At 65.2% G+C, this 57,671-nt stretch carries 54 protein-coding genes (1 of these 54 running past the window's edge); 27 read left to right on the top strand and 27 right to left on the bottom strand.

Annotated elements, in window-relative coordinates; translation table 11 throughout:
- The 14 genes from clpC1 to ftsH form a co-directional block, all read right to left on the bottom strand.
- On the bottom strand, positions 1–2,147 hold the 5' portion of the coding sequence (gene clpC1 / locus AC5Y21_RS05660; RefSeq protein WP_499910287.1) for an ATP-dependent protease ATP-binding subunit ClpC. The gene continues 382 nt to the left of window position 1, outside the view; only the first 2,147 of its 2,529 coding nucleotides appear in the window; its start codon is at positions 2,145–2,147; its stop codon lies beyond the left edge, outside the window.
- Positions 2,148–2,450: 303 nt separating this feature from the next.
- On the bottom strand, positions 2,451–2,789 hold the full coding sequence (gene lsr2 / locus AC5Y21_RS05655; protein WP_499910285.1) for a histone-like nucleoid-structuring protein Lsr2: 339 nt from the start codon (positions 2,787–2,789) through the stop codon (positions 2,451–2,453).
- Positions 2,790–2,902: 113 nt separating this feature from the next.
- A complete protein-coding gene (gene lysS / locus AC5Y21_RS05650; RefSeq protein ID WP_499910283.1) occupies positions 2,903–4,438 on the bottom strand; it encodes a lysine--tRNA ligase in 1,536 nt (511 codons plus the stop codon).
- Positions 4,439–4,777: 339 nt separating this feature from the next.
- Positions 4,778–5,602: a type III pantothenate kinase gene (locus AC5Y21_RS05645; RefSeq protein WP_499910281.1), complete on the bottom strand. Its 825-nt coding sequence runs from the start codon at positions 5,600–5,602 to the stop codon at positions 4,778–4,780.
- Positions 5,603–5,604: 2 nt separating this feature from the next.
- On the bottom strand, positions 5,605–6,024 hold the full coding sequence (gene panD, locus AC5Y21_RS05640; RefSeq protein WP_499910279.1) for an aspartate 1-decarboxylase: 420 nt from the start codon (positions 6,022–6,024) through the stop codon (positions 5,605–5,607).
- Positions 6,024–6,956, bottom strand: coding sequence for a pantoate--beta-alanine ligase (gene panC / locus AC5Y21_RS05635; RefSeq protein ID WP_499910277.1), 933 nt, complete (start codon positions 6,954–6,956; stop codon positions 6,024–6,026). The genes panD and panC overlap by 1 nt, the downstream gene beginning before the upstream one ends.
- Positions 6,953–7,861 carry a Rossmann-like and DUF2520 domain-containing protein gene (locus AC5Y21_RS05630; protein ID WP_499910275.1) on the bottom strand — a complete coding sequence of 303 codons (909 nt, stop codon included), beginning with the start codon at positions 7,859–7,861 and terminating at the stop codon, positions 6,953–6,955. The genes panC and AC5Y21_RS05630 overlap by 4 nt, the downstream gene beginning before the upstream one ends.
- A gap of 108 nt (positions 7,862–7,969) precedes the next feature.
- A complete protein-coding gene (locus tag AC5Y21_RS05625; RefSeq protein ID WP_499910273.1) occupies positions 7,970–9,289 on the bottom strand; it encodes a DUF6779 domain-containing protein in 1,320 nt (439 codons plus the stop codon).
- A gap of 146 nt (positions 9,290–9,435) precedes the next feature.
- Complete coding sequence (locus AC5Y21_RS05620) at positions 9,436–9,912, bottom strand: DUF3180 domain-containing protein (RefSeq protein ID WP_499910271.1); 477 nt, start codon at positions 9,910–9,912, stop codon at positions 9,436–9,438.
- Entirely contained in the window at positions 9,912–10,436 is a 525-nt protein-coding gene (gene folK, locus AC5Y21_RS05615) for a 2-amino-4-hydroxy-6-hydroxymethyldihydropteridine diphosphokinase (RefSeq protein ID WP_499910269.1), read from the bottom strand. Before folK ends, AC5Y21_RS05620 begins: the two co-directional genes overlap by 1 nt.
- 188 nt (positions 10,437–10,624) lie before the next feature.
- Positions 10,625–11,026, bottom strand: a complete 402-nt coding sequence (folB, locus tag AC5Y21_RS05610) for a dihydroneopterin aldolase (protein WP_499910267.1) — start codon at positions 11,024–11,026, stop codon at positions 10,625–10,627.
- Positions 11,019–11,849 (bottom strand): dihydropteroate synthase, encoded by an 831-nt coding sequence (gene folP, locus AC5Y21_RS05605; RefSeq protein ID WP_499910265.1) that lies wholly within the window; start codon positions 11,847–11,849, stop codon positions 11,019–11,021. The genes folB and folP overlap by 8 nt, the downstream gene beginning before the upstream one ends.
- Before the next feature lie 21 nt (positions 11,850–11,870).
- Positions 11,871–12,479, bottom strand: a complete 609-nt coding sequence (gene folE / locus AC5Y21_RS05600) for a GTP cyclohydrolase I FolE (protein WP_499910263.1) — start codon at positions 12,477–12,479, stop codon at positions 11,871–11,873.
- A gap of 17 nt (positions 12,480–12,496) precedes the next feature.
- Positions 12,497–14,830, bottom strand: a complete 2,334-nt coding sequence (gene ftsH / locus AC5Y21_RS05595) for an ATP-dependent zinc metalloprotease FtsH (protein WP_499910261.1) — start codon at positions 14,828–14,830, stop codon at positions 12,497–12,499.
- A 69-nt stretch (positions 14,831–14,899) separates the two neighbouring features.
- Between ftsH and AC5Y21_RS05590 the strand changes: the two genes are divergently transcribed.
- Complete coding sequence (locus tag AC5Y21_RS05590) at positions 14,900–15,061, top strand: hypothetical protein (protein WP_499910259.1); 162 nt, start codon at positions 14,900–14,902, stop codon at positions 15,059–15,061.
- Positions 15,062–15,110: 49 nt separating this feature from the next.
- Here AC5Y21_RS05590 and AC5Y21_RS05585 read toward each other — a convergent pair whose 3' ends face one another.
- Positions 15,111–15,524, bottom strand: a complete 414-nt coding sequence (locus AC5Y21_RS05585) for a VOC family protein (RefSeq protein WP_499910257.1) — start codon at positions 15,522–15,524, stop codon at positions 15,111–15,113.
- 66 nt (positions 15,525–15,590) lie between these two features.
- Here AC5Y21_RS05585 and AC5Y21_RS05580 point away from each other — a divergent pair, with 66 nt between their 5' ends.
- From AC5Y21_RS05580 to AC5Y21_RS05570, 3 genes are read left to right on the top strand one after another with little or no spacing between them, the layout of a single operon-like run.
- On the top strand, positions 15,591–16,556 hold the full coding sequence (locus tag AC5Y21_RS05580) for an alpha/beta fold hydrolase (protein ID WP_499910254.1): 966 nt from the start codon (positions 15,591–15,593) through the stop codon (positions 16,554–16,556).
- Positions 16,556–17,743, top strand: coding sequence for an LLM class flavin-dependent oxidoreductase (locus AC5Y21_RS05575; protein WP_499910252.1), 1,188 nt, complete (start codon positions 16,556–16,558; stop codon positions 17,741–17,743). The genes AC5Y21_RS05580 and AC5Y21_RS05575 overlap by 1 nt, the downstream gene beginning before the upstream one ends.
- Positions 17,743–18,756: a zinc-binding dehydrogenase gene (locus AC5Y21_RS05570; RefSeq protein ID WP_499910250.1), complete on the top strand. Its 1,014-nt coding sequence runs from the start codon at positions 17,743–17,745 to the stop codon at positions 18,754–18,756. Before AC5Y21_RS05575 ends, AC5Y21_RS05570 begins: the two co-directional genes overlap by 1 nt.
- On the opposite strand, the gene AC5Y21_RS05565 is transcribed toward AC5Y21_RS05570, so the two are convergent.
- Positions 18,746–19,309 (bottom strand): hypothetical protein, encoded by a 564-nt coding sequence (locus AC5Y21_RS05565; RefSeq protein WP_499910249.1) that lies wholly within the window; start codon positions 19,307–19,309, stop codon positions 18,746–18,748. The genes AC5Y21_RS05570 and AC5Y21_RS05565 overlap by 11 nt on opposite strands.
- 247 nt (positions 19,310–19,556) lie before the next feature.
- Positions 19,557–21,356: an AAA family ATPase gene (locus AC5Y21_RS05560; protein ID WP_499910247.1), complete on the bottom strand. Its 1,800-nt coding sequence runs from the start codon at positions 21,354–21,356 to the stop codon at positions 19,557–19,559.
- Between the two features lie 63 nt (positions 21,357–21,419).
- Here AC5Y21_RS05560 and AC5Y21_RS05555 point away from each other — a divergent pair, with 63 nt between their 5' ends.
- The 10 genes from AC5Y21_RS05555 (at position 21,420) to eccE (ending at position 31,878) form a co-directional block, all read left to right on the top strand.
- Entirely contained in the window at positions 21,420–21,764 is a 345-nt protein-coding gene (locus AC5Y21_RS05555) for a hypothetical protein (RefSeq protein ID WP_499910245.1), read from the top strand.
- Positions 21,765–21,919: 155 nt separating this feature from the next.
- Entirely contained in the window at positions 21,920–22,222 is a 303-nt protein-coding gene (locus tag AC5Y21_RS05550; protein WP_499910243.1) for a PE domain-containing protein, read from the top strand.
- Positions 22,223–22,270: 48 nt separating this feature from the next.
- Positions 22,271–23,659, top strand: coding sequence for a PPE family protein (locus AC5Y21_RS05545; RefSeq protein ID WP_499910241.1), 1,389 nt, complete (start codon positions 22,271–22,273; stop codon positions 23,657–23,659).
- Between the two features lie 63 nt (positions 23,660–23,722).
- Positions 23,723–24,070 (top strand): WXG100 family type VII secretion target, encoded by a 348-nt coding sequence (locus tag AC5Y21_RS05540; protein ID WP_499910239.1) that lies wholly within the window; start codon positions 23,723–23,725, stop codon positions 24,068–24,070.
- Positions 24,071–24,110: 40 nt separating this feature from the next.
- A complete protein-coding gene (locus AC5Y21_RS05535) occupies positions 24,111–24,410 on the top strand; it encodes a WXG100 family type VII secretion target (RefSeq protein WP_499910238.1) in 300 nt (99 codons plus the stop codon).
- A 118-nt stretch (positions 24,411–24,528) separates the two neighbouring features.
- The gene (locus AC5Y21_RS05530) at positions 24,529–25,368 is read left to right on the top strand and encodes an ESX secretion-associated protein EspG (protein WP_499910236.1); all 840 of its coding nucleotides are present in this window, start codon (positions 24,529–24,531) and stop codon (positions 25,366–25,368) included.
- Positions 25,369–25,465: 97 nt separating this feature from the next.
- Entirely contained in the window at positions 25,466–27,109 is a 1,644-nt protein-coding gene (locus AC5Y21_RS05525) for a MinD/ParA family ATP-binding protein (protein WP_499910234.1), read from the top strand.
- 4 nt (positions 27,110–27,113) lie between these two features.
- Complete coding sequence (eccD, locus tag AC5Y21_RS05520) at positions 27,114–28,634, top strand: type VII secretion integral membrane protein EccD (RefSeq protein ID WP_499910232.1); 1,521 nt, start codon at positions 27,114–27,116, stop codon at positions 28,632–28,634.
- Positions 28,631–30,046 carry a type VII secretion-associated serine protease mycosin gene (gene mycP, locus AC5Y21_RS05515; protein ID WP_499910231.1) on the top strand — a complete coding sequence of 472 codons (1,416 nt, stop codon included), beginning with the start codon at positions 28,631–28,633 and terminating at the stop codon, positions 30,044–30,046. Before eccD ends, mycP begins: the two co-directional genes overlap by 4 nt.
- Positions 30,043–31,878, top strand: coding sequence for a type VII secretion protein EccE (gene eccE, locus AC5Y21_RS05510; protein WP_499910229.1), 1,836 nt, complete (start codon positions 30,043–30,045; stop codon positions 31,876–31,878). The genes mycP and eccE overlap by 4 nt, the downstream gene beginning before the upstream one ends.
- Before the next feature lie 3 nt (positions 31,879–31,881).
- Here the strand turns inward: eccE and AC5Y21_RS05505 are convergent, their stop codons facing one another.
- The 7 genes from AC5Y21_RS05505 to AC5Y21_RS05475 form a co-directional block, all read right to left on the bottom strand.
- Positions 31,882–32,679, bottom strand: a complete 798-nt coding sequence (locus AC5Y21_RS05505) for a hypothetical protein (protein WP_499910227.1) — start codon at positions 32,677–32,679, stop codon at positions 31,882–31,884.
- The gene (locus AC5Y21_RS05500; RefSeq protein ID WP_499910225.1) at positions 32,679–33,176 is read right to left on the bottom strand and encodes a hypothetical protein; all 498 of its coding nucleotides are present in this window, start codon (positions 33,174–33,176) and stop codon (positions 32,679–32,681) included. The genes AC5Y21_RS05505 and AC5Y21_RS05500 overlap by 1 nt, the downstream gene beginning before the upstream one ends.
- A gap of 322 nt (positions 33,177–33,498) precedes the next feature.
- A complete protein-coding gene (locus AC5Y21_RS05495) occupies positions 33,499–33,843 on the bottom strand; it encodes a hypothetical protein (protein ID WP_499910223.1) in 345 nt (114 codons plus the stop codon).
- Between the two features lie 196 nt (positions 33,844–34,039).
- On the bottom strand, positions 34,040–34,171 hold the full coding sequence (locus AC5Y21_RS05490; protein WP_499910221.1) for a hypothetical protein: 132 nt from the start codon (positions 34,169–34,171) through the stop codon (positions 34,040–34,042).
- Positions 34,172–34,214: 43 nt separating this feature from the next.
- Entirely contained in the window at positions 34,215–35,399 is a 1,185-nt protein-coding gene (locus tag AC5Y21_RS05485; RefSeq protein ID WP_499910219.1) for a MinD/ParA family ATP-binding protein, read from the bottom strand.
- Entirely contained in the window at positions 35,400–37,016 is a 1,617-nt protein-coding gene (locus tag AC5Y21_RS05480) for a PPE domain-containing protein (RefSeq protein WP_499910217.1), read from the bottom strand. It abuts the gene before it with no gap.
- A 3-nt stretch (positions 37,017–37,019) separates the two neighbouring features.
- Positions 37,020–37,337, bottom strand: a complete 318-nt coding sequence (locus AC5Y21_RS05475) for a type VII secretion target (RefSeq protein WP_499910215.1) — start codon at positions 37,335–37,337, stop codon at positions 37,020–37,022.
- A gap of 201 nt (positions 37,338–37,538) precedes the next feature.
- Here AC5Y21_RS05475 and AC5Y21_RS05470 point away from each other — a divergent pair, with 201 nt between their 5' ends.
- The 5 genes from AC5Y21_RS05470 (at position 37,539) to AC5Y21_RS05450 (ending at position 42,137) form a co-directional block, all read left to right on the top strand.
- Complete coding sequence (locus AC5Y21_RS05470) at positions 37,539–38,852, top strand: hypothetical protein (RefSeq protein WP_499910213.1); 1,314 nt, start codon at positions 37,539–37,541, stop codon at positions 38,850–38,852.
- Complete coding sequence (locus AC5Y21_RS05465) at positions 38,849–39,457, top strand: hypothetical protein (protein WP_499910212.1); 609 nt, start codon at positions 38,849–38,851, stop codon at positions 39,455–39,457. The genes AC5Y21_RS05470 and AC5Y21_RS05465 overlap by 4 nt, the downstream gene beginning before the upstream one ends.
- 67 nt (positions 39,458–39,524) lie before the next feature.
- Positions 39,525–39,908 (top strand): hypothetical protein, encoded by a 384-nt coding sequence (locus AC5Y21_RS05460; RefSeq protein ID WP_499910211.1) that lies wholly within the window; start codon positions 39,525–39,527, stop codon positions 39,906–39,908.
- 43 nt (positions 39,909–39,951) lie between these two features.
- The gene (locus AC5Y21_RS05455) at positions 39,952–41,382 is read left to right on the top strand and encodes a hypothetical protein (protein WP_499910209.1); all 1,431 of its coding nucleotides are present in this window, start codon (positions 39,952–39,954) and stop codon (positions 41,380–41,382) included.
- A 17-nt stretch (positions 41,383–41,399) separates the two neighbouring features.
- Positions 41,400–42,137 (top strand): hypothetical protein, encoded by a 738-nt coding sequence (locus AC5Y21_RS05450; protein ID WP_499910207.1) that lies wholly within the window; start codon positions 41,400–41,402, stop codon positions 42,135–42,137.
- Positions 42,138–42,163: 26 nt separating this feature from the next.
- Here AC5Y21_RS05450 and AC5Y21_RS05445 read toward each other — a convergent pair whose 3' ends face one another.
- Entirely contained in the window at positions 42,164–42,502 is a 339-nt protein-coding gene (locus AC5Y21_RS05445) for a hypothetical protein (protein WP_499910205.1), read from the bottom strand.
- Between the two features lie 39 nt (positions 42,503–42,541).
- On the bottom strand, positions 42,542–42,805 hold the full coding sequence (locus AC5Y21_RS05440; RefSeq protein WP_499910203.1) for a hypothetical protein: 264 nt from the start codon (positions 42,803–42,805) through the stop codon (positions 42,542–42,544).
- A gap of 568 nt (positions 42,806–43,373) precedes the next feature.
- On the opposite strand from AC5Y21_RS05440, the gene AC5Y21_RS05435 reads away from it, so the two are divergent.
- The 8 genes from AC5Y21_RS05435 (at position 43,374) to AC5Y21_RS05400 (ending at position 57,254) form a co-directional block, all read left to right on the top strand.
- On the top strand, positions 43,374–44,006 hold the full coding sequence (locus AC5Y21_RS05435; protein WP_499910609.1) for an Rv2240c family protein: 633 nt from the start codon (positions 43,374–43,376) through the stop codon (positions 44,004–44,006).
- Between the two features lie 11 nt (positions 44,007–44,017).
- Entirely contained in the window at positions 44,018–46,465 is a 2,448-nt protein-coding gene (locus AC5Y21_RS05430) for a hypothetical protein (RefSeq protein ID WP_499910202.1), read from the top strand.
- Positions 46,466–46,714: 249 nt separating this feature from the next.
- Positions 46,715–47,266 (top strand): hypothetical protein, encoded by a 552-nt coding sequence (locus AC5Y21_RS05425; protein WP_499910200.1) that lies wholly within the window; start codon positions 46,715–46,717, stop codon positions 47,264–47,266.
- Positions 47,263–49,473, top strand: a complete 2,211-nt coding sequence (locus AC5Y21_RS05420; protein WP_499910198.1) for a coiled-coil domain-containing protein — start codon at positions 47,263–47,265, stop codon at positions 49,471–49,473. Before AC5Y21_RS05425 ends, AC5Y21_RS05420 begins: the two co-directional genes overlap by 4 nt.
- A gap of 53 nt (positions 49,474–49,526) precedes the next feature.
- Positions 49,527–51,116, top strand: coding sequence for a type VII secretion protein EccB (gene eccB, locus AC5Y21_RS05415; protein WP_499910196.1), 1,590 nt, complete (start codon positions 49,527–49,529; stop codon positions 51,114–51,116).
- A 48-nt stretch (positions 51,117–51,164) separates the two neighbouring features.
- Positions 51,165–55,445 (top strand): type VII secretion protein EccCa, encoded by a 4,281-nt coding sequence (gene eccCa / locus AC5Y21_RS05410; protein ID WP_499910195.1) that lies wholly within the window; start codon positions 51,165–51,167, stop codon positions 55,443–55,445.
- 843 nt (positions 55,446–56,288) lie between these two features.
- On the top strand, positions 56,289–56,741 hold the full coding sequence (locus AC5Y21_RS05405; RefSeq protein ID WP_499910193.1) for a hypothetical protein: 453 nt from the start codon (positions 56,289–56,291) through the stop codon (positions 56,739–56,741).
- Positions 56,742–56,891: 150 nt separating this feature from the next.
- Complete coding sequence (locus tag AC5Y21_RS05400; RefSeq protein WP_499910191.1) at positions 56,892–57,254, top strand: hypothetical protein; 363 nt, start codon at positions 56,892–56,894, stop codon at positions 57,252–57,254.
- 234 nt (positions 57,255–57,488) lie between these two features.
- Here AC5Y21_RS05400 and AC5Y21_RS05395 read toward each other — a convergent pair.
- The coding region (locus AC5Y21_RS05395; RefSeq protein ID WP_499910189.1) for a DUF6086 family protein at positions 57,489–57,671 on the bottom strand (183 nt) is incomplete at its 5' end.

Genomic DNA, 57,671 nt, shown 5'->3' with positions numbered 1-57,671 from the left:
ACTTCGTCGATGCGGTTGAGGAACTCCGGCCGGAAGTGCTTCTTGAGCTCGTCGTTGACCTTTTGCTTCATCCGCTCGTAGTCGTTTTCCCCACCGCCCTGGGTAAAGCCCAGGCCGACCGGTTTCGAGATGTCGGAGGTACCGAGGTTAGAGGTGAAAATCAGCACCGTGTTCTTGAAGTCCACGGTGCGGCCCTGCCCGTCGGTGAGCCTGCCGTCCTCGAGAACCTGCAACAGGCTGTTGTAGATCTCCTGGTGGGCCTTCTCGATCTCGTCGAACAGCACCACGCTGAACGGCTTGCGCCGCACCTTCTCGGTGAGCTGGCCGCCCTCCTCGTAGCCGACATATCCAGGCGGTGCACCGAAGAGCCGCGACGCGGTGAACCGGTCGTGGAACTCGCCCATGTCGATCTGGATGAGCGCGTCGTCGTCACCGAAGAGGAAGTTCGCCAGCGCCTTGGACAGCTCGGTCTTACCGACGCCGGACGGGCCGGCGAAGATGAACGATCCCGACGGTCGCTTGGGGTCCTTCAGACCGGCGCGGGTGCGGCGGATAGCCTTGGACACGGCCTTGACTGCGTCCTCCTGGCCGATGATCCGCTTGTGCAGCTCATCCTCCATGCGCAGCAGCCGGGTGGTCTCGGCCTCGGTGAGCTTGAACACCGGAATACCGGTCCAGTTACCCAGCACCTCGGCGATCTCGTTGTCGTCGACCTCGGCGACCACGTCGAGATCGCCTGAACGCCACTGCTTTTCGCGTTCGGCGCGTTGCGCAACCAGCTGCTTCTCGCGATCGCGGAGGCTGGCTGCTTTCTCGAAGTCCTGGGCGTCGATAGCCGATTCCTTCTCCCGGCGGGCCTCGGCGATCTTCTCGTCGAACTCACGCAGGTCTGGCGGCGCGGTCATGCGGCGGATCCGCATCCGGGCGCCCGCCTCGTCGATCAGGTCGATCGCCTTGTCCGGCAGGAACCGGTCGTTGATGTAGCGATCGGCCAGCGTTGCCGCGGCCACTATCGCCGAATCGCTGATAGACACCCGGTGGTGTGCCTCGTAGCGGTCCCGCAGACCCTTGAGGATCTCGATGGTGTGCTCCACCGTCGGCTCCCCCACCTGCACCGGCTGGAAGCGGCGCTCCAGCGCGGCGTCCTTCTCGATGTACTTGCGGTACTCGTCGAGCGTGGTGGCACCGATCGTCTGCAGCTCACCACGGGCCAGCTTGGGCTTCAGAATGCTTGCCGCGTCGATCGCGCCCTCGGCGGCACCCGCGCCCACCAGGGTGTGCAGCTCGTCGATGAACAGGATGATGTCGCCGCGGGTGTTGATTTCCTTGAGCACCTTCTTCAGGCGTTCCTCGAAGTCACCGCGATAGCGCGAACCTGCGACCAGCGATCCCAGGTCCAGGGTGTAGAGCTGTTTGTCTTTCAGCGTCTCGGGGACCTCACCGTGCACGATCGCCTGGGCAAGCCCTTCGACCACGGCCGTCTTGCCGACGCCTGGCTCACCGATCAGCACCGGGTTGTTCTTGGTGCGCCGGGAGAGGACCTGCATCACCCGCTCGATTTCCTTCTCGCGGCCGATAACGGGGTCCAGCTTGCCTTCCATCGCGGCGGCCGTGAGGTTACGACCGAACTGGTCGAGCACCAGCGAAGTGGACGGGCTGCCCGACTCGCCGCCACGACCACCGGTGCCGGCCTCGGCGGCTTCTTTGCCCTGGTAGCCGCTCAACAGCTGAATCACCTGCTGGCGCACCCGGGTCAGCTCCGCGCCCAGCTTCACCAGGACCTGGGCGGCCACACCCTCTCCCTCGCGGATGAGGCCAAGCAAAATGTGCTCGGTGCCGATGTAGTTGTGGCCGAGTTGCAGCGCCTCGCGCAGGCTCAGCTCGAGAACCTTCTTGGCACGCGGGGTGAACGGGATGTGCCCTGACGGCGCCTGCTGTCCCTGGCCGATGATCTCCTCGACCTGACTGCGAACGCCCTCCAGCGAAATTCCCAGCGACTCCAGCGACTTCGCAGCGACGCCTTCGCCTTCGTGGATCAAACCCAACAAGATGTGCTCGGTGCCGATGTAGTTGTGGTTGAGCATCCGGGCCTCTTCTTGCGCCAGGACGACCACCCTGCGGGCACGGTCGGTAAATCGTTCGAACATCGGTCGGCTACCTGCTCTCCCTCACCAGCGGTACAACATCCATTACGGCCCCGTAGTGGCCCCTGCAGTCCGTGGGGCCGGAATCGCGTACCTGCTGTCCACTGTAATGGTCGGCCTGCCAGGGTTCCTAACCTTGGCGGTTCTGCGAAACTCCGGAGGAACCCCGAGAACGAAGCCGTACCTACAGGAACGAGGAAAACCGCAGAAACGTTTCCCTTCGCGCCTAATAGTTCGCCGGCAGCGAAAGTGGCAAACGACAGACGCCCAGGCCGTTATGGCCCGGGCGTCGGTACGTCGTGCTCGTTAGGTCGCCGCGTGGAACGCGTCGATGACGTCGGCTGGGATACGGCCGCGAGTCGACACGTTGTGGCCATTGCGACGGGCCCAATCCCGGATCGCCGCGCTCTGCTCGCGGTCGATCGCGCCACGGCCCCGACCCGAGCCGGAACGCCCGCGCCGCCGTCCACCAACGCGGCGGCCGGCTGCCACCCATTGCTTCAGGTCATTGCGAAGTTTTGCGGCATTCTTGGAAGAAAGATCAATCTCATAGGTCACCCCGTCAAGCCCGAATTCGACCGTTTCGTCGGCGGAGCCCGCACCATCGAAATCATCAACCAAGGTGACGGTCACTTTTTTCGCCATCGGCTTACCCTCACGTTTCTTCCTGTGCAGTTACTGTGCAGTTCGGATAGACTCCCCGTCATCAATCTGCCATAAGAGTGCGAAATACTCAATCCGGACACAAGTCGCATAGTTCAGTTGGAGTGTGGCCGCACAATCGGGAACAAAACCGTATCCCGAATTGACAGACCGGTCAAAGACATCAACAACCGATCGATACCCATTCCGGTTCCCGTACAAGGTGGCATCGCGTACTCCAACGCAGCGAGAAAATCTTCGTCAAGTGCCATCGCCTCGTCGTCACCGGCGGCCGCCGCTCGGGCTTGCTCGACGAATCGCTCACGCTGCACAACCGGATCGGTCAATTCGGAGTAACCCGTGGCCAGTTCGACGCCGCGCAAGTAGAGATCCCACTTCTCGGTGACCCCCGCGATGCTGCGATGCTGTCGCGTCAATGGCGTTGTCTCGACAGGGAAGTCCTTGACAAATGTGGGTGCCGTCAGGCTCTTGCCTACCGAGTGCTCCCATAGTTCCTCGACGAGCTTGCCGTGGCCATAGCCACGGTTTCGGGGAACCTCGACACCAAGTTGGTCCACAATGGCCCATAGCCGATCGACGGTGGTCTGCGGTGTGATCTCTTCGCCGAGCGCCGCCGAGAGGGACGGATACATTTGTATAGAATCCCATTCTCCATCTATGTCATAGACGCTCCCATCGGGCAGTGGAAGTTGTCTGGTCCCGATAGCTTCGTCGGCTACCTCTTGAATAAGCTCGCGGGTTACGACTGCGGAATCGTCATAGGTTCCATAGCTCTGGTACGTCTCGAGCATGGAAAATTCCGGCGAATGCGTGGAATCGGCTCCTTCGTTTCGGAACACACGATTAAGTTCGAAGACCTTGTCGAAACCACCGACGACGCAGCGCTTGAGGAACAGTTCCGGCGCGATCCTCAGGTAGAGATCGATGTCCAGCGCATTGGAATGTGTGATGAACGGGCGCGCCGCCGCCCCGCCGGCCAGTGTCTGCAACATCGGCGTCTCGACTTCGAGGAAGCCGCGCCGTTCCAGCGCATTCCTAATGGCGCGGACAACCGCGATACGTTGACGGGCGACCGTGCGCGCTTGCGGGCGAACAATCAAGTCCACGTAGCGCTGGCGTACCTGTGACTCTTCGCTCATCTCCTTGTGCGCGACAGGCAGCGGCCGCAGCGATTTGGACGCCATCTGCCAGGAATCGGCCAGAACGGACAATTCGCCACGTCGCGAGCTGATCACGTTGCCGTGGACGTAGACGATGTCACCCAGATCGACGTCGGCCTTCCAATCGTCCAGGGATTTCTGGCCGACCTTGTCGAGGCTGATCATCACCTGTAGCTGGGTGCCGTCGCCGTCCTGAAGTGTCGCAAAACACAGTTTCCCGGAATTGCGCGCGAATATGACCCGGCCCGCGACGCCAACGACGTCGTCGGTCGCCGTGTCGGTGGGCAGATCGGGGTAAGCGGCGCGAATCTCAGCCAGGGTGTGGGTGCGTCCCACCTCGACCGGGTAGGCCTCACGCCCTTCCGCCAACAGATGAGCGCGCTTGTCGCGACGGATCCGCAGCTGCTCGGGAATGTCTGCTCCGGTATCTGGGCCTGAGCTCACGACGTGCCAGCTTAAATCAACTCGCATTAAATGGCCGCTCGTGGGCATCGAGCCTGCGCTGACGGCGTTGGGGGTGGGCTTGCGGCGTTGGGGGCGGGCTTGCGGCGTCGGGGGGTTGCGGCGTCGGGTGTGGGGCGCTGCCGCGTTCGCTGTGAATTGACGGCGTCCGCTGTGAAGTGATGGCGTTGAGCGTGAACTGGCGGCGTTCGGTGTGACTGTGGGGCGAGGATCATGGCGATTTTTCACCCTGGGCTCACGCGCGACGCCCTGCATTCACGCCCGACGCCCTGGGCTCACGCCCAACGCCCTGCATTCACCCTCGACGCCCTGGGCTCACCCGCAACGCCCTGGGCTCACCCACAACACTTAGCGGGCCGTCTTCAACCGGCCGCGTTGGGCGTCTCTGTTGCGCTCGAAGACAAGGCGCAGGCCATGCAGGGTCAGGTGCTGGTCGTAGTGGTTGACGGTATGCAGCTCGGGCAGCAACAGCGGCGCGGTGTGCCCGGTCGTCACCACGGCGACCTGATCGCCCAGGTCACCGGAAAAGCCGTCGACGTCCTCGCGGATGCGTGTGATCAACCCGTCGACCAGCCCAGCGAAGCCGAATACCGCGCCGGCTTGCATACATTCGACGGTGTTCTTGCCAACCACCGAGCGGGGGCGGGCCAATTCGACGTTGAGCAGTGCGGCGGACCGGGCCGCGGCGGCATCCGATGAAACCTGCACGCCGGGTGCGATGGCCCCGCCGAGGAATTCACCCTTGGCCGAGACCAGATCTACGCAGATCGAAGATCCGAAGTCGACGACGATAGCGGCCTTGCCGAACTTGTGAAAAGCCGCCAGGCAGTTGACGATTCGGTCGGCGCCCACTTGTTTCGGATTGTCGACCAGCAGCGGGATGCCGGTACGTATCCCCGGCTCGATCAGCACATGCGGCACCGAAGGCCAGTACTGGTCGAGCATCACGCGCACCTCGTGCAGCACCGACGGGACAGTGGACAGCGCCGCCGCGCCGGTGAGCTGCTCGGAGTCGTCGCCGATCAGCCCGTCGATGGTCAGCGCCAACTCATCGGCGGTGACTTCCGGCTCGGTGCGAATCCGCCACTGCTGCAGGACCTTTGCGTGCTCCTTAGCTCCGGTCAGCAGCCCGACGACAGTGTGCGTGTTGCGGACGTCGATCGCCAGCAGCACGGCTACCGCACACCGATCCGGGGATTCAACAGCTCCGCCGCGTCCGGAGGCACGAAAGCGGGATCATGTCCGAGGTCGATCGGCTTGTTGCTGGCGTCGACGAATACAATTCGCGGCTGGTAGGCACGCGCCTCGGCATCCTCCATGGTTCCGTAGGCGATCAATATCACCAGATCACCCGGGTGTACGAGATGCGCTGCGGCGCCGTTGATTCCGATCACCCCGCTGCCGCGCTCACCGGTGATGGCGTAGGTGACGAGTCGCGCGCCATTATCGATGTCGACGATGGTCACCTGTTCGCCCTCGAGTAGGTCCGCGGCATCCATCAAGTCGGCGTCGATGGTGACCGAGCCGACGTAGTGCAGGTCGGCCTGCGTCACCGTGGCGCGGTGAATCTTCGATTTCAGCATCGTGCGTAACATCAGTTCCTCCAACGTGATTCGTCCGGCCCAGTGGTGCCGGCGAGTGTTCCCATCTCTCCGATTTCTACGGCGATGTTGTCCAGCAGTCTGGTAGTCCCCAGCCGCGCGGCGACCAGCAGCCGGCCCGCTCCGCGGGCGGGAGCAGGACCGAGGTCGGTATCGCGCAGTTCCAGGTAGTCGACCTCGAGCGCGGGCACAGCGTCGAGTACCGAACGAGCCGCGTCGAGCGCGGCGTGTGTACCTGCCGGCGCGGCATTCATTCCGGCCAGCAACGCCGCAGAAAGCGTCCCGGCCAGCTCCCGCTGCTCAGAGTCCAGGTAGCGGTTGCGCGACGACATCGCCAGCCCGTCGGCTTCCCGCATGGTCGGCACTCCAACCACCGCGACGCCAAGGTTCAAGTCGGCGGCCATCTGCCGAATCAGCACCAGCTGCTGATAGTCCTTCTCGCCGAAGAACACCCGGTCCGGACGCACGATCTGCAGCAACTTCAGCACGACGGTCAGCACGCCGCTGAAATGGGTCGGCCGCGGCCCACCCTCGAGTTCGGCGGCCAGCGGACCGGGCTGCACGGTGGTGCGCAGACCATCGGGATACATCGCCGCGGCCGTCGGCGCGAACACCATCTCGACGCCTTCGCCGCGTAGCAACGCCAGGTCGGTGTCGAGTGTCCGGGGGTAGGCGTCGAGGTCTTCGCCGGCGCCGAACTGCAGCGGGTTGACGAAGATGGACACCACCACCACCGAGCCCGGCACCAGTTTGGCGGCGCGAACCAGAGACAGGTGCCCGTCGTGCAATGCGCCCATGGTGGGCACCAGCATGACCCGGCGGCCGGTATGCCGCAGTGCGCGGCTGACGCCGGTGACATCGCGCGGCGTCGAGTACACGTTGAGTTCACCGGGCTTGAACGCGGGCGGTCGAACGGTCCTTGTCATGCGGTCAGCACCTCGACAACGTCCCCCGGGGCATGCGCCCGCCGGGCGGTCCGCAGCGCGTTCACCCGATACGCCTCTGCCAGCTGTGGGTCGACCCCGTCCAGGGCGGCCAAATGCCCGGCGACAGCGGCGGCGTCGCCGCGGGCGACGGGTCCGGTGAGCGCGGCCTGGCCGCGTTGCAGGGTGTTCTCCAGCGCTGCCCGGGCCAGCGGTCCGACGATGCGTTCGGCGATGCCGCCCGGCTGATCGTCGACGCTTTGTTGTCCGAGCAACTCGCTACCCCGCAGGGCGGCACGCAACGCCTCGAGCGCATCGGCCAGCACCGTCACGACGTGGTTGCTGGCATGGGCCAGGGCGGCGTGATAGAGAACACGGGCGTCCTCGCGGACGCAGAACGGCTCGCCGCCCATCTCCAGCACCAGCGACTGCGCGATCGCATGCCCGACGTCGTCGGCCGCGGTAATCCCGAAGCAGGTGTCCGGCAATCGGCTGATGTCCTCGTCGGAGCCGGTGAACGTCATGGCGGGGTGAATGGCCAGCGGTATGCAGCCGGGGGTCAGTGGCGCGAGAATCTCTATCCCGTTGGCGCCGGAGGTGTGCGCGACGATCGTCCCCGGCCGCACCGCCGACGTGGCGGCCAAGCCGGACACCAGGCCGGCCAGTTCACTGTCGGGAACCGCCAGCAGCAGTAGCTCGGCACTGGCGGCGACGTCCGGCGGCGGAAGCACCCGAGTATCGGGCAGCCGGCGCTGCGCCCGCAGCCGCGACGCCTGGGAGATGGCGCTGCATGCCACGACGACGTGGTCGGCGCGCTCCAGCGCGACACCGAGCGCGGTGCCCACCCGTCCGGCCGAGATGATTCCCACCTTGAGCCTGGCTGGGCGCAAACCGTCGAACTGCACCATCGCAGCGACCTCACACGTTTATGGTTTCGTTCCGGTCCCTCATTTGGGCGAGCCAGGGTACCGGACGGTCAGGACAGATCTTAGTCGATAACTGGCGCAGGACCCAGTTCAGTCACCGCGGCGACGACGGCGGCCGCCTCCGGTCGGCTCGACCTGTAACCGCGCCAACAGGTCGGCGACCGACTGACCACCCGTCGGCGGGCCATCGTTGTCTCCACCTGCCAGCGGGTCCGCCCCGCGGTGCCGGGGGGCCGGCTCGGGAGGCGGTGGCGGCGCCAGGCGCGGCGGAGGGGGCCCGGCGGTAGGCGGCGGCGCGTATACGGGCGGCGCGGCCGGGGGCGGTTGCGCGGCCGGAGGCGGCGGCGCGGGTTCGCTCATGCCTGAGCCCGGGCTGCCAAAACCCCCGGTGCTCGGGTCGTACTGTTCTGCCGAATGGCGCGACCGTGCCCGGCGACCCGATTCCTCGTAGGACCGGACCGGCTCGGGTGGCATGGGTGCCCCACCGGAAAACTCCTCCGTACCGGAATGTCGGGCGCGACGGCGGCCCGACGGCGGTGCAGGTGGCGACGCGGCAGGGTCGGCGCCCACCCAGTTGCTGGCCGGCGCCCCGGGCGGTAGCCACTGTCCCTCGGCCGCGACCGGCTGCCAATCCTGCTGCGGTTGCGCTTGCGGCTCTGGTTGCGGCGGTGGCGGCGGCTGACGAGGCTCGAAACGCGGCTCCGGGCGTGGTGGCGCGGGCTCGTAATGCGGCCTGAAGTCCTCCCGCGGTGGTGCCGCAGGCCGGGGCGGCACCAGCGGCTCCTCGGGCACGTCGATGATCGATGCCTCGTCGGGGCGGGCGGCCATGGTGTCCTGGTTGTCGTGGCGGATCGACGTAACCCGGTCGCTGGTTACCCAGTCGACGGGTGAGCTTTCGCCATTGCGGCTCCAGTCGCCGTAGGCACCTGCGGCCTCCGTGTCGCGTAGCTGCGTGTTCTCCAGCGCCCGCCGATCCTCGAGGTCGGTGTCGAACAAGATCTCCAGGTTGCTTCGCAGCGCAGCCAGTTCCGCCCGCAGCGCCGCCACGTCGTCGGCGGCCTGGGCACGCAGCTCGCTGGCCAGCTCACGCCGCAGCTGCGACTCCACGGTCAGCTCGTACTCTCGACGTGCCGAGATCTCCCGGTCCAGCTGCAGGTCATAGACCAACTTCAGGTCGCGCACCCGTGATTGGTCCGCATCGCTTTGGCGGCGGTAAAGCACCGACACGAAGGCACCGGCAACTGCGGCCCACAGCGCCAGGATCACAGCGAGCTTGAGAAGTTCCACGCGATTGGTGAAAACCAGTGCGGAACTGGCCCCCATTGCGAGGACCAGCGACGCGGTCAAGAGCACCCACCCCGGCCTGCGGCCGCCGCGCCGGGTCCGGGCGCCGCGGGACAGAACGGTCATGGCCGTACTGTACCTGGGCGAGGTCAAACCGCGTGTCGCGCGAGTCCGGCGATTCTCACCGCGCCGACTTCGGCGAGCAGACGCAAAAGCTCCCGACACGCCGTACGCGGAGGAGCTTTTGCGTCTGCTCGGCCCGCATAGCCCGGTTAGCCTTCCGCGCCTTCGCCGTGCTCGGGCGGATCCTGCGGAGACTTGCAGCAATGCTGCAACCACAGGGCGGCGACCACCAAAACCAGCGCGCTCACGGCCGCTACCACGGCGCCCGGGGTGTCCTCGGCGGCGGCCCGCAGCCAGGACCGCCGCGGCAGTAGATACACCAGCACCGCGACCCACCAACCCAGCACCAGCGCGCCCACCCAGGCCGATGCCTTGGCGATCACCACGCTGCGTGCCACGGAAAGTGGATGCAGCCAACCGGGACCGTCGCCGATCTCGCCGTCGCTGATCTTGGCCCGCACGTAGCGGGCCCACAATGCCTCGGCAACACCCACCACCAGCAGCGACGACCCCGTCCACACCGTGATCGGCGGAAACCAGCGGTACAGCAGCATCACCAGTAGGTAACCCAGCACCGCAGCGCTGATCACCGCGGCCGTGAGGTCACGTCTCCTGGTCGGTCCCATCAGCGCAGCGCCAGTCCCGTCAACCGAACACCGTCCCGGTCGTCCGGCTCGAGCTCGGCCAGCAACCGCACGACGGGCGTCGGTCCCGCGGCGACGGTCAGCTGCGCGTCGGGCTCGACGTCGAGCCACGGGATCATCACGAAGGCGCGCAGGTGGGCCAGCGGATGCGGCAGCGTCAGGTTGTTCTCCCGGGAGATCACCTCTACCTGGCCCGCCGCACCGCTGTCATAGCAGGCGATCAGGTCGACGTCGAGGGTGCGCGGACCCCAGCGCTCCCCGCGAATCCGGCCCGCTGCCCGTTCGAGCTCCTGGGCTCGGCGCAGCCACCCCGGCCCGTCACACGCCGGGTCGTCGGCAATCAGCACCGCGTTGAGGAACGCCCCCTGATCCACCCGACCCCAGGGAGCCGTCTCGTAGACCGGCGAGACCGCAAGCACGGACTCGCCGAGCGCGTCCCGGACCGACTGCAGCCGTGCCAACCGGTCGCCCAGGTTGGAACCGATCGACAGCACCACCCGGGTCATGTGCGCCGCTCCTCCTCATCGCTTCTCTCTGCATCGTCGCCGGCGCGGGTCATGTGCGCCGCTCCTCCTCATCGCTTCTCTCTGCATCGTCGCCGGCGCGGGTCATGTGCGCCGCTCCTCCTCATCGCTTCGTCCCCCTCGCCGCTGCGCGGCTGGGGGCTCCCCCACCGCATCGTCGCCGGCGCAGGTCATACGGCCCCGCCCGCAGGAATCACCGAGCCGCGTCCGCCGCGCCGCGACCGCCGCACCACCACGGCCACATCGGTGAACTGCCGCGGAATGGGGGCCTGCGGCTTGTGCACCACGACCTCGACGGCGTGCACGCGCTGGTCGTCCATCACCTTCTCGGCGATCTGGGCCCCGACCGTTTCGATCAGCTTTCGCGGCGGTCCGGCCACCACGCCGGCCGCCAGCTCGGCCAGCGCCCCGTAGTCGTAGGTGTCGGCCAGGTCGTCGCTCGCGGCGGCGTCGACCAGGTCGATCCACACCGTGATATCGACGACGAAGTCCTGCCCGCTCGCGCGTTCGTGCTCGAAGACTCCGTGGCGGCCATGCACTGTCAAGCCGCGCAATTCGATTCGGTCAGCCATCGCTTCCAGCCAGCTCAGTGTTCGTCGGGGTGTCGGTCCAGGCCCGGACAACCTTGAGGGCGTCGGCGGTGGCTTGCACGTCGTGCACCCGCACACCCCAGGCCCCGTGCAGGGCGGCCAATGCGGAAATCACTGCGGTCGCCGTCTCACGCCCGTCCGGCGGTCGCAGCACCCCGTCCGGACCGGCCAACAGCTTGCCGAGGAACCGCTTGCGCGACGCACCCAGCAGCACCGGAATACCGGTGGCCACCAACTCCGGCAAGGCCCGCAGCAGAGCCCAATTGTGTTGTCCCGTCTTGGCGAAGCCGAGCCCGGGATCGATGATCAGCTTTGCCGGATCGACGCCCGCGGCAACCGCGTCGTCGACGCCGGCGAGCAACTCGGCGCGCACTTCGGCCACCACGTCACGGTAGTGCGGAGCCTCGTGGGGACGGTCGGCCGACATCGGTCGCCAGTGCATCAGCACCCATGGCACGCCGGCTTCGGCCACCAGCGGAGCCATCCCGGGATCGGCCCGACCACCGGACACGTCGTTGACGATCCGCGCGCCGCTCTGCAGCGCCGCCCGCGCCACATCGGCGTGCATGGTGTCGATGCTGACGGTAATTCCTTGCGCTGCAAGCTCTTTGACTACGGGGACGACACGGGACGCCTCGACGCGTGGATCGACGCGAGCGGCTCCGGGGCGGGTCGACTCGCCGCCGACGTCAACAATCCCCGCGCCGTCGGCGGCCAGTGCCAGACCGTGCTTAACGGCGTCCTCAGCGTCGAGGTAACGCCCGCCATCCGAGAACGAGTCGTCGGTGACGTTCAGAACCCCCATAACCTGCACAGGCGCGCCGACTCACTTACGCAGGATGAGGTCGAGCGCTTCGGCTCGAGACGCGGCACAGGTCTTGAACTGACCACGCACTGCCGACGTCGTCGTGATGGCGCCGGGCTTGCGGACGCCGCGCATCGCCATGCACAGGTGCTCGGCTTCGACGACGACGATGACCCCGCTCGGATTGAGGTTTCGTACCAGTGCGTCGGCAATCTGGCTGGTTAGCCGCTCCTGCACCTGGGGCCGTTTGGCGTAGAGGTCCACCAGCCGGGCGATCTTCGACAGGCCGGTCACCTTGCCGTCCTCACCGGGGATGTAGCCGACGTGGGCCACGCCGTGGAAGGACACCAGGTGGTGTTCGCAGGTGGAGTACAGCGGAATCTCTTTGACGATCACCAGCTCATCGTGGTCTTCGTCGAACGTGGTGTTCAGCACCGTGTCTGGGTCGGTGTAGAGGCCGGCGAACATCTCGCGGTAGGCGCGGGCGACCCGGGCCGGGGTCTCCTGCAGGCCATTTCGTTCCGGATCCTCGCCGATCGCATACAGCAGCTCGCGGATCGCGGCCTCGGCACGTGACTGATCGAAGGCCCGTATGCGCCTGGGTGCGGGGCGAGAATCCGGCAGCGCCATCGAATCTCCTCCGTGGGTCAGCCGTGGGCCGGCGGGTTCGACCGGCTCACGTCCTCGTCTTCGTCAGGGGACTTCTCGGCATCCGGAGTGGGCTGATCCGGCGGTGGATAGGGCGAGTAGGACGGTTGGGTCTGGCCGGGGTAGCTCGGCGCCGGTTGCCAATTGGGCGGTGGCGATCCCGGCGGGTACCAGCCTCCACCCCGCTGTTGGGGCGGCCATCCCGGCGCGTGCCAGCCGGCCGGGGCGCCGTAGTCGGGCTGGGTGGGGCCGTTCGGCGGTGTGCCCTGCCCGTAGCCGTCGTTGCCGCCGTGCGAACCATTGCCGCTGCCCGTCGCGTCCGCGCCCGACTGCGCGACCTGCGCCTCGGCGGCTTCGCTGGCACGTGCGATGGCTGCCTTGAAGGCGGGCTCCGGCACGGGCGGCGGCCATGGCTCGCCGCGCTCGATCGCCAGCTCGCCGGGTGTCTTGATGGGCGGCTTGTCCGACGGGACCCGGCCGCCGAAGTCGTCGAACATGGTGAGCCGCGGCCGCTTTTCCACGTCGCCGAAGATCGCCTCCAGCTCAGGGCGGTGCAGCGTTTCCTTTTCCAGCAGCTCACCGGCCAATGTGTCGAGCACGTCGCGGTATTCGGTGAGGATCTCCCACGCTTCGGTGTGCGCAGCCTCGATGAGCTTGCGCACCTCCTCGTCGATCTCGCGGGCGACCTCGTGTGAGTAGTCCGACTGCGTGCCCATCGAGCGGCCCAGGAACGGGTCACCGTGTTCGGTGCCGTACTTGACCGCGCCAAGCCGCGCGCTCATGCCGTACTCGGTGACCATCGCGCGCGCCACCTTGGTGGCCTGTTCGATGTCCGAAACCGCGCCGGTCGTCGGCTCCCGGAATACCAGCTCCTCGGCCGCGCGCCCGCCCATCGCGAAGACCAGCTGGGCGATCATCTCCGAGCGGGTCCGTAGGCCTTTGTCCTCCTCCGGCACCGCAACCGCATGGCCGCCGGTGCGTCCGCGGGCCAGGATCGTCACCTTGTAGACCGGATCGATGTCGGGCATCGCCCACGCCGCCAGGGTGTGCCCGCCCTCGTGGTAGGCGGTGATCTTCTTTTCCTGCTCGCTAATGATCCGACCCTTGCGGCGGGGCCCGCCGATCACCCGGTCCACCGCTTCTTCCAGGGCGGGGCCGGTGATGACGGTGCCGTTCTCCCGGGCGGTCAACAGCGCCGCCTCGTTGATGACGTTGGCCAGGTCGGCGCCGGTCATGCCGACGGTCCGCTTGGCCAGTCCGTCCAGGTCGGCATCGGGGGCCATCGGCTTGCCCTTGGAGTGCACCCGCAACACCGCACGACGGCCGGCCAGGTCGGGGTTGGACACCGGGATCTGCCGGTCGAAGCGGCCGGGTCGTAGCAGCGCCGGGTCCAGGATGTCGGGCCGGTTGGTAGCCGCGATAAGAATCACGCCGGCACGATCGCCGAAACCGTCCATTTCGACGAGCAGCTGGTTGAGGGTCTGCTCGCGTTCGTCGTGACCGCCGCCGAGGCCGGCGCCGCGCTGGCGACCGACGGCGTCGATCTCGTCGACGAAAATGATGCACGGGCTGTTCTGCTTGGCCTGTTCGAAGAGGTCACGTACCCGCGAGGCACCGACGCCGACGAACATCTCGACGAAATCGGAGCCGGAGATGGTGAAGAAGGGAACACCCGCCTCGCCCGCTACGGCGCGGGCCAGCAGCGTCTTGCCGGTTCCGGGCGGCCCGTAGAGCAGCACGCCCTTGGGAATCTTGGCGCCCAGGGCCTGATACCGCGACGGGTTCTGCAGGAAGTCCTTGATTTCGTAGAGCTCCTCGACCGCCTCGTCCACGCCGGCCACGTCGGCGAATGTGGTCTTGGGCATGTCCTTATTGAGCATCTTGGCGCGCGATTTGCCGAAGCCGAAGCCCATCCGCGCGCCACCCTGTACACGGGAGAAGAACACGAACACGGCGACCAGCAACAGCAGCGGAACCACGTAGACCAGCAGCTCGCCCAGGATGCTGCCCTGGTTAACGACGGTGCTGACTTTTGCGTCCTTGGCGTTAAGCGCTTTGAACAGGTCGACGGCGTATCCGGTGGGGTATTTGGTGATGATCTTGTCGGAATTATCGGTGTCGCCGTTGCCCTTTTTCAGGGTCAACCGCAGCTGCTGCTCGCGATCGTCGATCTGCGCGCTCTTGACGTTGTCCTTATTGATCTGGGCCATCGCCACCGAGGTGTCGACGGGTTTGTAACCGCGAGTGTCGTCGCTGAAGTAAAAGAACGACCAACCGAGCACCACCACGACAGCGATTGCCGTAATGGTGCGGAGTACGTTTTTCCGGTTCATCAATCATCGGCCTTGTCGGCCAGTTTCCTTCCCCGATTCACGCAGCTGGAAAAGTCCAGGTTACCGCTCGTGGTGATCGCCAGCTCCGGCAGAGCCGGGGCGCAGCGGGTCGCCACCGCCGTTCCCGTGGTGATCGCCAGCTCCGGCAGAGCCGGGGCGCAGCGGGTCGCCAGCTTTCGTCTACATAACGACCGACAGTTCCCGGTGTTGGCGCTGCGCCCACGCAGATGAAGTACGAGTGGCGCCCGCCGCCAGCGCAGACTTAACGCGGGTTGACGCATTACTCGTAATAGCGGGCCTCGACCACATTGCCGTCCGGGTCGGGGAAGTAGTAGCCCTGCGGCGCCCATCCCCTGGCTCCAAAGCTGTGGTTCAGCCGCGCGCCGGTATCCACGCCTACGGCCTGCAGACGCTGATCCAGGGCGTCGTACTCGGCCTTGGACATTGCGAGGCAGACGTGATTGACCGGATGGCCCGCGCTGCCCCCGACCCTCGTCATCGACTCCGTACCGCCAGCGTTTTCCGTCGGTATCAGGTCGATGATGGAGTCCTCGCACACCCGCACGCTCGGGAATGGCGCCTCTCCGGCTTCGAACTCGGCAAAACGCACCGGTGTTAGCCCGACCACCGTCGAGTAAAAGTCCATCGCTGCCCGTGGATCCTTCGTCCACAGAACAATGTGGTCCAATCGCATGCATAAATTATGCTGCCCGGCGCACCAGCCCTTCTCAGCCCGGTGCCGTTGTGATTTGGTGAGACGGTGGCGTCGTCAACCGAACGGTTAGTGGAGACCAACGGTGTGCAGTTGCGCGTGGTCGAGGCCGGGGATCGCGGCGCCCCCGTGGTGGTTTTGTGCCACGGCTTTCCCGAGTTGGCCTATTCATGGCGACGTCAGATTCCGGCCCTCGCCGAGGCCGGCTACCACGTGCTGGCGCCCGATCAGCGCGGCTACGGCGGCTCGTCCCGTCCCGACGCGATTGAGGCGTATGACATCCACCACCTGACCGCAGACATCGTCGGATTGCTCGACGACGTCGGCGTCGACCGCGCCGTGTGGGTCGGTCACGACTGGGGCGCCATGGTGGTGTGGAACGCACCGTTACTGCACCCAGACCGGGTCGCGGCCGTTGCCGCGTTGAGCGTTCCCCCGGTGCCTCGCCCGAAAAGGCCGACAACGGAGGCGCTTCGCCGAATATTCGGCGAAAACTTCTTCTACATCCTCTATTTTCAGGAGCCGGGTGTCGCCGACGCCGAACTCGACGGTGATCCCGCTCGTACCATGCGCCGCATGATGGGTGCCTTGCAGCTCCCCGCCAACCAGAGCGATGGGATCCGGATGGCGGCTCCCGGCCCGGCGGGCTTCATCGATCGAATTCCCGAGCCGGACGGGCTGCCCGCGTGGCTCAGCCAGGACGAACTCGACCACTACGTCAGCGAATTCACCCGCACCGGGTTCACCGGCGGGTTGAACTGGTACCGGTGTATGGACCGCAATTGGGAGACCACGCCACACCTCGCCGACGCCACCATCGCGGTGCCATGCCTGTTCATCGGCGGCACAGGCGATCCCGTGTTGGCGTTCACCCGCAAAGACCGGGCGGCGGAGGTGGTCTCCGGGCCGTACCGCGAGGTGATGATCGACGGCGCCGGACACTGGCTGCAGCAGGAGCGACCCGACGAGGTGAATGTGACGCTGCTCGAATTCCTCAAAGGAGTGGAATGGTGATGGATGCACCCCTTCGTTTCGGCGTTTTCATCACGCCGTTTCATCCGACCGGCCAATCCCCAACGGTGGCACTGGAATACGACCTGGAGCGGGTCGTCGCGCTGGACCGGCTTGGATACGACGAAGCGTGGTTCGGCGAACACCACTCCGGCGGCTACGAGCTGATCGCCTGTCCCGAGGTGTTCATCGCGGCCGCCGCGGAGCGGACCAAGCACATCCGGCTGGGCACCGGCGTGGTCTCGCTGCCCTACCACCATCCGCTGATGGTGGCCGACCGCTGGGTGCTACTGGACCACCTGACGCGCGGACGGGTCATGTTCGGCACCGGACCCGGCGCGCTGCCGTCGGACGCACACATGATGGGAATCGACCCGGTCGACCAGCGGCACATGATGCAGGAGTCGCTGGAAGCGATCCTCGCGCTGTTCCGCGCCGGCCCCAGCGAGCGAATCGACCGTCACGCCGACTGGTTCACCTTGCGCGACGCGCAACTGCATATCAGGCCTTACACCTGGCCGTATCCGGAAATCTCCACGGCTGCAATGATTTCCCCATCCGGGCCGCGGCTGGCCGGTGCGTTGGGCACGTCACTGCTGTCGCTGTCGATGTCGGTGCCGGGTGGCTACGCCGCGCTGGAAAACACCTGGGAAGTGGTCCGCGAGCAGGCCGCCAAAGTCGGACGTGACGAGCCGAACCGGGCCGATTGGCGGGTGCTGTCCATCATGCACATCGCTGACAGCCGCGAGCAGGCGATCGACGACTGTACGTACGGGCTACAGGATTTCGCGAACTACTTCGGCGCAGCCGGGTTTGTCCCGTTGTCCAACGAGGTCGACGGCGCGCAGTCACCACAGGAGTTCGTCGCAGAGTATGCGGCCAAAGGCAATTGCTGCATCGGCGCTCCTGAGGATGCGATCGCCCACATCGAGGATCTGCTGGAACGGTCAGGCGGGTTCGGCACGCTGTTGCTGCTCGGCCATGACTGGGCCTCTCCGCAGGCCACCTTCCACTGCTATGACCTGTTCGCCCGCAAGGTGATTCCCCATTTCAAGGGTCAACTCGAAGCATCGCGCTCATCGCACGAGTGGGCCAAGGGTAAGCGCGACCAACTGATCGGCCGGGCCGGCCAGGCCGTCGTGAATGCCATCACGGAGCATGTCGCCGAACACGAGAAGGCGCAGAGCTAATGCGCGCCTCGGTGTTACGCGATGGGCGCATGGTCTACCGCGACGACGTACCCGACCCAGTGCCCGGGCCCGGCCAAGTCCTGGTCGCCGTGCGAGCATGCGGAATCTGCGGCTCTGACCTACATTTCGCCGCTCACGGCGCCCAGGTGCTGGAAATGAGCGGCAAAGTGGCCGGTGGTTCTGGCGGCATGAATGTCGATTTGGAGCACGACATCTACATGGGCCATGAATTCAGTGCCGAGATACTCGAAGCCGGCCCCGACACCGAAACGCATCCGCCCGGGACGCAGGTCACGTCGCTGCCGGTGTTGTTGTCTACCAAGGGTGTCGAGCCAATCGTGTACAGCAACAGCACGATCGGCGGCTACGCCGAGCGGATGCTCCTCTCGGCGCTGCTGTTGCTGCCCATCCCCAACGGCCTGGACCTCAAACACGCCGCGTTGACCGAACCCATGGCGGTGGGACTGCACGCCGTCAACAAGTCGAATATCGAACGCGACGAGACGGCGCTGGTATTGGGCTGTGGTCCGATCGGTATCGCGATCATCGCGGCCCTTCAGGCCCGCGGCGTGGAAAATATTGTTGCAGCTGACTTTTCACCAAAGCGCCGCGAGCTGGCGACGGCAATGGGTGCCCACCAGAACCTGGATCCGGCGCAGGGTTCGCCGTTCGACAGCGTCAAACCCGCCGTGGTGTTCGAGGCTGTCGGAGTGCCGGGAATCATCGATGACGTGTTGTTGCGGGCACGGCCGGGGACTCGCCTGGTCGTCGCCGGGGTGTGCATGCAGCCTGACACCGTGCACCCGTTCTTCGCGATTGCCAAAGAGATCAACGTGCAGTTCGTGCTCGCCTACACCCCAGACGAGTTCGCCGGCTCGTTGCGCGCGCTGAGCGAAGGCGACATAGACGTCAGCCCGCTAATCACCGGCGAGGTCGGACTGGACGGCGTCGGCGCGGCGTTCGACGACCTGGCCGACCCCGAGCGGCACTGCAAGATCCTCGTCACCCCGTAGCTTCCAGCCGCCCGCCAGCCTCGCGAAGCTGCTCGACGCGAGTCTGCAAGCGGCGCACGTCATACCAGTCCCAGGCATAGGCCCCCGCAAACGCGATCACCATGACCACCCATCCCAGGCCTTGGGCGACTTTGCCGGCCGCGATTTGGCCCATAGCGGTGAACGACAACGACGCCAGGACCAACAGACAGAGAAACAACTTTCTCCGGGTGGGCTGGCGGCCAGCTGCCAAGACAGTGGCAATTTGCATGGCAGCGATCAGCACAGCCGGATCCGCCGGGACATCGCCGCCTGAAAGTGATCGAACGGCTTGAGACCGCTGCTCGCTGCTGAGGCCGTCAAGCGCGGCTTTGTAGGCGCGATGCTTGGGGAGTTGTGCCGCGGTGAGGAGCGCGCCCATGACAAGGCTTGCAATCACCATGAAGACCAGGTCCGCTGTGCGGCCGAAACCCGGGATTCCGAACCCCCACATCACGGCCAGAACCAGTGTGCTCAGGAGAGTCAGCAGCGGCCAGCGAAGCCACCACGGCGCGCCGAGCAAACGAAACGACATGCCGACACGCTACGCTGCGGCCGCTGACGAATGGCCTGTTTCACGCAGTCAGCCTGGGCGGAGGGCGAGGTCCTGACTTGGGCGATGTGGTCACATCCGTCACTCGGGCATCAAAGTGCGGGCCATATCTTGGTTTGTAATCCGATAGCGCCGGCGATATCGAGTCGCAGAATCCATGACCAAGCCTCCCGTGCAACGGATGTGGCTGCGGTGACTGGCCCCTGGCATCGCCGCAGGTCATCACGTGCTAGCTGGAGTGGATAGATTCCTCGGATTCGGCCTCGGCGGCCTTCGCTATCCCGCGCCTGATGTCGTCACCGATAAGTTCCATATGCTCTTCGACACGGTCGAGGTCGATGCCGCTGGTGACCAGCCGGCGGTTACGGGCGGTTGACGCGTGCTTGATGATCCGGCGAATAAATCGCCCGTTGCCCAGCAAGTCGATTCGGCGCAGCCCAGTCGCGTCGTCAATGTCGTTGTAGATCTCAGTGCACTGTCGATACAGGGTGTCGCGCGCGTCTTGGGTCAGCGGCGCCCCGGCTTTGGGAGCCTGCACCTCGGCAATCGCGACGAGTTGATCCGGGGTGTAAGAGGGGAAGCGAATCCGCTGGGTGAATCGGCCAGGCAGACCTGAGTTGGTGCGCAGAAATTTGTCGATGTCTTGTTCGTAGCCGGCCACAATGCAGACGAAGTGTTCGCGGTCATCTTCCAAACGGTGCAGCAGACCTTCGATGGCTTCTTTACCGTGATTGTGCTCGCGGCTTTCTTTGACCATCGTGTAGATCTCGTCGATGAACAGAACGCCGCCCTGGGCGTTGTCGATCACCTTTGACGTCTTCTCCCGAGTCTCCCCGACGTATTTGCTGACCATGTCTTCTTCGGTGGCTTTGACAAATTTGTCCGTTTCGACGATGCCATGGCCGGCGAAGATCTTCGCCAAGACGCTGGCCACTTGCGTCTTTCCGGTACCGGGCGGCCCGGACAGCAGAATGTTTTCGGTCAATTCGCCTACGGGCAAACCTTTTTCGCGCATCTTCCCGGCTATCAGCGCGTTGGCTTCGACATCCCTGATGCTGTCCTTGACCGAGTCCAGGCCGATAAGCTCCGCCAGATCGTCCTCCGCCTCCTTGAGTAGTGCTGCGCGGCGGTCGGCGGTGATCGCGGAGTCGACCGCGGGGGCTGTGGCCGGATCCCAGTAATCGGTGCGGGTGGCGATGAGTTCTTCGGTGGTCAACGTGATGCGCACCGTCGGGTCCATCAGTGCGCGCGAGGCGGCGGCGCCCAGCTCGGGATCCCCGCGGTGGGCGTGCAACGCTTCGAAGAAGGCGCGCGCCTGGTTTTCCTCGCCTAACTCTCGGTATATGAAGGCCCGCTCGAGCAAGGCCTTGTTGTAGACGTCACCCATGGTGGTCTTTACGGCGTCGAGGCGGCGCGCGGCTTCGGTGAACATCTTCAAATGTGCACATGCCGCGCCGGCCATGTAATTGGCGCAATCGGCGAGTACGCCGTCCTTCCAGTCGTGGGCATTGATGGCTTCCAGGACGTCGGGCCAGCGTTCGGTGCGGAGATAAATGGTGCCCATCAGGAAGTCGGCAATCTGAGTGCGATTGCGGCTGTCTTTGACCTCCTTGATCAGTGCCATTGCATCGTCGTACTGACGGTCATCGGCCAGCAATGCTGCTCGCGCCAGACACAGGTCGTCGGCGGTGAACATTTGCAGGTTGATCAACGACGCCGGGTACAGGCCCATCAGGGTGTGCGGCGGCAGGCCGAACCGGCGCTGGTCGACGCCGAGTCGGCTGCGGGTGCGGTAGCACTGGTTGATGACATAGCGGTCGGTGACGGCCGAGGTGCCTTGGTTTTCCTGCATGGTGACCATCGCGAGGCCCATCCATGCATCGCACATCCCTTCGTCGATCTCGACAGCCTTCTGAAAGGCCCGGCGGGCCTCGGCGAGATCGACCGATCGCAGCTCAGAGCCGGTCGTGGGGATGCCGAGGTTGGCGACTCCGATCCGAAAGGCTCGCTCGGCCAGCTCCAGGTTCATGGACTGCGATTCTAGGTCGGGTTCAGGCGCACTACATCTCCCGTCGAATTACTGTTGGTCGGCATGGAAGAACCTGCGAAGGACCAGCGGTATGTGGCCGGCAGCGCTGCGGTACAGGCGTTGTTGGACGCTCAAGCCGAGTTGTCGGCGCGGCTGGGCGCTGCGATCGCGGATGTGGAGGGTCTTCGCTGCCGGGTGGCTTCGGAGGATGAGGACGTCATCGCCGAGGTCGACGGCTTGCAACGACTGACCGACCTTTATCTAGAGCCGGGTGTCGTCGACCGCTACCGGGCCGAGAAGCTGGCGGCGGTGATCAGTGAGACGGTGCTGGCCGCGGGTCAGTTGGCCGGTGAAGAAGCTGACGGTATCCGGACCCGTCAATTTCTTCCCGAGCAGGCCGACGAGTAGTGCCCAATTTCGCGGACGCAAGGCCGCTGTCAGCGGTTTAGGGAGTTCGGCGGATTGACTCCGATGGACGTTGCAGTAGCCTGAGGCCTCGGTAATACTTCGCCTAGGTCGTCTTCATACCGGAGACGTTTGCTTGTTTTCACAGGGGGCCACTCATGGACTTTGTCGGCGTTGAAACCCCAGTTGTGGCGGCCGTGGCGGCCGATCTGCTGGCACAGGCGGTAGCTTTGCAAGCCGCGATAGCGACGGCGACGCCGGTGGTGACCACCGTCATGCCCCCTGGCGCCGAAGACGTTTCGGCGAGGGGCACTGCGTTGTTCAACGCGAACAACGCCCAGAATCTCGGTATGCTGCAGGCCCACGTGGTGGAGCTGGTCAACGCTGCTGAAGCCGTCGGCGGATCGGGCATCGCGTTCCAGGTTCAAGAGCTGGTCAATCAGGGCCTGCTGCTTGTCTAGCCGTCGCGACCTGCGGTTTTATCTAGCCATTGAAGGGGGATTGGCTTAATGGCTGGGCAGTACATGGCATTGCCTCCCGACGTGAATTCGGCGCTCCTGGAGGCCGGTGCCGGAGAAGCACAGCATATCGCTGCCGGAAACACTTGGCTGGCCGTCGGGGGCGTATTGGATGCTGCGGTCGCCAACCTCACGGGAGCGGTGGCCACTCTCAGTGGCGGGTGGACAGGAGCCTCTGGAGTCACCACCGTGGCCTCTACGCTTCCCCATATTTCGACTTTGGCTGTCAACGCAGCCAATGCCCACGCGATTGGGGCTAGGCACATAGCGTTCGCCGAGGCCTTCCGAGCCGCGTATCTAGCGACTCCACGGCTGGCACACGTCGAAGCGAACCAGACCGAACATGTCGCCCTTCAAGCCACGAACTTCATGGGCATCAACGCCATGCCGATCGCGATAAACCGCGGCGTCTACCACGGCATGTGGGTAGATGCCGGTACGGCGATGAACACCTACGACGCGCTCGGGACTGCGGCCTCAGCGCCCCTTCCGGCAACGCCGCCACCGCCGATCACCTCGGGCACCGGCGTGGAGCTCGCGGCCATGGGCGTCAGCATGGGGCTGCAACTCGGTGCGGGCGCAGTTCAGGGCGCCATGAACGTCGCCACGACGGGACTGGGCGCGTTCAGCGGGGTATCGAGCGGGGTCGCCAGCAGCACCGCACCCGCGGCCCAAGGGATGGGCGCGCACACGGGTGGCAACCCCGGCGGCGCGCCGGGTCAGCAGTCTGCGAACCCTGCAACCGCACCCAAGGGCGACGACCCCGCCCAGAAGCTGATGCCGTTGCTATCTCAAGGCGCCCAGGCCGTCGGGCAGGTACCGCAAGCGCTGGGATCGTCGCCCTCGGCGCTCACGTCGGCCGGCCAAGGCCCTGTCCAGGCGCTCATGGGCCCGCTACAGAGCCTGATGAGCGGCGGTTCCGGGCTCGGCGGCACCCCCGCCAGCGCGGCCGGGCTCAATGGGCTCGGGGGGTTCAGCGGCATGTATCCGGGCGGGCTGGCCGCAGGCCACGGCGGCGGCGAACCCGGTGGACGGTCGTCGTCGAAATCGATTGGTCTCATGCGTTCGGCCGGCCTCGGCGGCGGCAGCGGCTACTCGATGCCCAGCGGGTGGCGCACGACCGCCGACGCCCTGGGTATCGGCACTAACGCGGCCACTGGCGTCGGCAGCGGCAGGCCCGTGGCGGGCGGCGCCGGCCTGGGCAACGCCGCGGCCGGCGGCATGGGACCAATGCTCGGGCCGGCGGCGATGGGCGGCACCGGCGGCGGACGAGGCTCTCGCAAGGGCAATGCCCTGTCCTGGGAAGAGGACCCCTTCGGCGCTGACGAGGAAGACGATCTTCCGATGGTGCTGACCGCCTCGGGTGAAAGGGGGATATGACCAGCCTCCCCTGTCCCCCGACAACAATGACGTCACTGAACCAAACCGAAAGGAACCGAGCAAATGGCACATGACTCCTCATTTGGCGGCGATGCAACGCTCCATGCTGAAAGCCCGGTCATGCAGGTCGCTGTCGCACACATGGACAGCACCTCCACGCACATCCGTGCACTGATCAAAGCCATCAGCACCTACGTCAACGACGTCGCCGCCACCTGGCAAGGCGACGCCAGCTTCGCTTTTCAGGGCGCGGCGGGTCACTGGAATGAGGCCGCGGTCAAGATGGACAAGGTCCTCAACGACATGCAAGACGGCGTGCACGCTTCACGGGTCAGTCACGACACCCAGGAAGAAGCGAACGCTCAGGACCTGCTGCGCGCCGGTCAGGCAACGTTCGGCATCCAGGCCTGACCCTCTGACTTCCCAATCTACTTGAGAGGAAACGACTTTCATGGCTGATTCAATCAACTACCCCTTCCCGATGATCGCCGGCACCGCCAGCAACATACACGGGGCAGCCGTCCAGTTGGGCACCCTGATCGACGACATGACTGCTTCGGTGCAGACCCGGCTGCAAGCGGCGTGGATCGGTACCGGTGGCGAGAGCTACCAACACATGCAGAACCGTTGGAACAATGCGGCCGCTGATATGAAGAGCGCGCTAGTGCAGCTCAGTGCCGCGACCGCGAATGCGGGCGATGGCATGTCCCAAGTCAACCGGTTGAACGCGCAGCGCTTCGTACTGGGCTGATCAACCACCTCCGCGCCGACGGCGCGGGGTGAAACGGCCCCGACCGCGCCACCTTTCGCGCGATCGGGGCCGCGCCATTTATCCACCGCACACGCGACCACAAGCAGAGAGGTTTGTCGTGACCGCACCGGTCGTCGCAGCCGAGTTCAATCTCGACGAGATGCTGCTGCTGCAACGAATATTGAGAGTTGGGGCCTACCCGGTTGTGCTCGAGATCTTGCCGCCACGCGACTATTTCGAGGGCGACACCGCCGCGGCTGCCGAGGCCGCGGCCATGGAGTCGCTGATCGACAAGGGCGTGGTCAGCGGTGGAGAAGTCACCGAAGCGACTGTCGCGCAATGGATACGGGTGCTGCAGCGACCTGATGTCGAATTGGCCGCTCGAATCTGGCGCGAGGATTCCCAACTAGGCGTTGCGGTGTGCCGCCGCGGACCCTTGCATGTGGTGGCCATGCGTTACCAAGACCTCATCACGATCCAATACCTCAACGACGCGGCCGAAGTCAGCAGCATCGCTCAGGTGGTCGCTCCGGTGATCAGCGTGCTCGGTGAGGCGATGGTCGCCAACTTCGAACCGTTCAACCTGCTGATGTCCGATGGCACGTCGATCGACTCGCGCGTGGCGGCGGGCAGCGGCTACTACCGCGAGCTGTTAGAGGCAGGGGTGGCGGAGCCCTCAGCACGGTTCTTCACCGATGCATTGGCGCACCGCAACAACGTTTGGCGGTCGGAAATCGTTGCCATTGAGCATGTTCCAGGTAAACAGATCCTGGGAAAGGCGGGGGTGGGTGTGTTTGACACGCCGGCGGGCCGGATCGTGGCGTCGCCATCCGAGGCGCTGGACGGCACCATGTGGTCGACGTTCGCCCCAGGTAGCAATATCCGTATCGTCAAGGCGGTCGAGATGATCGTTGAGACATTGCCGAGCGGGTCGTGGTTCACCGCGACTCGGCACTAGTCAACTCGTATGGCTTCTGAATATGGCTTCTGAAAATGACGTCCGAGACCCTCGCACAAATACAACACATTTCTCAACGAACGGGCAGGTTAACTGCATGAGTATGAATCGCGACTCCCAGGATTCCTACGACCGGTTCTTTCCAGCGGTCGAGGAGGCCGACACAGCCTTGCCCGCGGGAGACGCGTCCGAGCAGCAGTTCGGACCTGACAGTCCCCCGCCCCCGGCCGATCAACGCCGTCCGCCCGCGCAGGGCCAACCGCCCGCGCAACCTTTCGGAGGGGGCTTCTATCAGCAATACATCCGAGAACGGATGCAAAACGGTGGTGAGCAGCCGCGCAGCGCCGACCCCTTCCGGCCCCCGGTCGAGGGCCGGCCGCCGCGCTCGGCTCCCCAGGCAGTCGCGCCGCCGGAGCGCTCCTACAGCCAGGCACCGCGTCACGCAGAAGCGCCTGCCCAACCGGTAGCCAGTCCGCGCGACGTCGAACACCGCCAACAGCCCGTCGAGCCCGCTCACCAGATAGCCGCCGAAGACCGGCCTGCCCCGCCGGACAACGCAATTCGGGCCGAAGCGCCCTCTCAACAAGAATCCTGGGCTGCGGCGGACGCCTCGGAACAGGCTGCTGCCCCGTGGACCTCGGCACGGCCCGCGCAAGCAGTCGACAATCGGTACCCGGCACCGTCCCCGCAGCCACAAACCCGGCAGGGCGGGGCGTACTCGGGCATGGCCAACTGGATGGACGAGCCGGTCGACGCGCGTTTCGTCGACCAGCGAATGGGCGATGACGAAGGATCGCTGGTCCACACCGCTGACCGCCTCGACCTGATCGGATCGCGCAAGCTGCCGCCGGGCCACGGTTGGCGAAAGTGGTTGTACCTGATGACTTTCAAGAAGCTCAACCTGGGTCTGTCACCGAGGGAAGTCTCCTACGCCGAAATGGTGGACACCATCCGCCAGCCCATCCGCGGCGACTACAAGATCGGAGTGGCCTCGTTGAAAGGTGGGGTGGGCAAAACCACCACCACCGTCACGCTGGGCAGCGTATTCGCTCAGCACCGCAAGGGTGACCGGGTCGTAGCCCTCGACGGCAACCCGGACTTCGGCAACCTGGTCAGCCGAGTTCCGCGGCAAACCAACACCACCGTCAAAGACTTGCTAGCCGATGAGGACCTGAGCCGCTACGGCGACGTGCGGCACCACACGTCGCAGAATGTGCACGGCCTGGAAGTTGTTGCGGGCGAACGGGATCTGGCGCAGTCAGAACGATTCTCCATGTCCGAATACGAGCGGGTCATGGCCGTGCTGCAACGCCATTACAGCCTGATCTTCACCGACTGCGGGACCGGACTGATCAATGAGGCCATGGATGGTGTGCTCAAGACTGCAAACGCCTTGATCCTGGTCTCTTCGGTGACCGTGGACGGGGCGCGTGCGGCCTCGGCCAACATCGAATGGTTGACGATCCACGGCTATCAGCATCTGGTGTCGCGCGCGGTGGTGATTCTCAACAACAACAAGCAGGGCAAGACCACCGCCAACATTGAACAGCTCAAAGAGCACTTCAGCCCACACGTGCGCGCCGTGCACGTGATTCCGTTCGACGATCACCTGGCCGAGGGTGGCGAGGTGAATTTGAAGCTACTCAAGCGGCCCACCCTGCGAGCGTTCGAGGAGCTCGCCGAGCTCATCGCGACCGATTTCCCAAGTGCTACCGGTAAACACACCAACGAAGCCGGGTAACGGGATGAGTATCGACAATCAGACAGCTGGGTCGCCGGTGTCGGTGGCCGCAGGCAGCGCGGAGGCCGTCGCGGGCACCGGTCGATTCGCGATCTGGGCCGGCGCCAGCCAGGTGGACGTTGACTTGCCGATCGACATGCCGATCGGGTCGATGATCTTCGATCTGATTCAAGTGCTGGACAAGAAGCTTGCCGAGCAGGGCAAGGACGTCAGCATGTTTCACACCGCCACCGCCGGGCGCTGGACGCTCAGCGAGGTCGGCGGTCCGGCACTGAACGCCGACAAGACCCTGGGCGAGCTGGGACTCGACGGCGACCGCCTGGTGCTGCGGCGGGCGCGCAGCGCCGAGGAATACCAGCCGTTGATCGACGACGTCACCGACGCCGCCTCGATGATCACCGATACCCGCTTCACGGCCTGGAGCGCTGACATGGCACGCACCGTCGGCGCGGTGATCGCCGTCGGGGGCTGCGTCGCGGTCAGCGTGCTGGTCGGACTGTATTCGGTGGCGCGACGGGCGCTGTGGATCCCGCCCGCACTGGCGCTGGCGGCCGCCGCGGTGGCCGTCGCCGGAGCGTGGCTGGCCGGGGCACGGTACCGCAGTCCCGCGTTGGCCACGGCCCTACTGATCGGCGCGTATCCGTTGGCCGGTGTGGGTGGTGCGGCCATCGTTCCCGGAGGCTGGGGACCGTTCAACGTGGCGTTGTGCGCGGGCACGGTGCTGGCGATCGCGGTGGTGTCCACCGTTGTGCTGGACCGGGCGATCACGCTCGCCGCGACGGTGCTGACCGTCGGCACCATCGTGTTGACGGCCGCGTTGGTGCGGGGCTTCTTCTCGGTGGGTTACGTGGCCCTGGGCACCGGGGTGGCGCTGGGCGCCTGGATAGCGCTGTGGCAGGGCCCCAAGATCGCGCTAATGGCCGCGCGGATACCGATGCCGCCGGTGCCGACGCTGGGAATGGCGTTTGAAGAGCCGGACCGCTCGCCGCGGTTCATCATCGACGGTGCCGCCGGTGCCCAGCAGTACAAGGCCCCCGGGGCCGAGGTATTCGAACGACGCACCGCCGCCGCTGGCGAATACCTGACCGGGATGGTGATCGGGGCGGCGGTGTGCGCAGTGGGCGGCACTGCACTGGCCGCGGAACCGGGCCGACGCCGCTACTGGCTGGCCTTCGCCTTCAGCCTGCTGCTCGCTGCAGTTGTGTTGCGGCGGGCCCGCAACGGCGCCGACGGCATTCAGTCGGCGGTGCTGATCGGCACCGGCTCGCTGATCGTGGCGCTGACCCTGGTACGGCTGGCGCTGGCCGACGGCCGACTGTGGATGGTGCTGACGGTTGCCGTCGTGCTGCTGCTGGCTTCCGGCGGCGTCTTGATCGCCGGGGTGATGCTGCCCCGGGTGAGATTCAACGAGGTGCAGCGGCGGTTCGGCGAGCTGGTAGAGGTTGTGATGGTTGCTCTGCTGCCGCTGCTGGCTCTTTGGATCATGGATGTCTACGGGGCGCTGGTGGGGCTAAGACTGCGATGAGCCGCATCAAGTCAGCGGGGGTGGGGCTGCGGCTGGGCGCGGCTTTCATGGCGGCGGCGACCGTCGCCACGCTTGGGACCGCACCGGCGTGGGCGATCACCCCGCCGACCATCAACCGTGACGCGGTGCCCCCCGATAGTCCTCCCGGTCCGGAATCGCCGAACAAGCAGAACTATGAGTGCCGAGTTGCGACCAGCTTCCCAGGCACGGACTTCAACGTGGTCAACCCAAACGTGGCCAGCCTCAACCTGAGTGATGCATGGCGCTACAGCCGCGGCGCGGGGCAAACGGTTGCCGTCATCGACACCGGAGCACATCCCCATCCGCGGCTGCCCAACCTACGTCCGGGCGGCGACTACGTGACTGCCGGCGACGGGCTGACCGACTGCGACGCACACGGCACCCTGGTCGCGGGGATCATCGCCGCGCAGCCGGTGCCCACCGACTCGTTCGCCGGAGTGGCCCCCGATGCCGCGATCTTGTCGATCCGTCAGAACTCCGAGCTGTTCGGTCCGGTAGAGGCCAAGCCCGTCGACCCGAATGACCCCAACACCACCCACACCGCCGGAAACGTGCGCACCTTGGCGCGGGCGATCGTGCACGCCGCGAACATGGGCGCAACGGTCATCAATATCAGTGGGGTGTCGTGCATTTCACCCCTTAAGCCGGTCGACCAGACCTCGTTGGGAGCGGCAGTATGGTACGCCGCGGTGGTCAAGAACGTCGTGATCGTCGCCGCGGCAGGCAACACGCAGGGAGAGTGCCAGCAGAACCCGCTGCACAACGCCGGGAAGCCGCGGGATCAGCGGGACTGGGGTGGGGTGGTCACGATCTCCACACCGTCGTGGTTTAGCGACTACGTGCTCTCGGTCGGTGCGCTTGGACAGGACGGCCAGCCCGCGCTGTCCGCCAACGGCGGCGCCCCATTGACGCTGGCCGGCCCGTGGGTAGGCGCCGCGGCCCCAGGGGTCAACATCACCTCGCTAGATCCCAACGGTCCCGGCCTGGTTAACGCCGAGCCGGCCAAAAACGGTGGGCTGGAATCCTTTAACGGCACCAGCTACGCCGCGCCGGTGGTGGCCGGACTGGCCGCGCTGGTACGGGCCCGCTTCCCGTCGCTGACGGCGCATCAGGTGATCCGGCGTATCACCGAGACCGCGCACAACCCGGCTCGCGGTGACGACAATCTGGTCGGAGCCGGAGTGGTCGATCCGGTAGCCGCCCTGACCTTCGCAGTCGAGCCAGGTGATCCCCTGCCGAAAGACGCGTGGGGCAAGCCCGTCGCCGCCCCGGTCGTCGCCCCCCGTCCTGACCGGCGTCCGATGTACACGGCCCTGATCGGCCTGGGCGCCTGTGTGGTGGTGGTCGGCGGAGTGCTTGGGTTGTCGAAACTGGTCAGGCGGCCGGAGTGAGCGAACGGCGTCACAAGCCCACCGTCAAGGGTGAGCGCCTGGCCCAGCGGGTGGCCGCCGATCGTGCGGTCCGCGAGGCCGTCTCCGCGCAAACTGAGGCCGCTCCCCCGCGACCGGCGCCCGTCAACACCACAAGGTTCACCGGAGCGGTCAACCGAGCGTCAAAGTCAGCACGCGCCAACGAGAGTCCGCGCCGCTTCCCGCTGAGCATCCACGCCCCGATGCCCAATGTCGTGGTCAACATCATCACGGCCGAGGTCGTCGCGGCGCTGATCGTCGGGGTGCTGGTGTGGCGAGGGGTGGGCTGGCCGTGGCTTGTCGCCGCGGCGGCCGCGGTGATCCTGGTGGCGCTGGTCGCCTTCAAAGACGCCAGCCTGACGCACTGGACGGTGATCTGGTGGCGGTGGTGGCGAAGTCGTAAATCCAATCCGGCCGCGAAGATCTGGGCCGACCCGCCGGGGATCTTCGAAGTCGATCTGCCCAATGACGAAGGCCGCGCCGGGCTGCGGTGGGACGGCGACATACTGGTCAGCGCGGTGGCGTTGGTGGCGCGGCCGCAGACGCCCACCATCATCGACGGCGGCATCGCGATCACCGAGGACACCGTCCCGATGACCGAGATCGCCGAATGCTTATGGCAATACGACATTCACCTCGCCGGCATCGATGTTGCTCAGGCGGGTCGGCGGGTGGCTCCGGGCACGGCCTATGCCGGCTCCTACGACCAGCTGATCGGGGTGAATCCGGCGGTGACAGCGCGGCGTACCTGGCTGGTGCTGCGGCTGCGGTTCGACCCCGGCGACGAGGGCATTCGCAACCGTGGCGGGGGTATCGAGGGTGCGGTCAAGGCGGCGGTGGCGGCGACGCGGCGGGTGGCCCGCCGGATGCGAGAGGCCAACTGCGCTGCGGCCGTGGCCGACGGCGCCGAACTGCGCGCCGCGCACGCCGCGCTGGGAGCCGGATTTGTGCCTGCCGACACCCAGATCGAGCGAGGCACGCTGGCCACGCCCAGCGGATTCGTCACGACCTACCGGTTGCACCCAGACGATCTGACCAACTTCAATCTGGGCGCATGGTGGGCCTACCGATGCGTGTCGACGACGGTGCTCATTCGGCTGACACCGGGTTCCCGGCGCGGCCAGCTTCATGTCCGCACGTGGGTGCGGCATGTATCCGCGTCCCGACCCAGCCGTACCGATCGTCGGCCCGGGCTGATCCGTCAGTACGGCGACCAGGCCGAAGCGCTAACTGCCACACTGCCTTTGGGGGCACACAGCTGGCGTGCCCAACGGCGCATTGTGTCCAGTCCCGCGCCGCCCGTCGTCGCCGCTGAATTGGCCGGCCTGCGGATCCCGGTGGGCGCCAGCGGACAGCTGATCGGCACCACCCCGACCGGCAATCCACTGTTGTTGCCACTGGCCGAACGGGGCATGCTGACAAGGATTTACGTCGATGCGCCGCTGTGGGTGGCCCAGCAGTTGGTGCTTCGGGCGTTGGCCGGCGGGGCCAGTGCCCGGGTCACGTCAAGCCGCCCCGAACAGTGGTGGCCGATGATCCGGCGGCTGGCCGAGCCACGTCGGCTTTGGCTGTCGCAGTCGGACAATCATCGCGCGGCCACCATCCAGGTCTGCGATCACGCTCCCATCAGCTACCCCAGCGGTGCTGAAACGTTGCTGATCCTCGGCTCCAACGGGCAGCCGGCCGACGCCGACATCGTCATGAGCCAGGACCGTCACACCGGCCAGGTGAAGATCAACGTCGGCGGCCGCAACCGGCCAATTACGTTGGCCGCCACCAAGGAAGAGACCCGCTACCTCGGCAGGCTCGACTGATTCTTAGCGGTCCTGACCGTTTTCGTCAATGATCCACGGTCGACGCGGGCGGTGATACTCGGCGATGACCTCACGTCGGCCCGTGTCGGACAACGACTCGGCGACGTGCGCGCTCATCTGCGGCACCGCGTTGGCGGCTGCCAGCACCGACAAGACCCAATTGTTATGGGGGGCAGCGTCGCGGGTGTCTCCGTCAAGCTCGTCGGCGTAGCCCGGCGGGGCGCAAATGCGTGCGGTGAGCCGGCCCTGGCCGGGTATGTGATAGGTGCGGTCGTCTTCGACGATGCTCACTCTGGCGTCGATGCGGTGAAGGGAGAGAAGCGATTTCAGGTGTTGCGCGAATTGGTCTCCGTCGCTGCCGCGCTGCAGGTGCCCGGTGTCGATGGACGGTGTGGTGAACAGTGCCGGCGCGCGCGGCACGATCAGCCGGCCAGTAACGGTGGTGGTGTTCTTGTGCGGAATCGGGTAAATGGTGACCGCCCCGGTCGGGTCGGCGGTGAAAGTGAAAACCCATTGACCGGGATCTGACGGTCGCGGAGTCATGGTGCCGAGACGGTGGAATTCGCGGTAGTGGTCTTCGGAAACCACCAGATCGGCCAAACCCAGCCAGTCAACGAGTTTGGTGATCAGCACCGTGGTCACCGCGCAAGCCTGGTCCGCGTCGGCTGCACCCGTGGTAAGCACCGCGCGCATCCCGACAACCTCGGCGGCGAAGACGTGAACGTCATCGATGGTGAACACGGGAGGTTGTCCGGGCTTGGGCCCGTAAACCGCGGGAGCGTCCGTCTCGGGAACCGCCATCAAGGCGATTTCCAGTGACGGGGATGGCTGCGGTATTCCATGGATTGAGTGCGACGCAATGGCCGGCGACGGGCCCTGTAGTAGGCGATCAGGTACACCAAGGCGAAGCTGCCGGCGGTGATAACTGACGCGACGCCGAAGGGAACGTATTGGCCGCGCGCAAAGCGGTAGTCCCAACTCGCGTCGCCGTAGCCGGCTACGGGGGAATACAGGATAAGTAACCCGGCGACCACGGCCGGGATTAACCAGCCGCTACGGCCAACCGCGAGGAAGTACACGTTGCCAGTTGCGATCACCGCCAGCCCGACGGTTGTCCACCACATCGTGGCAGGGGTGAGCATGCCGCTGTAGGAGTCGGGAGCCGGGTCGGACTGCGGGTCAGACGTATTCGCGTCTGCGGAGGTCAGGGCCTCCTCGGGGTCGGGTTGTCGCAAGCGCACGGTAACCGCGTAAACCTTGCCCCGCATTTTTATGTAGGGCGTGGTTGTATAGGCCACGAATGTCATTATGCCTAGAAGTAGTCCGGCAAGTACGCCAGCGCTCGTGGTTATGCCGATGAGGCCGGCGGCGCACACATGCACACGATCTCGTTCCGCTCGCCAGGTGTCTGACGGATCAGCTCAACAATCTCTCGCTCGCACAGCGATACTTCATGTTCGCCTTTCACCGTTCCACGCGCTTTTCTAGACTGAACTCTGAAACACGAAGTGCCCCAAACCCCCAGGTCGCGGAACCACAACTATGTCAGAAGAGCCTCACGGAGGGCGGTGAGTACTTTGCCATCGGTCTATCCAATCACGAAGACGTCAATAATGAGATTCAGGGAGCATTGGAGTCAGGCTGTAGGGAAACCAATAACTGAGTTGCAATGGTCCGAAGCTTGGCCCACCGCTCGTCCGACTGAAGACCTTCGAATGACCATTGTCCTTCGTCGTGGGCGCGCGACATCTCGTCCAATATCGTGTTGATGCGATCCGCGTAGACGCTCTGCTGCTCGCTTAGGGAAAGTCGATCGGGCACGTACAGTGAATCGAATTCAAGCGCCAACTCATCTATCCCGACACCAAGTTCGCGAACATATTGTTCCTGAACCGATGGTGAGGCTGCTAGTCGTCCAATCTGCGCCGCAAAGTTCTTTCGCCAATTGTCCACGTTCGAAGTCATCCGGGGATAACTCCTCCCAGGTCGGCCTGCGGGCCAACAACTCGCCAGTAGGGACCAGGTCCATGGTGCCCGCCACCAGGATGCCAACGAAGTTGAGGTCCCGTAGGGTTGCCTTGCGCGTTGTATTGACGGAATACCCAGCCCTGACCTGCTTGCTCATCGCCGCTACCGGTGCCCGAGGAAACGACGGCGGCCATCAGCGATCGCGTCCAACCCGCGAGCCCGAACGCGGCAGCGCGAGGACATACAGATGCGCGATGACGTGCGCGCCGGCGCTACTGACGAGATGGTTCAATGCCGTGGCTTGCTCACCCAGCGGATCGACCATCCACCCATAATCGCAGCCACCGCGGGACACAACCACGGGCATCTCAGCACCCGCCAAGACGACTTCGCGCCCCAGCCCCGATCTCCACGGTTTCCGCGAAGCGCTCGGCAAGTGCGGCAACGATTTCGATGAAACTCTGCCGGGTGGCAGGGGCGAGTTGGTCAGGCGCGTTGATGACCGCCCCGGTTCGCAGGTACGGATCGAACGGAACCTCGAGCACGGGCCGGCCATGGCTGGACAGCTGCTGCTGCCACTCGTTTCGCGTTCGTTTATCGGCGTGACCGTCAGAGTGATTGACCACGATGACCGTGTGGTCGAGCAGGTCGGTCATGCTGTTGGCATCCAGCCACTCGAGCTTCTGCGCGGCCGTCGACGCTCCGTCCACTCGAGGTGCAGCCACAATGATGAGCGCGTCCAGGTCGCGCAACACCTCCCGGGTGATGGGCAGATCTAACGCAGAACCGCAGTCGATGACCGAGATCGTGAAGTGGCGGTCCAGCCGCGCGGCCGCCTGCCGGTAGACGGCCGGTGTGAGCGCTGACCGGCGGTGTGACGCGGATTCCTCCCCAGCCAGGACAAACAGGCCGGCCGCGTTACAGCCCAGATGATTACAGGTGTCGACGAAGCTGCCGCCTGGCTCGGCGTCGGCCAGTTCCCAATACGAACCGCCGGCCGGGTCTATCCGGGCGCCCAGCTTGCCGAACCCAGGGTCGGCGTCGATGGCGACCACGCGGTCGGCTCGGCGCATTTCGGCGAAGATCGATCCCACACACGCTGCGACGGTGGTCTTTCCGACACCGCCTTTGCCGACGGCGCCGACTTTGTAGCGGCCGGTCAGCCGCGAACCGATCGCGGCTTCCAGAGCGGCTTCCCGATGTTCATCCGACGACGGGCCCGGATTCACCAACCCGAACGTGCATGCATAGATCGACCGCCGCCATCCGCGCTTAGGTGTCGCTTTACGTTTGGGTGCCGACCACCCGGCCATCAACTCCGCGAACACGTCGCCCGAGCCTGGCTCCAGCAGCGGGTCTAACCCGGCAGACCACCGGGACGCTTCACGAATCGGCTGGCCACTCCACCAGTCTCGGGGGCCGGAGTACCGGGCGGGCTCGACTGGTATCGGCTCCGTGTCGGCGTCGTCGTCGTTCTCGAAGGCCGTCGGGTCCGGCTCGCCACCGCTGCGCGGCCACTGGGGAAATCCTCCTGCGTCGCCACCGCTGCCCACCTAGGCGTCCCTTTTGATCGGCACCGCGCCAAGCTTGCGGTCGAAACTCGGCTTTTTGACCGGCTCGGGTGAGGCGCCCAGCACCGGCGAGGAGAATTCCTGGTCGCTGTCGAACTCCGACTCTTCGGGAGACAGTGTTTTGTCGCGGGCCTTGTCCCTTCCGCGGCCTGAGGCGCCGGCGCCGCCCATGTAGCCGGGCATCATGCCCGTCCCGCCCGCACCGGCCAGCCCGGCCGGCGCGGCGGAGGTGGTGGACGTCGGCACACCGCGCACAGCCGGCGCCGACGGCGCGGCGCCAACTCCGTTGCCCGGCGGTGTGCCAAGCGCCGCGCCACCGCCGATGCCGGCGGCCTTGACTCCGCCTCCGCCGCCTCCACCGCCGGCTTTTGTTTGCGGGTGGGGCGTCGTCTGGCTGGCCAAGGCGGCCAAATTGGCCGCATTGGGGTCGGATGTCTTGCCCGCCATTTGCCCGAATTGAGAGAACTGTTGCGCGATCTGTTCGGGGATCGACTGGATGGGTTGGAAAAGGCCTTGACCGAGCCCACCAAGCCCACTGGGGGCGCCGGTCATCGCCGACATGAGCGCGGACATCATCTCTTGGGGATCGCTGAGTTGCTTGAGGCCCTGGTTATTGGTCAGCCGGTCTTGCAAACTTCCGGGCGCGGGTCGGGCAGCCCCCTCCATGCGGGGTGGGCCTCCGGCTGCGATCTCTGGCGGCGCCCCGGGACCGGTGAATGGCGGAACCGCCGACTCGCCGCCGTCGTAGGCGCCCATCTCCTGGTTGGTGGTCGCGTTTTGCTGGGTGTACTCGTTCGTGTAATGGACCACTTCGGGAGTGCTCAATCCCCCGTCGCTCATGTTGCGCTGAATCGCGTCGAGCAGGCTCACTTTGGTCCCTAAGGCTTCCTCGGGGGTGGGGATGTTGTTGCTGACTCGACGCCAGTCCGCGGCGTGGGTGTTCCAATGCCCCCCGAGCTCGGAAGCTGCCGGACCCATCTCGCGGGCCCAGGACACAAAGTTCTGCAGCGCCGCGTGCACATTTTCCGCATCGGGCGACTGCCACCCGGTGCGCAGCGAACCCGACAGGCCCTCTAGCACGTCGGCGGCCTGGACCAAGCTCTGCCCGGTGTTTCGCCAGAAGTCCGCGGCGGCCAGGTGCGGACCGTCGCCGACACCGCCGTTGACCAACCTCGAGGTGTATTCGGCATCAACCACTCCGGGCGGCGCGGGAATGTCGGGCACGGGGAGGTCCGGGATGCTCGGCAGCGGGGGGAAAGCGGGGATCTGCGGAGCGCCGACGCCCCCTGGCGACTGTCCGTTGAACAGGGCCGCGTTGTCGGCTTCCTGGGCGATAAACGCAAAGGCACTGTTCAGGAGCTCAGCGGCTGCGCCAGCCAGGACCCAGGCGCCGGAGTCGAGCTTCTGAACCAGGTTCAACGCGCGGGCATTGAGTCGCCCATGGGCTTTCAGCGATGTCGGGTCCAGTGCGATCGGTGGGACCACCGTGGGCTCAGCCACCGACAGCATCTGCATCGCGACCGCATACAGCGACTCGGCAACTGCCAGCAGAAGCGGGAATTCGGCCTGGACGCTGGACCCCGTGCCGGTGGCGCTCACCGACTACAGGTCCCGCACGGTGTCGGTCAGATTGCGGCTGCTGAGACCTTCCTCCGTCCGATAGGAGCCCGAGCTGGCCACAATCGCGTCGCTGACCTGATGATGCGCCTCGGAATGGCTGGACGCGAACTGTGTCCGCGCCAGCTGGTACTCCTCCAGGGCCAGGGCCAGGGGCTCGGCCACAATCCCGTGCGTTCGGCGGAAGTCTGCCAGGAACCCTTCGCTACCCAACGGCCATTCCTGCCACTGCCCCGCGATCGATCGATGGTCTGCCGCATGCCCAGGAAGACGCGCCAAGTTGACGTGCATCTGATCGGACATGTCGACCCCTCCTCTATATGCGTCTATATGCGTCCATTGCGTCGTCGAAGGTGTGCCGAAAATGCTACCGGGCCGCCAACCCGCAAGCGACCGCCGTTCTGCAGCAGCTGATCGACCAACGTTCAATGGCTAATGCTGTTGGTGGGCCGGACCGGCATACTTGCGATGGCTGCGCCCAAACGTTGTCAGGGGAGGTGGGGGTTGGTTCATTCGTTCCCCATCCCTTTGGACCCGCCGTCGGTGCCCCCGCCGCCGGAGCCCACGCCGCCGGTGCCGGCGCTGCCGGGCTGGCAGGACATGCTGTCACCGCCCGGAACGACGGGCGGGCCGGGTACCGCCGCCCGAACAGACACCGGCGCCGGCGGTGTCGTCGACGCCTCCGGAGTCAACTCGCTGTTCGGGCACAACGACATCCAGCACGACATCGACACCCTGCGCCAGCAGCTCGTGGCAATGGGCATCGTGGCCTACACCCCCGAAGGCAAACAACAGATCCTGGCGCTCCTACAAGCCTTCCTCGCCGCCGCAGCAGGCCGCCTGGAAACCAGCGATGCCAACGTCAAAGCCTACGTCGCCCAGGTCCAGCGCGTCGTCGACGAGCTGACCGGCCACAAGCCCGCGCCGAAGCCGCAGGCACCGCCCGAGGAGGCTGCCAGCGGCACCGGCGGTGTGCCGGGCACGCTGGGCCTGCCTAACTACAATCCCGGCACTTTGTCGCTGGACGAGACTCGCGCGGTGTATACGCAAGGCGAGCTGCGTATGCGCCAGCTCAACGACCAACTCACCCGGCAAGGCGTGAGCGCTGAAGAACGCGCGAGAATCATGTTCGATCAGCGCAATGCGCTACGCACCTGGACGCGTGAGCTGATGAGCGACCGCGGACTCGCGGATCAGCTGAATACGACTGACCGGAATCTGACCTGGGATCAGCTTCTCGCCAAACTCCAAGCACGAGGGCATACCGGCGATGACCTCTACAACGCGATCGTTGAAAGCTCTACCCGCAGTCGCGCGAGCGTGAACGACGCGCTGGGAATCGACCCCGAACACCCGCCTCCGCTGCCACCGGTGCACCCCTTACCGCCGCCCTTACCGCCCCCAGCCGGCGGTCCGGGAACGGCGCCGATCATCAGCGCTCCGCCCAATCTGCCGTCGATAGGCGATCATCCGCCGACTCCTCCCGTACCACCCACAGTGTTGGGCCACCCGCCGGTGACGGCGCCCCCACCACTTGTGCTCGATCACCCACCGCTACCGCCGTGGCTGGCGGATCCGTCACCACCTGGCTTTCACGTGTCGCCAAACCAACCCCCGCCTATCTTCGGTTGGGATGTTCCAGATCCACCAGCCCCGGTTGTGCCGATGTCGCCACCATCGGGCCCAACAGTCACCTTCCCGCAGCCTCCACCGATATCTGACGGTGCCAAAGTGGGCGGCTTTTTGGTCGGGGTCGGAGCCGTAGGCGCGTGGATTTTCTCTCACCTGGGTGAGCTGGCTCATCCCTTGGGCCCATGACCCCGTCAGCACCCGAACATCCCGACGAGTGGCACCGATTGGCGTCGGCGTCGTCGCTGGTTGATGTCGTGGCAAGCCATGTCACGGATCTGGTTCAGGTTTCCGCCGAGGACCTGCCGCAGTGGCTGACGAACCTAGGTGTGCCGACGGGCTGGCGCCTCGCCCGCTTGGAAGGCGAAGGCGTGCAGCCGTCGCGAATCGCAGTGTGCACCGCGGAATCCGGCGCCGGGTATGCATCCGAAACCATTAGCCTGTACAGCTTCACCGGTATCCCGGCAGCTGACGTCGTACAACGGCGGTCCGACTGCACGTTACGTGACCTCGACGCGGAGAACATCATCACTCGAGCTCTGATGACACCCACCATCCCCGGTGCGACGGCGGTGCGCAGCAGCGGTCACTTCAACACCGGCGGGCGGTCGGTGTGGGCTCAGTACAGCACCTACGTCGCCGGCAGCAATGTCTCGGGCAGCGGCCGTCTGATTTACCACAGCGTGTTCGCCGGCTCGGACACTCGCGACGCCTTGAGTAACGACATTGAGCAGCTCAGCAACGCGGTGCACCACGCGTTTCTGAGCTCAACGACGGATGCGAACGAGATCTAGTTGACTGCGGCAACCAGCGAGCACGCCCGCCTAAAATCGCAACATGCCCCGTGCGGAAGGACCACCAATGGACCGCCCCGTGATTGACAAGACGACGCGGCCACACTGGCTGCGCACTGGATACAAGTTTTTTCCCTATGCCGCGCAGCAGTCCGGCCACTGGTGGGTGCTGCGGCTCAACCACGGATTCCCCGAGCACGACCTCTACACGTTGTTTGTCGACGGACAAGCTGTCGCCGACGTCACCGGCAATCCCGACGATCCATCTCCACTGGTCGCCAGCGTTGCTTCACTCAAGCCATCCGACCACGCCGCCGGCGAGCCGGAACTTGACGCCAGTACGGCTGCGACGGTGGTGAACACGGTTTCGCGCTATGCCAACTACGGCAGCGAACACGACGACCCGTGCATCTTCTGCTCCGACGACTACGACGGAATGGCCCGCGTCTAGGCGATGCGACGACACTTCATAAACGTGTCAGGAGGGTAGTGGGTTGACTCATTCGTTCCCAATACCGTTAGAACCGGCGCCGACGCCCCCGCCCGTCCCCACGCCGCCGGTGCCGGCGCTGCCGGGCTGGCAGGACATGCTGTCACCGCCCGGAACGACGGGCGGACCGGGTACCGCCGCCCGGACAGACACCGGCGCCGGCGGCGTCGTCGACGCCTCCGGAGTCAACTCGCTGTTCGGGCACAACGACATCCAGCACGACATCGACACCCTGCGCCAGCAGCTCGTGGCAATGGGTATCGCGGCCTACACCCCCGAAGGCAAACAACAGATCCTGGCGCTCCTACAAGCCTTCCTCGCCGCCGCAGCAGGCCGCCTGGAAACCAGCGATGCCAACGTCAAAGCCTACGTCGCCCAGGTCCAGCGCGTCGTCGACGAGCTGACCGGCCACAAGCCCCCGCCAAAGCCGCAAGCCCCGCCCGAACCGCCGCCGCCACCACCCTCCCCCGAGGAGTCGGCCAGCCGCTACGACCGGATACAACGCGCCGCCGACCAGGCCCTGGTCGACAAAGCCCACGCCGAGGGCAGGGACTCCTACTTGCCCAGCATGGAAGGTCAGCCCGGGTATATGACTCGGGCGGAGTCCGACGCGGCGGCGCGATTGCGCGATTACAACACCATCACCAACCCGAACAGCCACATCGCGATACACGGCGGTGAGGAAGCGCGCAAATACGCCGGTGAACGTCTCAATGACTACAACACGTCCAGGTTCATCGGTCCGTTGCCCGTTGACCGCGTCATGGGTGGCGATGCGCGATCCCAAGCATTGGCGCGGATGCGGCTGCAGCACGACCTGGAAAATGGCAACCTCTCCTGGCACCAACAGTTCACGCTGCCCGATGATGCGACGCCACTCGTGGATTCGATCCAGGCAAACGACCGGGCCAATGTCATCGCCGGACTGAAAAACGAGTTGCAGCGGCTGGGCATGTCGCCGGATGCGGTCAACCAAGTCGTGGAAAGTTATCAGCACGGCATAGTGCCGCCATTCGAATACCTGGACGTCATCGAAGCCGGCGGTAAACCTTTTGGTGCTGGCGAGTACGCGCTTGACCATGCCAGTGACCTGCTGGATCACGGCAGACACTGGAAACCCGAGGTCGGGGCGTACAGCCTCGGCGACATCGAGATCCTGAAAAAGACCGCGAAGGGCATGGGCGCTATCGGCACGGCGGTCGATCTCGGAACTGCCGCGTACGAGCTGTTAGAGGGAAGGGATCCCGGAGAACTCCTGGCAAAGGCGGCCGGCGGGTGGGTAGGAATGGAGACCCTGGGTTGGCTGGGATTCGAGGGCGGTGCCGCCGTCGGCGGTCCACCCGGGGCGTTCATCGGGGCGCTCGTCTTGGGCTCGTTGGGGGCGCTCGGCGGTGACGCCGGCGGAAAATGGGTGTATCAGTGGGCAACGCATTAGTTAGCACCGTCAACGCGATGTCTGTGGCGTCGCCCTTGGAGCCGCTGTCGCCGCCTCATCCGCTGTACCGATTGATTTTGTTCGGGTTGGCCGGGTTGTGCCTCGCGCTGGCGGTGTTGCCGCCGTTTTTCGTCGACCGGGGTATCAGTTGGCGACGGCGTCTTTATTGGAGCGGTTTTCTCGCCGCGGGCGTGCTCGTTGCCCTCGGCTGCTTGCCCAACTGGAAGGTCGGTGTGGCCTTTGCCGTGCTCGACCTGGCGCTGGCGACGGGCACCGCGTACATGAATGGGCCCTACCTCAAAATCCGCGGCAAGGTCTACGCGTTCTACCTGCAAGACAGCGAGGCCGAGCGGGAGGGCGGCGACGGTCCCGACCACGACCCCTTCCCCGATTCCTATGGTGGTTTGGCCACGGCCCGCAAAGCATGGTGGATGAATGCTTTCGCCGCGGCGTTTGGCGTTGCCTGTCTGGTCGTCACAATCCACGCCACCGACAGGCCGTGGTTCATGTATCCGGTCGTTGCGGCCGCTCTGGTGATCATGCCCTTCGTAGTCGGCTACGGGGACGCGAGTTGGAGCTATCCCGTGGCCCGTGGGCAGCGTCTGCAGTTCGCCGTCATCGCCGTCATCACCTTGGGCGCCTTCGCCGTTGTCTACCTGTTGGGATATACGGCGGGGAGGCGCTGGCCGTTACGGCGTAGCCAGTCGATGGAATACCGCGCCCACCCCCGACATCAGCGAGCGCAGGACCGCTAAGGGCGGGGCCGGATAAGACCGAAGTTTCAGACGTCGGGGTCTTCGTCGATGCGTCGCTGTAGCCCTGCAACGTCTTCGGTGGTCGGTAGGCCACGTTGATCCAAAAGAGTGCGGGAGACACCCCAACTCAGTTGGCGTTCACGAAGATCGGCCATGGCTCGCTGGTGCGCGAGGTTGGCCACCGCTACGATCGCGGCGGCCAGTGCCTGCTCGCTGCGGCGCCGCACGGCTTCGGTGAGTTGCAGATCGACGAACCCGTAGTGGCTGTAGGTCACGACGATTGACTGATCGCGGTTGTAGCCGACGAAAAGGTCTGGCTCGTCCTCGGTTTCGTCGGGTGCGGCTTCGAATGCGCTCGGGCTCAAGTCAATGGCGTTTCGTGCAGAGCACTGGGTGTCGCCGCGTCAGGTCGCGAGTTGCTGGGTGGTCTGTTGATACGACTCACCAGCATCTCCGCTCCAGTGACTCGCGACGGCCCGAGCCACACCTTTGATCTCGGTTTGGATGCTGCGGGCGCGACCGGCGGCATCGGTGTAGAAGGTGCCGCTGGTCGGCGTTTGACCGGTTCCGTGCGCGTCGCGCATCTGCGCCATGCTGGTGAAGGTTTGGCGGATCGCCGCGTCCAGGGCGGGATCGCCGAAAGTCGGGTAGGTCTCGGAACTTTTCATAGTCTGCTCCAACGCTCGTGGCTGCCATCTGAGCTGGTTGCGTCGCCGGTGCGTACCGGCACGCGATTTTGGGGTGAAGGCTCATCGTATCCGGTTGACGATCTTTATACCCCGGGCTCGGTGGCTGTGCAGTACCGATCGCACGCTTCTCTGGTGACCGCCGGGATTCGCGCCGTTGCATTTGTTGGCGCCGGTGGCTGTGTGGCTGGGCGGCTGCGATTATGGGTTGATGGTCGATCCCCGGGGTGCGCACGCCACGGGCTTCCGGCCCGGATATCAACGCGCGCATCGACGCCGTTGACGCGGCTTCTGCGGCTGGAACTAAGGCGTGTGCCTTCTAGCATTACAGACGAGCGCTGCGCTTATGTCGGCTCGCCGAGGCCGGTGACAACGGATCCGGATCGGACTCGCGCGCATGGCCCAGACCGGCGTTAAGGTCCGCACGACGCCCCACGAATGGATCTGCGTGGTACTACCGACCGACCGCTGCGATAATTTCTGAATAAGGGAGGTGCCAGTGGGGACGGATCCGGATCAGATTTGGGCGCACGACGCGCCCCCGCCAGTCATGCCTTCCACAGGGCAGCCGAGTGCTGCTGACTCACCGACTCCCCCGACACACTTCCCGCCGACCGTGGAAGGCAGCGGCCCTCCTGGCCCTGGACCGCGTCGCCGCCGCTTCCTCCCCTGGATCGTCGGCGCCGTGGTGCTGGCAGCAGTAGCGGCTGCCGGCGTGGGCGGTTGGGCACTACGAGGCGCGAGCACGACGACCCCAGCGGCACCTACGTCATCAGCGATATCTGCGTCGACTTCGCCCACCCGGGCAGTCGGAGCACTATCTGCGGAGCAGGCTAAGGCACAAACGTGCGGTGCATACAAGAGTTTGGGCTTGCAGTGGTCAGCCGCGTTCAAGAAGTGGCTTGCGGCACTCCCGCAGCCTTGGTCCTGGAATGACCCGCAAGTGAAGTCGGCGACAGCCGAGTTCGATGCGACGGCGACTCAGGTGGCGGCGCAACTCGCCCAGCTCACTGATCCAAATGCCCCCGCTGACATCGTCAACGCCGTGCGCGATGTGCGACTCAAGATCATTGACCTTGCCGCGAGTCATGGCCAGACCGCCACGGAGGCGGAGACAAACGCCAAGATCGACGAAGTCGATGCCGCGATGTCCACCGCCAACAAGGCTTGCGGCCTCAGCTGAGGGACTGGCCAATGGCAGCAGTTACGTCTGGTAAACCGGCCGGCAAATACGCCGAGCGCATGTTGACCGGCGCGTGGACGGAGTCTGATCCCGGCGATTTGTATGCCCATCAGGAGCGTTGGCGGAATTTGCGGGAAACTGCTGCGGACGAATTCCATCAACTGCGGGACAACGCCACACAGCTGCGGCAAGCGCTCAGAGGCGACGGGTTTGACGCGCTTCACCGGGAACGCGAACTCGTCGCCCGAAACTTCGACATGTTGGCCGAAACGCGTAGCGACGCGTCGCGGATCTTGGAACACGCGGCCACCGCGTCCGACGCGCTGCGTAAGTCGATGGCGAACACCGTCCGACTCGTCGAGCAAGAGATCAACACCATCGAGAGCAACCCGCTTCTCGACGAATCTGAGAAAGAGGCATTGATCAACGCTTTGGTCGAAGCTACCAACGTAGCGTTGATCCAGCAAAACGCAGAAGCCGCAACTGCTTTCGCGAGTGAGGTTGGCACGCACATCGGCTATGCGTCATCGCTGCCCTGGCACGTTTCAACTGCCGATCAGTCTCCACATACGTCACCTGCTTCAACCAACGGCAACCAAATGCTTGGCAACGGCTGGAAGACGGCTCCTCCCACAGGCATCGACGGCGGGAGCCCAGGTGGTTCTGGTCCTGGTACGGGGGGCGGACACGCGAACGGGCAGATACCCGGCCAAACCACGAGCACACCACCAGGAGCGAACGGTCAGACGCATGGTCTGATACCCGGCCAAGGCAACGACGGCCTACCAAACGCCAAACTTCCTGCCGGGCAACCCAACACCCAGGTGCCCGGTGTTGAATCCGTTGTTCCCGGAATCGGGCAAGGCGTCATGCCCGCCCAAATACCGAGCGGACCTCTTGGACTTTCGGGACTTGGCGGCGGAGCGGGCCCTGGCTTAGCTTCACCCGCCGGTGGTCTGAGCGGTCTGGGCACGGGCGGTTTGGGATTAGGGTCGCCGGCCCAGGGATTGTTGGCCTCCGGCGCGACGAATCCGCTGCTGGGCACCGCGGCTTCACCGGCTGCGTCTTCAGCGGCGTTGAATCCACTGTCGGCCGCCGCGGCGCCGGCGTCAGCGCTGGGTTCCGGTGCGGCCGCCGCACCGAACGCGGCTGCGGCGATTCCACCGCAAGCCCCGCCCCCAGTCCAGGCTGTTCCCGCTGCACCGACCTCGCCGGTAGTGCCGGCAGGCATGCCGTCGTCGATGCCTCCGCCGCTCAGCGCGCAGCCGCCCGCCGCCGCGGCCCCGCTCGCCGGCGGGCCGCTGGCACCAGCCCCGCCGTTGACTGGTCCGCCGCCAAGTCCTCCGGCCGCTGTCGGCCCGGCGGGCCCCCTGGCGCCGGCGGTTCCACCGCCCGGTGCGGCGGCCCCTCCCGGCCCGTTGCATACGCCCTTGCCGCCGGTCGGCACGCCGGTCACCCGCGACGGTCTGGTCGAGCGGGCCGAAGATCCCGATATCGTCCGGGCCCGGACGCTGATCTGGGAGCTCAGCTGGACCGGGCGCCGTTACCCGGCGCTGGATTGGGCCATCGGCCTGCATCGGGCCAGCGGCGTCGACGGGCCGACGAAGTTCTTCATCACCAGTTCGGAAGGCGAGAGCTACATCCCGCAGCATGTCCATCTGCCGTCGGACCCGATCTTGACCCCGATCTTTTTGGATAGAGAGTTCGCGCATCGTGCGTGGCGCGAAACTCAGCAGGGCTGGGTGGATCCGGCGCGCATCGTCATTGCCCACCACTTCCTGCGGCAGCAGGCGTTCGGGCGTCCGGTGCTGCACGCGATCGTGTCGTCGCGCGAAATCGTCGGTCTGGACCACATGCTTCCGCCCGGGGTGGAGCTGGATGTCGCGGACCCGAACAAAAACCCCTTCATGGACCCCGCCAAAGCACTGGAAATACCGCCCCTCATTCCGGGCAGGGCGCATCGGCTTGGGATCGTCTCCCCCAGCTTGTATTCAGTGGTGCAGCGGGTGCCCGAATCCGAACGTTGGTCCACCAGCGTCGATTTGGCCGCCGATGCGGCAACAGCCACCAACCAGCGCCAGGTCCGTACCGGGTTGATTGTGCGTGACATGCCTGCCCCGGCGACGGTGGATCCCAATGCGGCAGTGTTGAACTCGGTTCTCGACCAGCTTCGGCAACCCGGCGGCGAGGTCAGCGCGGCGGTATGGGCGCAGCTGCAGACCGCGTACTGGACAACTGTGATGCATGCGCAGGGACGCAGGCACACGCCGCAGGACCTCACCGACGACACCGGCTACATCGACGCTTACCGACGGGCCCGCGCATACGAGGCGACGTGGCTGTTGAACGCTCCGCCGGGGCGGCTTACGGCGAATTGGTTGGCCGATGTCGCCTATGCGCACCTCTGCGCGACGGACGACGCGCAGCGCACGCGCGACACGCTGGTGCAGCGCATCTAGATGTCCTGAGTCATTACGGGCGCGTCGACCGTGGGGGATATGCACGCGCTTTAGGCACTTTTCGTCCATATCACCCACGTTCGGCGAGTGAGGCGAGCACGGCGCCAGAATCAACGACTCAGCGCATCTAGGCGCCGCCGCCGGACCGCGACGAGGGAATCCTTTTGGTTACCCGGGTTTGGTATCGCACAATGATGCCCCGTGGGCCAGGTTATAGAAGCAGCTTATTTCTCGGCACAGGGGGATTTCATGACGTCGGCCGGCTTCGTGGGCCTAGAGGCCATCATTGCCGCAATCATCGTCGGTTGCGCGGTGCTCTATGTGGCCCGGCGGGCGGCCGCGCAGCGAGAGCGCCATCACCGGGAAATACGGGAGGGTGAACAGCACTCCGCGGCGGTCACGCGATGCTGGGACCAGCTGAAATGGGTGGTGAACTCGGTCGGCCTGGAACCGGCGGCCACCGACACCTACGTTGCGAACATGGGGTTCGGCCCCGAGCTGGCCGAGCAGATTCTGCACGGTCTGCTGGCCGATGCCGAAGCACTCGACGATCACACCCTGACCAAGGCGGTGTCGGCGTATCTCAACCAGCTGGCATTGGTACTCGCCCAGCACGGTGGTTCCTTCGCACAGCCGCAAACGCAGCCGCAGCCGCAACCTGTGACGAAACCGTCAGGAGATCGACAGCCCGCGTCGCGCAGGTCAGACAAGCAAGAGGCCAAGCACGCCATGGCCGGCGACAGCGAGAAGCCGGCTGCGCGCGCGTCGACGCCGAAGGCCAGAGAAGGGCAACCGCAGTGAGCACGCTGGACCAGCACATCGCCGACCTCGACCTGGAGACCTGGGCCGGCCAGACCAAGCGCGTAGCGATGAGCGCGGTGGCCAACGCCAAGCGGCTCGGCACACCGCCACCGCCGGATCTGGAAGCGCTTGCCGCGATGAGTGAGCGCGAAATCATCGAGCACCGACTCCGCAACGGACCCGCGCAGAGGCGGCCGTCGCTGCCGCTGCAACTGGTCGAAGCCGATCGGCGTCGCGCCGAAGCCCAGCGCCGTGAGCAGGTCGCTCATCAGGACAAGAAGGATGCCGACGCGGCGGCGGCTGCCGCTCGCGCCGAGGCCGCCGAATCCGCTCGAGGCGCTGAGGAAGCACGCGAACGGGCCCGCGCCACCGAAGCGCGCGCCGCGCAACGCGACGTCGAGCGGGCGGCTGAGCGCGCGGCGGATCAAGAACTTATTGGGCAACTGCGAAATCAACTGGCACAAGTGCGCGCGGACGCCGCAGCAGAGGTCGCGGCCGCCAAACAGCAGGTCGCCGACGCCGAGGCGCGCGCCGACCAACGCGCAACCGAACGGACCGCCGAACGCACGGCCGCCCAACAAGCCATCGACGCGCTGCGCGCCCAGCTCGAACAGGTCCAGGCCGACGCCGCAGCCGCCGTCGCCGCAGCACAGCAACAAGCCGCCGACGCCGACGCGCGCGCCCAACAACGAACCGACGAACGCATCGCCGAACGAGCCGCCGCCCAAAAAGCCATCGACGCGCTGCGCGACGATCTCGAAAAAGCCCACGCCGAGGCCGCCGCGGCCGCCGCGCGCGCCCAGCAACGCATCGACGAACGCGCCACCGAACGGGCCGCCGCCCAGCGAGCGATCGATCACTTGCGCGCCGAACTCGAACAAGTGCAAGGCGACACTGCGGCCACCGTCGCCGCGGCACACCAACAAGCAGCGGACGCCGACGCGCGCGCCGGCCAACGCACCGCCGAACGCATCGCCGAACGCGCCGCTTCCCAGAAAGTCGTCGACGCGCTGCGCGGCGAAGTTGAAAAAGTCCGCGCCGAGGCCGCTGCGGCCGCCGCACACGCCAAACAACGCGCCGACGAACGCACCACCGAACGCGCGTCCGCCCAAGAAGCCATCGACGCGCTACGCGCCGAACTCGAACAAGTCCGAGCTGACGCCGCGGCAGCTGTGGCTGCGGCCGAACAACAAGCCGCCGATGCCGACGCACGCGCCCAGCAACGCACCGATGAACGCGTCGCCGAGCGCACCGCTGCCCAGAAAGCCGTCGACGCACTGCGGGCCGAACTGCAAAAAGTCCAGGCCGACGCCGCCGCGGCTGCCGCACACGCGCAACAACGCGCCGACGAACGCACCACCGAACGCACCACCGCCCAACAGGCCATCGACGCGCTGCGCGCGGAGCTCGAACAAGTCCAAGCCGACGCCGCAGCCGCCGTCGCCGCAGCCCAACGACAGGCCACCGACGCCGACGCACGCGCCCAACTACGCATCGACGAACGGGTCGCCGAACGCGCTGCCGCCCAGAAAGCCCTTGGCGCACTCCACGGCGAGCTGGAACAGGTTCGCGCCGATGCCGCCGGCGAGATCGCGGCTGCCAGACAGCAAACGGCCGAGGCTGAGGCGCGGGCGGAGCAGCGGGCGGTCGAGGTTACCCGGGTCCGTGCCGAGGCTCAGGCGTTTGTCGACGACGCGGCTCGGCTGCGTGATCACGCTCGAGGTGAGGCTGAGGATGCTCGCCGTCAGGCGAAGGCCGCCAGCGCGGCGGCGTCGCGGCTGTTGAGCATTCCGATCGCACCGTCGGAGGTGCGCGCGGAGGCCAGGCACATCGAGAACGCCCTGACGGTGTTGCATCAGGTCGGTTATGTGCTGGAAGTCGGCATGACCGAGGAGGTCGAGTCGCAGATTCCGCTGGATCTGGAGATGGTGCGCAGTCTGGTGTGGACCGTTCAGGGGCAGGCCCGCGACCTGCCCCGGGATCTGAGCGAACTGCCGACGCGATTTGGCGAACCGGCTGAGGCTGAGGCGGCCGCGGGATACGCCCGGACCGCGGTCGGTGCCTACCGGGCTTTCCTGCAGCGCATCGAGTACGCGGTTCAGGGACTGCGGCAGCGGGACAGCGGTCCGGACGCCGAGGTGGTGGAGGCGATCACGAGGATGCTTGCCGACCCGGCCGTGCGGGAGCTGCGAGGGTTGACGCAGTGATGCCCGGCGAACTCGGCTTTCTTTCCGAAACGGGACTCTTTTAGCGTGTGGTCATGACGAATCCGGAGCCACCGGAAGCGCCGCGGAACCCGGCGGGCACCAGCGCGCGCGAGACGGGCGTGCGGAGGATGCTTGCCCGTACCTGGACGAACCGCGTGCAGGTGTCTGGGTGGCGGTTCATGTTCCATCGGTTGGAACACGCGTTGGTCCGGCACGACACCCAGATGCTGCACGACCCGATGCGGGCGACGTCGCGGGCGTTCACCGTCGGACTGATCTTGGCGATCGTGGTGGCAGCCGGCGCGGTCGTCATCTCGTTCCTGTCGCCTCAGGCCAAGCTGGGTGACGCCGAAATCGTGGCCGACAAGGACACCGGGGCCCTGTATGTGCGGATCAACAACGTGCTGCACCCGGTGCTCAATTTGACGTCGGCGCGGTTGATTACCGGCAGTCCGCGAAACCCGGTGTTCGTGAAGCCGTCGGAGTTGGTGACGCTGCCGCGCGGACCACTGGTGGGTATCCCGGGGGCGCCGGCGCGGACCCCGAATCCGGGCAGCGACACCGAGTCGCACTGGACGGTGTGCGACAACACCACGCCCGCGGGAAACACGACGGTCACGGTGATCGCGGCTCGGCCGACGCTCAGCGATGCGGTCGGGCCGCTGGCGGCCGGGTCGGCGATCCTGACGAGCTACGGCGGCCAGACGTTTCTGGTCTACAACAACCAGCGCACCCCGATTAACTTGCAGGACAAAGCGGTTGCGTTAGCTGTCGGGATCGATTCCTCGGCGCCGTCGCCGCTGCCGATGAGCCGCGCGTTGCATGACGCGTTGAAAGGGACTCCGCCGTTGGTGGTTCCGACGATCCCGGCCGCCGGGACGCCCTCTAACTGGAAACTCGATTCGTCGGTGGTCACCGGATCGGTGATCAAGGTGCGCCCGGTCGACGGCGGCCAAGACGTGTTCTACGTGGTGCTCACCGACGGCGTGCAGCGCATCAGCCAGGTGACCGCGGCGATCATCCGCAACGCCGACCCGCGTAACCCTCCCCCGCCAATAGAGGTGGCGCCCAACGCATTGTTGTCGATCCCGCAGAGTCGCGCGCTGAGCGTTGACTTCTATCCGGACAAACCGCTCAAGCTGGTGGATCCGGTGGCCGCACCGGTGACATGCTTGTCGTGGACCCAGTCCCGTGATGAGGCAAAGTCCCGTACGCAAGTCTTGACCGGGCGATCGCTGCCGTTGGCCGATACCGCCCATCCCGTCTCGGTGGTCACCGCCAATCCGAATAAGGGCACCGCCAATAACGTCTACCTGCCGCCCGGCACTGGCCAACTGGTGCAGATTGCCGGGGGAACTCCGGCGGCGGTCACCGGGGAAGCGATGTGGTACATCGCGGATACCGGGGTGCGATACGGCTTGGTGACCAATCCGCAGAATCCCAAGGAGGATCCACAAGTGGCGTTGGGAGTTACCGCGCGTCCGCTGCCCGCACCGTGGAGCATTGTCAGCTTGTTGCCGGCCGGGCCGGCGCTGTCGAAGGCCGATGCGTTGATTTCACATGACTCGCTGCCGCTGGATCCCCATCCCGGGGTTATAGCCACACATTCGCCGGCGGCCGGAGCACCTACGGGTGGAGGCTGAAATGCTTAGTAGCACAATCACTTTGACAGCCGGGCGGGGATGGTCGGCGTGAGCGCAACGACAGGATTTGTGCGGCCCGATCGCGTCGAACCCGTCGACGAAGAGGGCAATCCGCTGGCCAAGGGCCGTCAGATGCCCGGCGGAAAACACGAGCTGGCCCCGCCGCCAGAGCTCCGGAAGAAACCACCGGTGCCGATGATGCAACTGATCTTGCCGGTGGTGGTGGTGTTGATGCTCATCGGCATGGTGGTCATCATGGTCACCTCCGGGGGCGGGCTCGGGGCGGGACGCTTCAGTCCCTGGTACTTGATGTTTCCGGTCTTCATGTTGATGAGCGTCATGACCATGGCCGGTCACAGTGTCGGCGGCGGCACGTCGATTGCTGAGATCAACGAGGACCGCAAGGAGTACCTGCGATACCTGGGTATACAACGCCGCCGCGTGCAGAACACGGCCAAACTGCAGCATTCGGTGCTCAGTTGGGACCATCCGTCCGCGGAAGTGTTGCCGTCGTTAGCGGGTTCGGCGCGGATGTGGGAGCGCCAACGAGATCACCCTCAGTTCGGCAGGGTGAGGCTCGGGTTGGGAACCCAGAAATTGGCGACCGACCTGAAACCACCTGAAGCCGCCCCGGTCGACGATCTCGAGCCGGTATCCGCACGATTTCTGAAACGGTTCGTCGACACCCACAAGACGCAGTCAGGGATGCCGTTGGCGATCCAGCTGACCCACTACCCGTTTATCACCTTGACCGACGCGTCCGAGGGCGCCGATTCCACGGCACTGGTACGGGCGTTGATCTGCCAGTTGGCCACCTTCCACGGACCCGACGATCTGATGATCGCGGTGATCAGCGAGGATCCCGACAGCGAGGCGTGGGGGTGGGTCAAATGGCTGCCGCACAACCAGCATCCGAGCGCGGAAGACGCGCTGGGCAGCGCGCGCATGGTGTATCCGGATGTTCCGACCGCCCGGGAGGCTCTCGAAGGACCGCTGTTGAGCAAGCGGGGCACCCACAGCAAGGACACCCCGTCAGACAAGCCGCACTTGTTGATCGTGTCGGATCGGCCGGAGGCGATGACGCCGGCGGCCAACTTGATCGGGCGCGACGGCGTCGAAGCGGTCACCCTGCTTGATCTTCGGCCGGGGTCGGCGTCGGACATGTTGAAGGCGCCGTTTCCGCTGAGCATCGACGACGGCCTGCTCTATGCACCCGACGACCGGAACAAGCTGACCAAATTCGCTGCACCGGACAAGGTTTCGGTCCAGTTCGCTTCCGACCTGGCACGCATGCTCTCGCGCTACCGGGCGGCAAGTGAGATGGACATCATCGAGCGGCAGGTTACCCGTCGGGTCGCCAAGGGTGGCCTGTTAGGTCATCTCGGGATCGTCGATCCAGCAATGGTTGATCCGGCATTACTGCAGCGGCCCCAGACCATGCGGGAGTTCATGCGCGTGGCCATCGGGGTCACCCCTGCCGATGAGCTGCTGTGGCTGGACATGAAGGAGACGGGTCAACAGGGCACTGGGCCGCACGGCATCCTGATCGGTGCGACCGGGTCCGGCAAGTCGGAGTTGTTGCGCACCTTGGTGATTTCACTGGCGTTGACCCATTCCAGCGAGCGGCTGAACATGCTGCTGGTCGACTACAAGGGTGGTGCGGCGTTCCTGGGATTTGAGGCTCTTCCCCACGTGCCGGCGATCCTGACCAACATGGAAGCCGAGTTCCATCTCGTCGAACGCTTGGACGTGGCGATCCGCGGCGAGATCAACCGGCGCCAGGAGATTTTCCGCGCCGCGGCGCTGCGCCCTGACGTGCTGACCACCGTGCCCAACATCCACATCTACAACGAGATCCGGGCCTCAGGCGTGGATTTGGATCCGCTGCCGGCCTTGTTCATTGTGGTTGACGAGTTTTCCGCGCTGCTGGAAGCGAATCCCGACTTCGCGAAGCTTTTCGCATTGATCGGCCAGCAGGGCCGGTCGATGGGTATTTATCTGTTGCTGGCCAGTCAGGAACTACGTTCGGGTCGCATCGCTCAGGTCCAGGCCCACCTGTCCTATTCGATGGCGTTGCGCACCAACAATGTTCACGAATCCCGCGACGTGTTGGGTACCGGCGACGCGGCTGAGCTGCCGGAGACGCCGGGCTCGGCCTACATCAAAACAGTCAGCGGCGAATTGGCGCGATTCCGGTCGTTTTTCACCGGCGACGCCTATGTACCGCCGAAACGCTCTGCGGCTGCGCCCGTTACGACGGCGGTAACCGCCCCTAACCGCCCGCGGCCCCGGTTGTTCACCGCAGCCGCGGTGCCCTCGGAGGCCGAGCGCTCGGCCGCCGTGGATCCGTCCGTCAGGGGCAATGGGCACGCCCCGGCCACCGTCGACGGCGGTCCGAATGGCGCTGTCGCCGCCTTGCCTACGCCACTGGCCGATGGTGCGGTGACGGGTGTGCCAGTCGCCGCGGCGGCTCCGACCGGTGGCACCGCAACGCCGCTGACGGGAATCAACGTGAAGACGGTGGCGCAGGTGCTCGTGGACCGTCTGGCCGGCCATGGCATGAACGCCCATCGTATTTGGCTGCCCCCGCTGGACTACTCGCACACTCTGCATGATCTGCTGACCGACCCCGATCTGTATTGGTCCGCACAGCCGGGGGCGTTGAAGATTCCGATCGGCATCATCGACACCCCGTACTATCAACGCCGCGACGCGTTGGTCCTAGACCTGATGGCCGACAACGCCGCCGTCATCGGCAGTAGCCCAAGTGGACGTTCCACGATGTTGCAGACGATGATCATGTCGGCGGCTGTCACCCACAGCAGCAGTGAGATCCAGTTCTATTGCCTCGATTTCAGCAACGGCAAGCTGGTCGCGCTGTCGGATCTGGCGCACGTCGGGTCGGTAGCCACCCGAAATGAGCGAGCCAAAGTGTCGCGCACCATCGCCGAGATGACCGCTATCGTGCGTCGCCGCGAGAAGTTGTTCTTCGAGCACAACATCACCGGTATCGCGGACTTCCGCAGGCGCAAAGCGCAAAACGATCCGGCGCTGAAATCGGACCGCCACGGCGATGTGGTACTGGTGATCGACGGATGGACCACCATCACCAAAGATGAGTCAGCCGACCTTGATCACCTTGAGAGCCCTGTGAATCTGCTTGCCTCGCAGGGGAAATCGTTCGGTGTGCATGTCGTCATCGCCTCGACGCGGCATCAGGACATCAAGCCGCTGCTGAAGGAGGAGTTGGGTTATCGGCTGGAGCTGCGTCTCAACGAAGCCACCAGCTCGGAAGTGAACCGGAGGAAAGCCGAGGCGGTTCCGAACAAGCCGGGCCGCGGCATCATGCGGTCCACCAGGCCGCGTAGCGGCGACTCGTATAACCCCGAGGTGCTCGATATTCTGATCGCCTTGCCCATCCTGACCGCGGGAACCGAGCCTCAGCCGTTGAGTACCGAAATCGAAGTCGACGTGCGGGATTCCATCAGACAGGTGAACGGCAAGAACCCGTATCAGGCGCCGCCGGTTCGGTTGTTGCCCAACGAACAGCCGCGCGTGGAGTTCATGCGCGAAGTGCCCGCGGCACCACCTCCGCCACCCAACAGGGCGCAGCTGCGGGTAGCGCTGGGGCTGGGTGAAGCGGAGCTAGACCCGAAGTACATCGACTTCAACGACGATACTCAGACCCATTTCGTCGCGTTCGCAGATCAGCAGTCCGGCAAGACAAACCTGTTGCGTCACATAGTGACAACGCTGGTCGAACAAAACAGCCCCGATCAGGTGCGGTTCTTGATCGTCGACTATCACCGTCGGCTGCTCGGTGTGCTGCCCGATCCGGCGTATGGTCCGTATGCCACCACCGAGGCTGAGCTCAAGCAGAACCTTGCGATTCTGCGGGAATCGCTGCCTGCCCGATTCCCGCCCGCCGATATCACGCCGGCGCAGCTGCGTCGTCGCGATTGGTGGACGGGCGGCCCCGACATCTTCGTCGTCATCGACAACGCGCACGAACTCGCGGGTGGGATGGGACGGCTTGACTCGCTGCAGTCGTTGATCGAATTCCTGCCCCGTGGCCGCGACGTCGGGCTGCACGTGGTTGCTGCCTACCGCAGCGGTGGAGTCGCACGCATCCTCTACGGCCAAGGGCTGCTGGGTGAGCTGAAGAATCTCAACGTCCCGGGGCTGGTGATGAGCGGCTCGAAGGATGAGGGATACCTCCTCGGCGAAGTGAAGGGCACCGCGCAGCCGCCCGGACGAGGAACCCTGGTCACGCGTGACTTCGTCGAACTTATTCAGGTGCCCCATCACCCAGCCCCCGACGACGAATAGCTTCCGGGCCCGAGACGGCGAGCAGACGCAAAAGCCCCTAATTTCGGCACGAAATACGGGCTTTTGCGTCTGCTCGGCCAGTCGTCGGACACGACCGCGCACCCCGTACTCGTCAATGCATTCTCAATTACGAGTGCCAGTGAAACCAAGCTTTGCCGTCGTTGTGGCCCGAAAGCGATCAGCCGTCGACGTTTCGCAGAGTTTTCACCGATGCCTCTACGCGAATCGAATACAACGCGATACTCCACCCAGCGGGTGGCGATCATCCAAAGATATGGCCCTCGACCTGATCCACTCGCTAGTTACCGACGGTCTGTTCGAACTAGGCGATGTGGCGACCGCGGACCATGGTTGCGGCGACTGCAAAGTGTGAGCACCCAACCGTCGAGGCGCCACTATCATTTAGCCATGCTGACTTGGACGCGGAGGACGTGATGTCAGCGCGCGAAGAGGTACTCCGCTGGGGCCTTGATGACTGGGTCGAATTGGATCGAGTCCATAGTGCGTCAGCCTAGAAAATGCCGGGCAGCCCATATCCGTTATCCAGAACAAAACGCTCGAACTCATCCGCTCACTAGTGAGTGACGGCATGTTCGTACTAGGTGATGTGAAGCGCGGTATCGGATTCACACCTTGGCGCAACTCTCTTGACGAGTCTATGCAGCGAATACGAGACGTGTACGTTACGAACTTTCAAGACGACAACACCTGGATGTGGTTTTGCTGGCTGGACGCCACTAAGAAAGGAGAAGAGCTCGCTAGGGCTCTTTCCGAAAGCCGAGATTCCGCGTGGAACGGCTAATCGGCCGCCCCAGGCATCGACCGTCGACCCCAAAGGCCCCGATGCCCGAATCCGGCGGCATCTTGCGAACATTTCTTAAAGGACGATTGCCCGACGATGCCGGTACCGACGGTGAGGTCGTGATGTCCGCGCGTGACGAAGTCCTGCTCCGCGATCTCATCGACTGGGTGGCTCTCTGCAGTGTCCACGCGGCCGTTGAACGGGAAAACTCGAGCGAGCCGTTAGCGGTCGTCCAAGACAAAGTTCTCGACCTGATCCGCTCGCTGGTGGCCGATGGCCTGTTCGAATTGGGTGATCTGGCAACCCCAAACCACCGCTTTGGTGCCTGGGATGCCCCGCTCGATGAGTCCATTCAGCAGATCCGCGACGTGTATGTGAACCAATTCGATGACGACCCAGCGTGGTGGTTTTATTGCTGGCTGGATGCCACCGAAAAAGGATTGAAGGTCGCGGAAGCCATTAAGGCGAGCCGAGATTCGGCGGAGGGCAGCTGACGCCCTGACTCGAGGGACACCGGACGCTCGATCCGTATGGCCACTCGGAGCCAAACTGCATAGGCGATCCGTCCCCGAATCGGCGGCCACTTCGCGCGTCAATCTTGGTTACGATTACTCGATGATGCCGATACCGACGGTAAGGTCGCGATGTCCGCGCGTGACGAAGTCCTGCTAGAGGGTCTCATCGACTGGGTAGCCCTCTCGACGGTCCACGGGTACTACGAACAGGAAAACCCAGGCGAGCCGTTAGCGGTCGTCCAAGACAAAGTTCTCGACCTGATCCGCTCGCTGGTGACCGACGGCCTGTTCGAATTGGGTGATCTGGCAACCCCAAACCACCGCTTTGGCGCCTGGGATGCCCCGCTCGATGAGTCCATTCAGCAGATCCGCGACGTGTATGTGAACCAGTTCGATGACGACCCGGAGTGGTGGTTTTACTGCTGGCTGGATCTCACCGAAAAAGGATTGAAGGTGGCGGAAGCCATTAAGGCGAGCCGAGATTCGGCGTAGAGCAGGTGAGCAGGTCAGCTTCTTTCCACGGCAGTGGCCAACGCCTGGTGAACAGCCCACGTGAGTTCCGCGACGTCGCCGCTCAGTCGCGCCTGAGACCCTGACTCGATGAACACCGCATGCTCGATCAGCCGGCCTTCACCCGGCGTCTTGGAGCCGATGACACGATGAGGACCCGCGGATTCGCAAGTTCGGCTATTGAAACTGGTTCATTATCAAATAACTTTGACAATTTTACTTTGCCATCGACAGCGCCCGCGCTCTCGCAAGAAATTCATGCTGCTCTGCCGTTTCGCCTTTAATCGGACGGCCGATACGATCGAGAATCACCACCGATGGCGCAAGCACCGACTCGCGCATTGGGCGTCCAACCGTGTGGTTGCCACGAAAGTTCTCCTCAAACAGTTTCTTGACAAG

The sequence above is a fragment of the Mycobacterium sp. NGS41 genome (assembly GCF_059812725.1).
This window is presented reverse-complemented; position numbering and strand designations above follow the sequence as displayed.

Excerpts from the sequence above, each read along its gene's own strand:
- AC5Y21_RS05525 (WP_499910234.1), top strand. The coding sequence starts at position 25,466 with ATGAGTATGAATCGCGACTCCCAGGATTCCTACGACCGGTTCTTTCCA.
- AC5Y21_RS05505 (WP_499910227.1), bottom strand. The coding sequence starts at position 32,679 with ATGGCGGTTCCCGAGACGGACGCTCCCGCGGTTTACGGGCCCAAGCCC.
- AC5Y21_RS05400 (WP_499910191.1), top strand. The coding sequence starts at position 56,892 with ATGTCCGCGCGTGACGAAGTCCTGCTAGAGGGTCTCATCGACTGGGTA.
- AC5Y21_RS05490 (WP_499910221.1), bottom strand. The coding sequence starts at position 34,171 with ATGGTCGATCCGCTGGGTGAGCAAGCCACGGCATTGAACCATCTCGTC.
- folP (WP_499910265.1), bottom strand. The coding sequence starts at position 11,849 with ATGGGGGTTCTGAACGTCACCGACGACTCGTTCTCGGATGGCGGGCGT.
- folB (WP_499910267.1), bottom strand. The coding sequence starts at position 11,026 with ATGGCTGACCGAATCGAATTGCGCGGCTTGACAGTGCATGGCCGCCAC.
- AC5Y21_RS05555 (WP_499910245.1), top strand. The coding sequence starts at position 21,420 with ATGGAAGAACCTGCGAAGGACCAGCGGTATGTGGCCGGCAGCGCTGCG.
- AC5Y21_RS05625 (WP_499910273.1), bottom strand. The coding sequence starts at position 9,289 with ATGACCGTTCTGTCCCGCGGCGCCCGGACCCGGCGCGGCGGCCGCAGG.
- AC5Y21_RS05570 (WP_499910250.1), top strand. The coding sequence starts at position 17,743 with ATGCGCGCCTCGGTGTTACGCGATGGGCGCATGGTCTACCGCGACGAC.
- AC5Y21_RS05425 (WP_499910200.1), top strand. The coding sequence starts at position 46,715 with ATGACGTCGGCCGGCTTCGTGGGCCTAGAGGCCATCATTGCCGCAATC.
- ftsH (WP_499910261.1), bottom strand. The coding sequence starts at position 14,830 with ATGAACCGGAAAAACGTACTCCGCACCATTACGGCAATCGCTGTCGTG.
- folE (WP_499910263.1), bottom strand. The coding sequence starts at position 12,479 with ATGGCGCTGCCGGATTCTCGCCCCGCACCCAGGCGCATACGGGCCTTC.
- AC5Y21_RS05450 (WP_499910207.1), top strand. The coding sequence starts at position 41,400 with ATGTCTGTGGCGTCGCCCTTGGAGCCGCTGTCGCCGCCTCATCCGCTG.
- AC5Y21_RS05620 (WP_499910271.1), bottom strand. The coding sequence starts at position 9,912 with ATGGGACCGACCAGGAGACGTGACCTCACGGCCGCGGTGATCAGCGCT.
- AC5Y21_RS05465 (WP_499910212.1), top strand. The coding sequence starts at position 38,849 with ATGACCCCGTCAGCACCCGAACATCCCGACGAGTGGCACCGATTGGCG.
- lysS (WP_499910283.1), bottom strand. The coding sequence starts at position 4,438 with ATGCGAGTTGATTTAAGCTGGCACGTCGTGAGCTCAGGCCCAGATACC.
- AC5Y21_RS05475 (WP_499910215.1), bottom strand. The coding sequence starts at position 37,337 with ATGTCCGATCAGATGCACGTCAACTTGGCGCGTCTTCCTGGGCATGCG.
- folK (WP_499910269.1), bottom strand. The coding sequence starts at position 10,436 with ATGACCCGGGTGGTGCTGTCGATCGGTTCCAACCTGGGCGACCGGTTG.
- AC5Y21_RS05460 (WP_499910211.1), top strand. The coding sequence starts at position 39,525 with ATGGACCGCCCCGTGATTGACAAGACGACGCGGCCACACTGGCTGCGC.
- AC5Y21_RS05585 (WP_499910257.1), bottom strand. The coding sequence starts at position 15,524 with ATGCGATTGGACCACATTGTTCTGTGGACGAAGGATCCACGGGCAGCG.
- AC5Y21_RS05575 (WP_499910252.1), top strand. The coding sequence starts at position 16,556 with ATGGATGCACCCCTTCGTTTCGGCGTTTTCATCACGCCGTTTCATCCG.
- AC5Y21_RS05440 (WP_499910203.1), bottom strand. The coding sequence starts at position 42,805 with ATGAAAAGTTCCGAGACCTACCCGACTTTCGGCGATCCCGCCCTGGAC.
- AC5Y21_RS05435 (WP_499910609.1), top strand. The coding sequence starts at position 43,374 with ATGCCTTCCACAGGGCAGCCGAGTGCTGCTGACTCACCGACTCCCCCG.
- panC (WP_499910277.1), bottom strand. The coding sequence starts at position 6,956 with ATGACAAGGACCGTTCGACCGCCCGCGTTCAAGCCCGGTGAACTCAAC.
- AC5Y21_RS05495 (WP_499910223.1), bottom strand. The coding sequence starts at position 33,843 with ATGACTTCGAACGTGGACAATTGGCGAAAGAACTTTGCGGCGCAGATT.
- AC5Y21_RS05545 (WP_499910241.1), top strand. The coding sequence starts at position 22,271 with ATGGCTGGGCAGTACATGGCATTGCCTCCCGACGTGAATTCGGCGCTC.
- AC5Y21_RS05430 (WP_499910202.1), top strand. The coding sequence starts at position 44,018 with ATGGCAGCAGTTACGTCTGGTAAACCGGCCGGCAAATACGCCGAGCGC.
- eccD (WP_499910232.1), top strand. The coding sequence starts at position 27,114 with ATGAGTATCGACAATCAGACAGCTGGGTCGCCGGTGTCGGTGGCCGCA.
- AC5Y21_RS05535 (WP_499910238.1), top strand. The coding sequence starts at position 24,111 with ATGGCTGATTCAATCAACTACCCCTTCCCGATGATCGCCGGCACCGCC.
- AC5Y21_RS05565 (WP_499910249.1), bottom strand. The coding sequence starts at position 19,309 with ATGTCGTTTCGTTTGCTCGGCGCGCCGTGGTGGCTTCGCTGGCCGCTG.
- lsr2 (WP_499910285.1), bottom strand. The coding sequence starts at position 2,789 with ATGGCGAAAAAAGTGACCGTCACCTTGGTTGATGATTTCGATGGTGCG.
- AC5Y21_RS05405 (WP_499910193.1), top strand. The coding sequence starts at position 56,289 with ATGCCCGAATCCGGCGGCATCTTGCGAACATTTCTTAAAGGACGATTG.
- AC5Y21_RS05550 (WP_499910243.1), top strand. The coding sequence starts at position 21,920 with ATGGACTTTGTCGGCGTTGAAACCCCAGTTGTGGCGGCCGTGGCGGCC.
- mycP (WP_499910231.1), top strand. The coding sequence starts at position 28,631 with ATGAGCCGCATCAAGTCAGCGGGGGTGGGGCTGCGGCTGGGCGCGGCT.
- AC5Y21_RS05540 (WP_499910239.1), top strand. The coding sequence starts at position 23,723 with ATGGCACATGACTCCTCATTTGGCGGCGATGCAACGCTCCATGCTGAA.
- AC5Y21_RS05560 (WP_499910247.1), bottom strand. The coding sequence starts at position 21,356 with ATGAACCTGGAGCTGGCCGAGCGAGCCTTTCGGATCGGAGTCGCCAAC.
- panD (WP_499910279.1), bottom strand. The coding sequence starts at position 6,024 with ATGTTACGCACGATGCTGAAATCGAAGATTCACCGCGCCACGGTGACG.
- AC5Y21_RS05630 (WP_499910275.1), bottom strand. The coding sequence starts at position 7,861 with ATGGTGCAGTTCGACGGTTTGCGCCCAGCCAGGCTCAAGGTGGGAATC.
- eccB (WP_499910196.1), top strand. The coding sequence starts at position 49,527 with ATGACGAATCCGGAGCCACCGGAAGCGCCGCGGAACCCGGCGGGCACC.